Origin of the sequence: Halococcus sp. IIIV-5B (assembly GCF_003602035.1) — an archaeon.
Taxonomy (GTDB): domain Archaea; phylum Halobacteriota; class Halobacteria; order Halobacteriales; family Halococcaceae; genus Halococcus; species Halococcus salsus.
Genome location: NZ_QZWE01000010.1, coordinates 56,719 through 108,129 on the forward strand (window position 1 = coordinate 56,719; position 51,411 = coordinate 108,129).

The window sequence follows — 51,411 nt, forward strand, 5'->3', positions numbered from 1 at the left end:
ATCGAAATCCCTGAGCGGCTCGCACTCTGGTCCATCAAGAAATACCCATAGAATCCCTGCTCGGCCGAGCAGATGACTCGCGCCTGCGTATCCGGGGCGCTCACGAATCGAGGGCCGTCATCCCCCGGTGGGCCGCCGGCGTTCTCGATCCCCTCGCCGACCATTCCCACGTTGTTGCCGCTGATACTGAGTTTCCCGTCGAGAAGGAACGTCGCGCCTTTCGGGAGCACAATCAGGGTTCCATCCTCGACACCGCTTTCGATTGCTGAGATAGCCGACTGGCTCCCGCTCGGGTCGGCTCCGAGGTCGTCGACGGCGTGAACTACCCGGTCGAAATCCGACATGGACGGGACGGCCTGCTGTTGCTGTACGCCGTCGCGAAAGCGGCGCTCGGTTTCGGCCAGCGACCGATACGCCGACCGGGGTGGATGGCCGGGCGTATCAAAATTCCCCGGCGACACCATCCCGCCGTTATAGACTGCATTCGGATCGTCTGATTGTAGCTGCTGGACGGCCAGCGGAACGCCGCTCTCGCTGACGCTGCACGCTTCGGCGGGTCCTGTGACTCCGGCGCTTCCCGCTGCCGACGCAATCCCGCTTCCGCCAGCGGTGGTGAGCGCCGTTGCTGCGCCGGCGGTCGCTACGGTTGTTCTGAGGAACCTTCGTCGCGAGAGCGCCGTCTTCGGGCGCGGCGTGGGGAGCCAGTCGGATCCTTCCCGATGCTGACTCTCCATTGTCAGTTCCTCACCTGAAGCACAAATGCGACTACAAAGAGAACGAACGCGGCACCGATGAATACCGTAAACAGTGGCCCTTCAAACAGTCCCGAGATGCGTCCAAGAATTCCCGTGTTCGGATTCGGACCGATATTTACTGGCTGTCCGGTTGCGACTGTGGTCGGGGGGGACTGTGAGGCGCTTTCATTGAGGTTCAGCGTGATACTAGCAGGCTGTGTAACTATCTCCGACCCCTTCGTGTAGGCCGTGTCGTTGGTTCCGTTCGACGAGTAGAAATCGTACTCTCGGTTGTCGTTGGTATCGAGACTCGCCTCGGCGACGAGTGTCGTGTTAGTTCGAAGCCGACTCTGATTCATCGAGCGCCCCGGCACGTTGTAGAGCTCGACCTCAACCTGTGAGGCGTTCCGATTCGCGGGGATATAGTCTGAAACGCCGATGATGCTGCCGAACGAATCGTTTTCTGGGGCGAGATAGGTCGAATCGTGAACCACGAGAAAGCCGCCATTCGGAAGGCTCGCACGGCGAATGGTGACCGACTTCCCACCTGTAGTCTGGTCGCGAAAGTCGACCGACGCAGTGGGGACCGTCCATCCCGGACTTCCCCGCGTTCCTGGGACGATAACCTGCGAGGTGTCCGTGACTTCCCCGCTCTCGTTCTCGTATCCAGTATCGTTCTCAGAGAGCAGGTAGTCGAATCGCTGGTTGCTGTTAGAGTCGGTGTATGCTCGTGCAGTGAGAGTTTCCGTACCGTTCAATTGGGATTCGTTCGCGTATCCACCCGGCACGCCCGCGTCGATCGGGATTGAGACGTTCTGGTGGGTTCCCGCCGAGAGATACTGCGAACTGGTCATGAGCGACGTGTCGGTGATCCCAGCGGTGTAGCCGTCACTATGAATGCCGACGAACCCACCTTCCGGGAGCGTCACCGACCGTACGATGACGGTCGTTCCGTTGGTGGTCTGATTTGGAAAGAGAATTTCGGCATTGCCTGTGCTGTTGTTCTCGGTCGTCGACGAGTCCTGAGCACTGACCACTCCGCCTCCAACTTCCGCCGAGCTCGGAGCGTTCGATACGGGAGATGGAGCGATCCCTCCAATAGCGGTCGAACTGATAAGGAGAACAGCAACCGCAACCAATAGAGTGCGACCCAGGATAGACGCCCATCCTGCGACGTCAGCGGCCTCAACAGAGGTTCTTTCCTGTGTGCATTCCTGTCTCATAGCTTCGTAGTGAGTTAATAGATGGTTCCGAGAATCGGTAGTTAAAGTTAACCGCCTCACCCCCCCCCCGTTGTCCACAGCCAGAATGCACCACCGCTCGCGAGCACGCCGAGAATCAAGAGCGCGCTATTCGCGACCGGGTTTTTCGCGGTAGTAATTGAAAGACTGTATGAGCTGTTTGAGAGGGGCCAGAACGGGCGAATCCCCATTGGTGTGAGAACATCGCCGATGAGATGGGTGAGAATAGCGAAGACACCCATTGCGAACCCGAAGGTTCCCAATTGGGCTGCGTTGATGGCCGTTCGCGCTGCGACCACTTGCTGACCCAGGCCCGTGAATCCACTAGAAGCGAGCCACTGACCGGCCAGAACGAATGCTCTGTCGCCGAGAAACCAACCGAAAGCCCCGATGATGAGCCCAACGAGTAGTGCGAACCCGAACGTGTGACTGAACCCTCGGTGCTTCAAGAATGGAATTCGCTGGTCGCGGTCGGGGATCGGCTCAACGATGAACACGATTCCAGCCCCGAGAAGCGCGAATAGCGGGTTGCCGGTCGATAACAAATAGAACCCTATCGGAGCGTAGAGCAACAACCAAACGCCGGTATGGCCGGGACGATACATCGAGATTAGACTGTAGAGATGTCGCCGCGAGAACTAATCTCGTTGAGGCGGGTAGTGACGATCTGATTGACCGTCTGAGGGCTCTTGACTCCCCACAGATGGAGCTCGACCTGCGCACTGCCGGCGGTATCAAGTCGGACATCGCCGAACGATAGGATTCGCTCAAGAATGCCCTGATTACAGGCCGTGTTCTGGATCTGCTCCATCCGAACCTGAGTCACGTCCCGAGCGAGAACCCCTGAACGGTAATAGACCTGCTCGCTCGAAATCGCGTAGAGATTGAAGCGATACTGTAGGTAGATGAAAATCCCGATTGCGATACCAATGAGAACGACGACGAGCCCGATAATGAGCGCACCTGCTGGGAGAAACGACGGGAGTGACGGATTGAGAATAGCGAGGGCGATCCCCGCGACCACTACAATGACACTCGTGAGAAAGCCCGATGCATAGGTCCAAAGGCTCTGTCGTCCCTTCCAAAGCAGGTCTTCGTCTTCGGTGAGCGTCAACCAATCTGGCTCCTCGTACTGTTCTCCTCGCTCTGCCGCCGCCGAATCTGACATACTCCGATGAGCGACGTACTCCTACTTGTTATTAATCCCCTCACCCCCCTTCTGAACCCCAGAGATGCGTTGAAAGCCGCCTTTCTCCGCTACGTGAGACGGAAATAGAGATAGGTAACGAGGACCATCGCGATGATCACCACGATCTCGAGGGATTGGAACAACGACGTGAGACCAGCGCTGCTACTCTCCTCGGAGCTCTCTGTGGTGCTCCTGGTGGTTGCTCCCGAATCGTTCGTCTCCGGGGTCTGCTCGACCGTCACGCTCCCCCGTGAGACGAGCGCGGTCGCTCCTCGTGGTGCGTACGCTGTGTCGTTCTCACCGTTCGATCGGAGGTAATCGAATGACTGGTTTCGGTTCGTATCCCGGTAGGGAATAGCCAGCAGGATCGTGTTTTCAGTCACATTCTGCTTCAACGCGATCGAAACGTTCCGATGAGTGCCGGGCGTGAGATACCCGGAGAAGCCGCGTAGACTGTCCTGTGTCTCGTTGTTCGGCGGGAGGTAGTTCTCTCCATGAATACCCACAAATCCGCCGTCCGGCAGCGTCACCGACTGCACGGTGACGGTTGCTCCAGTGGTCGACTGGTTCGGGAAACCGATTTTCGCCTCTCTCGCGAGCGACGTCGCATTCACGATTCGAACCGACGCCCGATCGTCGACGGCTCCGCCCGCTGTTCGGGAGTAGGCGGTGTCGATGAATCCCTGTGAGCTCAGGTAGTCGAACGACTGGTTGCTGTTCCCGTCGCGCGCGGCGGTCGCGACGAGCGTCTGATTCTCGGCGATCGGCTCGTCAAGCACGACCTCGACTCGCTGATGAGAGCCCGCAGAGAGATACCGCGAGACGCCGATCGTGCTCCCGACCGAATCGTTTGACGGCGGAAGGTAGCTGTCGTTGTGTATCGCGATGAATCCGCCCTCGGGGAGCGTGGCCGACCGAACTATGACCGTGGTCCCGTTGGTAGTCTGGTTGGCGATCGTCACGTTCGCCTCTCCGACCGTGCTCGTGCTCGCGGTCGCGCTGGTCGTGTTGGCTGCTCCTGGGGCGACGAACGCCGCGCTCAGAACGCCGGCACTGAGAGCGACGACGAACGCGATTCCGAGCACGCTGGCTACTGTGGGCTTCATGGAAGGTGAAGGTGAGATGGTGATGGCCTACTGCGGCGACGTCTGCACGTACACGCTCCGAGCGGCCTGATCGACGGCGCCTAGATCCGCGCTCTTCGAATCATCGCCATCGTTGCCTGAGTCGTCATTTGACGTTTCGGCGGTAGTGGTCGTGGTCGTCTCGGGTTCGTCGGCTTCGGTCGATTCGGCACTGAAAATGCCGCCTCCACCGTCCTCGGTCGTTTCGGTGGGTGTCTCCGTCGTGGTCGTTCCTGGGGCGGTCGTCGTCTCCTCAGGTGTGGTCGTGTTCGGGCCGTTACCGGGTCTCTCACCGGGGAACAGCCCGGCAGCAAAGTCGACATTCGCCGCATCGCTCACAATGTTACCCTCCGAATCGACAGCCCCCATGTCGACGCCCGGATCGTAGCGCCCGTTACCGTTGGTGTCGTTCACGAGAACAGCGGTGAGCCGGTCGTTCGCGACCGCCTCGACGAATTGCAGATCGATCTCGACGTTGTTGCTTGTTCCCGACGGGAGCTGACCGGAGATACCTACGCGGTCGTCCGGGCGGGAGATGTCCCCGAAGCTCTCGGCCTGATAGACCACGACGAATCCACCGCTTTCGCTAGTGAGGCTCGCCTCGTCGCCGACGACCTGTAGAGCGTCCTCGACCGACTGATCGTTGAACAGGATCGACGCGCTCTGTCCCTCATCTGGCTCGGTCGTGGTCGGGGTGCTCGTAGGCGTTTCAGTCGGCGTCTCGGTCGCTGTTGGCGTCTCTGTCGGGGTCGGTGTCGGCGTTTCTGTTGCCGTCTCGGTCAGCGTCTCCGTCACTGTTGGCGTAGGCGTCGGCGTTTCCGTCGCCGTTTCTGTTGGTGTAGGAGTAGCCGTCGCCGTTTCCGTGGTGGTAGGCGTTTCAGTTGGCTCCTCGGGGGTTTCACTCGGCGTCTCGGTACTCGTCGCGGTCGGCGTGGCTGTGGCCGTCTCCGTCGCTGTGCTCGTGCTCGTGCTCGTCGACGTCGTGGTGTCGGTACTCGGGGCGCTCGTTTCGGTCTGAGTTGCTGTCGCGGTGGTGGGCGTTTCAGTGCTCGTCGGACTCGCGGTAGGCGTACTCGTCGAGGTCCCCGTCTCGGTGCTGGTGGGCGTCTCGGTCGGCGCTGCTGTTTCGGTGTCCGTCGCCGTCGACGTATCTTCGGCCGTCTCCGTGGCCGTGTCGCCCGTGGTCGGGATCGGCGTCGAGGTCGACGTCGGCATACTGCCAGCGGTAGTGCTGGTCGATGGTGAGCTCGTACTCGTCGGGGTTGTGGTCGTGCTCTCCTCGCCGCCCTCGTTGGCCCCGGTGGTCGTCGACGTGCTCTTGTCGCTCGTCGAGGTCGCCGCACGAGTGCTGCTCGGGGATGCCGTACCGCTCTCCTTGGAGTCCGTCGGTGCGAGCGACTGCTGTAGACGCTCCATCCGTTCGGCGTTCGTGTTGCTTGCCGACTGACCCGACGCCGTGCCGCTCGACGTCTCTGCCGAGGTCGTCGCTGTCTCGCCCGTACTCGACGCCGGTGGCGTGCTCGTCGCGGTCGTCTCGGGGGTTGGCGTCGGCGTCATAGTCGGCATTGGCTGGGGGCGGACCTCCACCGTCGCCGGGGTCGTACTGGTCGACGTCGCGGTATCGGTCGTGCTGGTGGTCGTGGCGACCGTGGTGCTCTCGCTTGTTGCCGACGTTCCTTGACCCGCCCCGCTCTCGGTGTTCGTCAAGGTCGGGGTGGCCGTTGGTGTCGCCGTGCCGGGGCCGCCGGTGGCCGTCGCGGTCGCCGTTGCCTCCGTTCCGCTGGACGTCAAACTACCCTCGCTCACGTCCTCGATCGCGGTCGGCGGGAGCTCGACGCGGAGCGTGTAGACGCCGCCCGGCTCGAAGGTCCGGGTGGCGGCGTCGATGAACGTCTGGTTGGCCTCGCTCGTCGGAGACCACACCGGGCCGGGCTTCTCATAGCTCGCGAGCGTCAGTGTCACCGGGTCTGCATCCTCAGCGATCCGGAAGCTCACGCGCGCGGTCCCATTGCTCATCACGACTATATCGGAGCTCTCGACCGCGCTCGCGAGCGTATCGTTGGTCGTGAATTCACCATCCGAAGACCGTTTGAGGGTATTCTTGGTCGACCCGTGGGCGTAGCGGATCAGCTTATCCGGGGTGTAGTAGTTCGACGGCGGATGGCGAAGATTCTCGATCGCCTCACCCTGCACGAAGTCGATCTGATAGTGGGTTTCGTCTGCTTCCGTTTCGCTCTTGCTCGACGATTCGGTAGAAGTTGCGGTAGAAGTCTCGGAGGTAGCTGTCTGCGCGGAGGTGTTCAACTGGAGCGAGCGGAGCATCCGATTGCCGAGCGTAGTGGGGTTCTCGCCCCCATCTGTCGCGACCTGAACGGTTGCGACCTGCTGCTCGACGTTCGTCACTTGGATACTACTCGCCTGCACCCGTTTGGCGTCGACCGTCCGCACGAGCGCGTTTTCTAATTCGGCCTTCTGATAGGCTCCGTTGTACGAAATCTCGTACGTGAGCAAGCCCTCGATCTGATTGATCAGGTCGATGCTGCTCACGCTCATGGGGCCGGCGTCTCCATCCGATTCTGTTCCGATACTCTGAGTTGTGTCTCCCTGGGGATTCACCTTAAACCCGATGAGAGCCGCCGAAACGATGAGTACGGCCACTACGGCCCACACTGCAACTCTCTTACGCATTAACAGATAGCCCTCTTACATTCGGCTTAAGCTTAATCAACACACGTCAACTGGATGTCAGTTATTCTCGGAGAAGACGATGAGTATCAGACTCTCTACGAACAGCACAACCCAATGTACCTTGAAGGTGAAAATAGCACACCAACTATCCTCATCGCGGATTCTGAAAATGACCGTGTCGTAGAATATTCACGAGTCGGCGGTCCACCTGGTGAAGGCGATTGGGAACGAACATGGACACTAACGGGGAATTTGAATTGGCCTCGTGATGCTGATCGCCTGCCGAACGGCAACACTCTCGTGACTGATACAATGAATCACCGCGTAATCGAGGTCACTCCAGCAGGTGAGGTTGTTTGGGAGATGCACGCCCCATGGGCTACGTATGATGCAGAGCGAGTAGCATATAGTGATGAAGCGGGTGGACCAACCATTCAAGCGCAGAATGCCTCAGGGTCCGTAGAGCTCTATGGCGGGAGTAAGACGACCGCAAGCGGTCTCCCAACAATACCAAGTGTTGTCGAGAGTGCCACTCCGGAAGCAGCACTATCCGACCAATTAACCGAGCTCGCTCAGCGGTGGAACCACGTCTCACCGTGGTTTAAGCCGATATGGATGCCAACGTGGGCCTTCTCAATCCTTGTTTTTTGTTTTGTGATTGGGATCGGGTGGGGAGTCGGTGAAGGAGTGTACCAACGCCGCCGTCTCTGGCGAAAGCTTCTGAACGTGCGAAGACGGCTCTCATAGAATCAGCCGTAATTGCATATCTTAGGCGTGCTTTGAGGATGACTCCGTAAAACGAGCGAGCAGGATGTTAGTTTGGCGCTCAGTTTCTCCGCCCACTCCAAACGAGACCTCCTCCAAGAAGTGTCATGAGAATGGCTGCTGCAACAACCGCTACATGCCATGGCTGAAACCAAATCGGGAGGGCAACCACATAGGAAAGCCCATTGTATGCCATACCCACGAGCGGTAGTGCCGCTCGACCCCCCTCACCAGACTCAGCAGTAGCGTTCATTCGTGGTAGCTGGTCATTGTTGAGATATTCACCGTACTGGAGCAATCGGTCTGCATTCTGTTGTGACCCGGTCGGAAGTCGATCTGCTTCATATGGCCATACGGCGGTATCTACACCCCACACAGCTTCCCCACTTGGTGTAACTTCCACAACTCGATTGTTTCGAGTGTCTGTAATGAGGGTATTTCCGTTCGGCAGACGATCGGCGTCCCGAGGCCAATTGAACTGCACACCATTTGCAGAATCAACACTCCACGCAACCGTCCAGTTGCCGCTCTGATTGTGGAGTTCAACAATACGATTGTTCTCACTATCAGCGACGAGCACAGCATCCGGTCCAAGATACTGTGGATTGTGTTGCTGTTTTAGTATATCAGGGTCGCCGCAGTGAACAGATCCATTGCTGTCATTATTGTAATCTGCAAGATCGCCATCTCGTTGGCATTCTCCACCGTTATTCCCTGGCTGGTCCTTATTGATAACGTTTACAACTCCCTGTCCTCGTTCGATAATGAGCAATTGGTTGGCTTCCCGGACTGAGACCATGTACCGATCAGGACCGATCCTATCGACATCATTGATGTGGAGCCAATCCTGTCTCGTAGGATCTGGAGGCGCATCATAATACTGACTGGCATTCCACTGCCATGTTATGGACCCGTTTTCAGCGACCGTCATGATACGCTCATGGTCCATGTCTGTGAGCAGGAACTCCCCATTCGGAAGGGGATTGACATCGTGAACCTCACTATTGAGCTTCGTTCGAACCGGGAACGACCATTCTCCAGTAATACGTGGTTCAGGTGTTGGATCAATAACGCGGAAACCAGTACGCGCACATGGCGATTCGTATGGTCCACACGATTGCTGACCCTCTGCTATAAAGCCCGCAACGACGGAGCCATTTTTCATCTTGGTGACGTCGAAGTAGTCAACATTGCCACCACCTGTCGACCACAGCCTGTCCCCGCTTGAATTGAATAGAGAAACTCGACCACCAGCTTGTACCCCAACCAAAGTCTGTCCGTAATCATCCCCACTACTTGTGGAACTGATGCCTGTGTTGGGTGTTGTTACTGCACTCACACCGAGTGAACCGATGACGGCAACAATACTGAGGCAGATCAGTAGGATGCCGATTTGTTGGCGAGTAGGCGAACGCATGGAAGAGTATATAGAACGAAGGGGTACTGCTTAGCATAATACTGTTGATCCAATGATGGCGTGATACCCAAATTTCGGATGAGGTGTGATCAAGTTGTCATAGGTAATTGAAATCGATTATCGGTAGTGTGTGATTTATGTACCAGAGCCTCAAACGTCGGGGTGGAATAGAATGAGTGCAGAGGACGAATCGCTTAGCGTCTTTGACCCGTTCCGCCAGTTCTTCTCGCTTCGACGCGACGTACTCGTGCTTTCAGTGGCGATGCTTGCGTTCAGTCTCGCCTTCCAAATGACGGGCCGGTATATTCCAGAATATATGCGTGTGCTAGGTGCTGGAGCAGGTGTGATAGGCGCTTACGGGAGCGTCAGCAACCTCATTAGCGCAGTATATCCCTATCCCGGTGGAGCATTATCAGACCGAATTGGCTCACGATTCGCCCTCACTGGCTTCGCTGTGATCAGTACAGTCGGGTTTGGAGTCTGGTGGCTTGTGCCAGAACTTTCGTCGATCTCGATACTGTCCGTTACAGTTCCCGTTTGGATATGGGTCTTTATCGGTCTCTTTCTCACACAGGCCTGGAATTCATTTGGATTAGGAGCGACATTCGCCATTGTCAAACAAAGCGTTGCACCTGAGCACCTTGCAATGGGGTTTGCGAGTACCGAAGTATTCCGACGTATTGGGTTTCTTATCGGCCCTTTACTCGCTGCAGCGGTCCTCGCAAGCACGGTAATGTTTGTAGACGGTTTCCAAGTAATACTGCTAATTGCGCTTGGATTTGGTGTAGCTGCTACCATCGTTCAGCATATTCTCTACGACGCAAGTGAAGATTCAATCGGGAAGTCATTCGAGGGAATCCAGCAAATACTCAATGACCTTCGAACGATGCCTGAAACCCTTCGGCCACTTCTCGTTGCGGATACGTTCATTCGATTTGGAAATGGGATGGTCTATGTGTTCTGGATAATCGTTGTCACTGACTTCCTCAATGTGGGATTTCAAGCATTTGGCGTGACTCTAGAACCGGCTGCATTTTTCGGCGTGCTATTGGGAGTCGAAATGCTCATCGCGATTCTGACGAAAGTACCCGTTTCGAAACTAGCAGAGTATACCGGATTGAAACCAGTCGTTAGTCTCGGTTTCGTAGTGTATGCAGTATTTCCAATTATGCTCATCAATGTTCCGGCTAATCAGTGGCTCCTTGTGGCGCTTTTCGCCTTTTCTGGGCTCCGATTCGCTGGTCTCCCAGCACACAAGGCACTGATTGCTGGTCCGGCAGAACGTGACACTAGTGGCCGCGTCACTGGTACGTACTATCTCGTACGCAATACGGTCGTCATACCGAGTGCAGCTATTGGTGGCTGGCTCTATAGTCAAAGTCCAAACGTTGCGTTTGCGCTTGCAACAGTAGTGGGTCTCATCGGCGTCGGCTATTTCGCAGTCTTCGGCAAGGAATTTGAAGCCTATGCCAGAACAGCCTGATCGGTTTCGTCGCCTTTCATCCCCCAATCCGTCTACGGATTCCGCTTTTCGTCAATAATCGTCTGCATCCGTTTGAGAGCGGCTTTTGCTTCATCCCGATTCTGCGCGAAGCTAGTCGAAACGCTATCAGGGAGACTAAGATCTTCAGCAAGCATGAGTAACCGATCTAAGAGCGTGATTTCAATTCGTTCGTTGATAATGCCAATACTGATTACGTCCAGGTCACGGAGTTCATCGGTAGCGACTTCGCCGACGAATTCGTCTTTTTCAGCAAGTAGTCCCTCCATAAGTGCACTTCCACGTTCAGATGGTTCCTGGCCGAGATGGTCGAAGATCGCTTCGATCCGATGTATCTGTGCTACAGTATCGTTCTCGTGACCATCAAAAATATTCTTCACATTCTCACTTGCAGCAGCAGCGGCAAGGTCACCATGGAGGTCAAGAATCTCTAACTCCGCATGGTAGAGTTTCTGGAGCTCACGCTCGAACATATCGCGTTTAGTCTTGATAGTCATCTTAGTTTCTCCTCCAAAAATCCCGAAGGAGCTCTCCAGTTTCGGCGGTTAGTGGTATAACTGTAAGAGCAGGATCCTCTTCAGAGCGCTCCTTTACTTTCTGGGGTGACCTCTTTTCAGGTCTACTCATCATCAAACACCATCTCACGAAGGCGATCCTGTATCTCCCTCGTATTGACCATATTCGTTTCCAGTAAGACTCTCAACCGCGCTGGGGAAAGGGAATTCCCTGCTTCGAGATCATCAAGGAGATCTGAAATCGGTAGGGAAGTAGCATCAATCTCCAATTCAAAATTTTCAACAAGAATATCTTCGCGTCGTCCAATCTGATAGAGTGCATCGGTCAACAATCTCTCAGCGACTGTTATCTTTGAGTCATCAGTTTCATTGGTAGTCATGAGCTTCGTCGCGCCCACTGAATAGAGCAAAAATGCGAGTGCGTCACGGATGCCGTCATCTAACGCTGAATCATCAAGGTCCCATTGTGTTCCATCAGCGGAGATATTTCCAAACAATTTCTTACGTTCCTCTTCTTCAAGATGGTGAAACAGGATCGTGAAGTCCAGAATCGAGTTATAAATCCGCTCACGGATATCACGTCGTCGCTGATAGCGCTGCTGTTTAGCATGTTCGCCTTCATACTCTTTCTTGCCTGTCAGCCACCGTCGATCTTCGGTGGTCAGCATCGCGTTTTTTCGGCCAGTCATGATTTACGAATCCCGATGTTCTACGAACAAATAAACACAACCGCTGATTTGCCGAGTGGAAGCTTGAGATGGAAGTGAAATCTAGTTCAAACTGAATTTTAGTCTTGTCCTACTCTATTGCCCTATATCATGAGCCTCTTGGCTTCGGACCGATTCCACATCTTCAATGCTCTGCCAAGCATTTGACCACCTAAAGATGGCCTCTAGCGGGTGAGAACTCGCTGGCAGGTTGCTTTCGTGAGGATCCGTTATTAGTGCGAATGGTTTCACAAGCATAACGTCAGGTGTATCATTTCCAACCTGGGATGAAGTTTAATATTCCAGTTGACCGGCACGACCGTTCCAATTCAGAGAGGAACGACCTGCTAAGCACAACAAGCGGATGCTACTGATTGGCAATGTACCTCCACTAAAGTACAACGAGGTAGTACACTAACCCAGCAACCATGGCAGCTGTTAGTGTCCGCATCATTCCCTGGTTGAAACCGAAAATAAGGCCGAATGAACCCAGCACGATAGCTAGGGCTGCAGGGTCAAGCGTTTCGACTACCGGAATCAGGACTGACATCCCGAACCCCTCAAATCGAACTTGGTTCGCAAAGAGTACGTGAATTGCAAACCAGATAGCGAGGTTCAGAATGACACCGACTACAGCGGCAGTGACTGCCGAGAGAGCTGCGCTCAACGACTCTCGTCCTCGCAAGTACTCAATGTAGGGCGCACCGAGGAAAATAAACAAGAAACAAGGTATGAACGTTACCCACGTGACGATGATTGACCCAACAACGCCCGCAACAAGCGGGTCAAAAGTCCCAGGATTACGGTAGGCACCCATGAAACCAACGAACTGGACGACCTGAATCGTTGGTCCTGGGGTAGTTTCGGCCATCCCCAGTCCATCGATCATTTCACCGGGTTCGAGCCAACCGTATGTCAGAACGGCCTCTTGAGCGACATACGCCAATACAGCGTACGCACCGCCGAATACGATGACTGCAACTGTACTGAAGAAGGTCCCCTGTTGAACGAAGATGCTCTCTCTGCCGAGCACTGCAATCATGGTAACCAATGGAATAAGCCAAAGACCGAGCCAAAGTGTAGCGACCTTGAGTGAACGACGAGTAGATGGCTGTGTATGGTGTGCGAAATCGGTCGACATAACCGTCTCCGTTTCGCTATCATCGGACTGAGAGCCAGTAAGTTCGGAGAAGATTCCTGGAAATAGTCGGTAGCCGAGAACGCCCACTAACGCTGCCCCGATAATGATGATCGGGAAGAGTATATTGAAGGCGAAAATTCCGATAAAGGCTCCAGCGGCGATGCCAATCATGAAAGCGTTTTTCAGAACGCGTTTTCCAATACGCAAGACTGCCTCAGCAACGATAGCTAACACTGCAGCTTGTAATCCGAAAAAGAGCGCCTCAACGGTGGTGAACTGTCTGAACTCGACATACAGAATACTCAGGAGGAGAATCGATACGAAACCAGGGAGTACAAAGAGTGTCCCCGCTACGATCCCGCCTTTTGTTTTATGCAGCAGCCAGCCGATATAGGTGGCAAGCTGCTGGGCTTCGGGTCCTGGCAGTAGCATCGTGAAATTCATCGCGTGGAGAAACCGTTCTTCGTCGATCCAACGTTTCTTCTCGACCAGCAACTTGTGCATCACGCTGATCTGCCCAGCAGCTCCGCCAAAACTGTAGACGGCAACTTGTACCCAAATCCAGATTGCTTCACGGAAGGGTACACTGATCGCTGACTGGTCATCCGATGAATCTACACCCGGCTCAGCATGGCGAGTTTCATCGGGCATTGATAAAGGATACTCAGAGACGAACTTGAACATATCACTTACTCACATCGAATTGACGATTTCCCCTCTGGAGAGATTTTATGCTGCAGTTTCAGTCATAATCTTGAGCCGGCCTATTCTGGCTCTTCAACAGCTGTTCTCAATCACTATATCTGAAATCAAGCAGTGGTTTTCCCATGCATGGTAAGCGTTAGAATCAGTTGCTGGATTAAATTTCACATGGAACCGTGTATTATGAATCGGCCTAGACGAACTCAGAAATAAACACAACCGCCAGTCCACCGAGTAGAAGCGCAAGATGGTAACGAGATCTAATTCAAACTGGAGGTTAATCTTGTTCCACTCTGCCTCCCTATATCCATGAGCCTCTCGGCTCCGGACCAATGGAAAGAATGCCTAAGCCGTGCATTGATCAGCTACCTAGCTGATATGAGGGTGGTAGAAAACCATGTTTTCTCTCATGTCACGCATACCAGCGTTGTAGTGCGAAGGTGGGTGCGATAGCTTTTGAGCGGAAATGGCGCTTAGTGCGTTGCTTCCCTTTGTCTAAGTTGTCCCTAGTTTGTTAGAATGTCGTTTTCCTGATAGGGAGATGACGTTATGTTCAATAGAGGATACTTTTTAGTAACAAGCGACCAAGCCCATGCATTAGACACAAAATCTCAGCTTCGGATCGTTAGGTTTGGGTGAGGTGATCGGCGTGATGGGAGCGATATAGCGGGTTCCGTGTCGTAGTTGTAATAGAACTACGACACGAGAGGGAATGACTCAAACCCCTTTGGTTGTTTTCTAGATCCCGCCTGCATTACTCTATAGGGATTCGTTTGATGCGTAGGCAGTAGGTGAGAAGCCGTTCGATAACCGGATATTTGTGAGCGGATAGATATTCTGTTGGTATGGACCGCTTTCAGAATACCCGTCAGCCTAATTGGGACTGGTGGGGAGAACTTTGGTCGGAGCCGAAACAAATTCTCAGTACGCTCGGTATTAGTACGGACCAGTCAGTTGCGGACGTTGGCTCTGGAAACGGATATTTCACCCTTCCTCTTGCTGAACTCGTTCAGCCCGCTCCAGTTTATGCGATCGATATAGACTCTGACCTCCTCGATGAACTTCGTCGAAAAGCCGAGCAGACAGGCCTCTCAAATATCAGATGTTTCGAAGGCGATGCGCGTGAACTCTCCTCACTCTTGGCCGAACCAGTTGATACCATCCTCATCGCGAATACATTTCATGGGGTTGAGGAACCAACTGTTTTTGCAGAACAGGCATATCAATCACTGACACCTGACGGCCGTCTCATCATCCTCAACTGGCATGACCGCCCGAAAGAGGAAACCCCGATTGCGGGACAACCTCGGGGTCCACCACAGGAGCTTCGATTACCACCTACAGAGACAGAGAGATCTATTTCTTCCGTGCCATTCACTCGCACGAATATCGTAGAACTCCCTCCGTATCACTATGCGCTCATCTGTGAGCGGTAAGTGAGACTTTCAGAACTCCTTTGAGAGTGAGCAGTGTACGGCTTCTCGAATGAGCAAAATCACCGCTGAGGAATTGGAACAACGGCTCGAAGTCGGAGATGATCTTACCCTTGTCGATATTCGGTCCGAAGATGACTACGAGGCCGAAACTATCGAGGGAAGCCAGAACCTCCCGATTCGTGACGCTCTGATGAATGGTGATCTTGAAACCGTTCAAGAGTACTTGAGTGAGCTTCCAAATGATGAAGAAGTGGTGACGTTCTGTGATGCTGGGGTTACCTCCGGGCAAACGGCTGAGATGCTCTCTGAACAGGGCTACGACGCGAAAGCTCTCGATGGCGGATTCAACAGTTGGAAGGAAAACGAAGACTGACAGAACATAGAGTCGACTATCACCGATCCGGTGTCTATGAGCCCATCTGGGTGCTCTTGCTCCAAATCAGTGTGTTCTATTATTCTACTTCTTTCCGGCGAAAGCCGTTTTTCCATGTCCCATTACAATGTCTCATTGTCCGCTCTCATTAAGGAGGTCGTCGATGAACCTGAACCCGTTAACGAATGTCACTGCATCGCCGTAGCCCTCACTCGCGAGGACAGTCACTGCTCCCTCACCGGCGGCGATATCGGTCGTGTAGATGTAGGTGTGGTTCACCTTGCCTGAGCTGAGCGCCTGTATCGCAAGCGCACCGAGGGCTGGGTCGGCACGCTCGATCTCGTCGGCTAGCCGACCGTCAGCACTCGCGATGTAGCGTTGAATACCGTCCATCGTCTTCGAAACGACTGGGTTCGTGTAATCCAGTGGCTCAGCGATGCGAACCCATCCGTCATCGATGGCAGCATCAGCCGGAATCGCTTCGATCTCAGCGTTCTCGCTGGTGTCGGTCGTTGTCAGTTCCTCGTAGACACGCTCCGGGATAGCGAACACGATTCCATTTCGTTGAGCGAACGTCTAGACTCGCTGGTACCACTGGTTATCGGGTGGCTCCAGCCGCGACGAGAAACCCGGTATCCGCAATGTGGAGGACGCTCACTCGTCGAGGTTCTCGGCGTCGACCACATCTGCGAGCGACGCACCAGAGTCCTCGAGCGCGAAGTGTTCGTAGACGATCGGCCGGAGAGCCTGGAGGATCACTTCGGCTTCGAGTGGCGACATAACGAGGTCCTCAGCCACGAGGCGGTGGGTGGTTTCGCCCCCTTCACGAGCGAGAGTGTGGGTGAGTGCGGTCGCGAGACCGTGAATCCCATGACGGTCGATATACGAATCGATGGTCTCGTCGGTGGCTCGGCGTGCGACTGCGGCGACGAGAGCGGGTGAGATAGTGTACTCACGATCACCGTCGACGGTCAGCGTAAGTTCGATTCCGACCGCTGCGTACCGCTGTGGTTGGGTGTCGGTGGTGGGAGTGAGCACACCAGTTTCGGCGAGTTGCTTCACGTATGTGTAGGCTGGTCCCTGTGAGAGATCGAGAGTGTCGATAAGTTCGCCGACGGTTGTCTTGCCCTCGCGGTAGATGTACGTGTAGATGCGGGCAAGCTGGGTCTCTTCGAGGAGGTCAGCGACCGAGAGAAAGTCGCGAACGATCTCACCTTCCTGCCGTGAAGCGGTCTGTGACATGGATGAGCCAGTGTTTATAGATTATATGTAATCCAAATTAAGTCTGTCGGGCGCTCAATGGAGATTGGGACTGACACTCTCAATGCATAGAGCAGATCCTGAGATTTCTTCGAACACTGGTTCTATAGATTTTGAAATTCTGCTGTCCCTCTCAATAACCACTCGGCTACTGGCAGGGGTTCATTGTTCAGCAACAGGCTGCAAGAACATCACATTCACACGCCCAACAGCATCAAAATCCCGGAGCTCGTACACAAGTTCTCGAATCCGAGGAGCAGGTCCATGACAGAACACCGTCTCAAGGCACCAGTCTCCGTGGTGCTGGTGGTGGGTGGAGCCGATTATGTCCTCGAATTCGTGCTGTAGTGTATGGAGATTCCCGATGACAAGCGTGTGTTCGTAATCGAAGGCGACTGCCGCGATAGCTTCCCCCTGGATCTCTTCGAGCTGAGTGTGGCGTTCTGTGTACTCTTGAATCGCCTCACGAGCAGCCCGCGACCGGGATTCGAGTCCTTCAGCTTGCCACGCCTCATCAAACGCATCAAGGACCTCCTGAGGGATATTCAAGCTTGTACGCATATCTTTCTCATGGAGAGAACCACAGTTAACCTCCGTTATTACAGGACTGGCGATTAGAACATAACAACTCCTACACGTCGAGCGAGCGTTGAGTCTTCGACGAATGCTGTATCAAGACGCTCTCGGGCTCTTAGTCGGTGCCGTAGTACTTGGGGCCATCCACGGGATCGAGCCCGGTCATGGTTGGCCGGTCGCTGCCACATATGCGCTCGACAAGACGAACAAATGGTTTCACGGATTCGCTGCGAGCTTGATCCTCGGTGTTGGACATCTCATCAGTAGTATTGCGATGGTGGGGGTGTTCTTCTACGCGAAATCGTATTTCAGTCTCACACAAACGAACCAACCGATACAGCTTACCGAAGGGATCCAAATCGGCGGTCCGGTCAGTCTCGTTGCTGGTGTTCTCCTCGTTGGGCTCGGTCTTCGGGAGTACTACGGTGGGCACTCGCACGGCTCCGATGAGACCTCTCACACTCACAATTCTCATGAGCACGATCACGATGCCCATCACGCCCATGAGTCGGAAGGGATTCTCTCCCGAATCAAGGGATACCTCCCGTTTGTAGGGAGTCACTCACATTCGCACGAGGCAAGCGACGCGAGTGAAACAGCAGACCGAGGGCTATTGGGGATTGCCTGGTTTGCGTTCGTCTTGGGATTCGCCCACGAGGAGGAATTCGAGATCATCGGATTGTGCGCCGGGTCGAACTACTGTCTCGAACTCATGACCGCATACGCGCTGACAGTGATCGTCGCGATCGTGAGTCTGACTCTCCTCTTGGTGGCGGGCTATCAGCATTCTGAAGAGCGAGTCGAACGGTACACTCCCTACTTACCACTCTTCTCGGCTGTCGTACTGATCATCATCGGATTTGGATTCATCACTGGGCTGTTTTGAGGGTGCAAATCTCTCAGCTACCCCCTGTCAGTAACCATGTGGTTGCTGACAAACTGTCGGTGACCAGCCTGACTTATGCATGAACAGAGGTGTGAGTAAGACTACTATTCATCTACTACAGAGCATGGCTGTCGTCAATTTCTGCTACGGGCAACGAAATAGCAGCACCCGAGTATAGCTGAACTGACGATCTCGAACTTGAGAATCCCTGTTAGCCGTCAGTCGACCACTGCCGTTCGATTCGTTGCTCGATCGCACCGACTACTGTCGAGATGACATCGATCGGGTGCAGAGAGGACCACGTGAGGTCCGTGATTTCCTCATCTGCTGGTGGATGATGGAAATGGAGGCGTGCGTTGTGGGGATTCGGGTGACGGTCCCATCGGCATTCCCAGCGGTCGCCATCGGTGGTTTCGACGTAGTGAAGTGAGAAATCCCCGCTCGCGAACCACCGAATGTCGAGCCGGGCGCTCTCTACTATTGAGGGATACCGACGCTGCTCACACTGAATGCGGAGGATTCGAGGTTCGTGGCTATCGGGGTTGAACTCGGTTTCAGCGACGAGTGGTTCGTCGGCGAGGATTCCTTCGAGGAGTCGGAGTGTCTGCCTATCGGGTGGCCCAGTCGATGTGAGTTCGTCGTCCGGGCCCATCTATGCCGGCAGGAGATGCCCGTCGTTCGACGAAAGCTGACGAGCGAGTTCGTAGAGACGAATGTCGCGCTCAATGGATTGCCATTCGCTGATGGCGTCCATTCGCTCGTGGACCGTGTCGTGGTCGTCGTGCTCGAACACCGAGACTGCAGTCGGGTCGGTCGTCCCGAAGCGCTGTTCAAATTGTTCTCGACGGTCTTCGAGTTCTCGGACACGATCGATGAGCTCCTCGATGGTGAACTCATCAGCGAGTCGATTCGCATCCTGCCATTCGAAGTAGCCGTCGTTGCGCTCGTACTGGGCCGGACGGCTCTGGCGGTTGGCTCGCGCGATACCCATCTCCGCGAGGCGGTCGAGATGTTTTTTCGCTGCGTTCGGCGAGCAGTCCGCGATCTCGGCGATTTCGCGATAGGACGTTGGTTCCGTAACTCCAACGAGGACATCGTAGACACGCCCGAAGGTGTCCGTGTTCTCGGACCAGCGTTGGCGGAGTTCACTCACTTTCTCACCGGCTGGATCCGGATCGAAGTCGGTCATGAGTGACCATACACGCCGTTTCGCAATATATGTTTGGAACACACAGATATGTGACGCGGTGGCGCGAAAATATTATAGCAACATGAAGTTTAACAGTGGCAATATTGGGCCCTGGAGCACTTGAAATGGCTGAGATCAGCCGAATTAGCTTCATCGGTAGTTACTCGTGCTTAGACTAATAAGGACCAGTAAACTTACCCACCACCCCGCCCTCTGCCACAGCATACCAGATGAGGATAGCCAGAACCCTGGTTACGCGGGCCAAGAGCATGCAGAAGTCAGTGAAGACGGGGTGTGTAGTGTGGTTCGTATCGACGCAGTACTGAGGACTTCCTGACTGACAAAGGAAAGGGACAGAGTGGGAAAAGTGGGAATTATCGGAGTAACGCAAACAGAGAGCTCGATCGCTTCACCAAGTTCCTGGCTCAGCACAAGGATACCGTGACGACGTTTGAGGAATTGGAGTCAAGTCATCTCCGCGAATATTCCCGACATCTCACTCGCCAGAGCTGGGCAACAGGCACGGTCCGTGCTTACTACGCGTACGGTTCCGCGTTCTGTGGGTGGGCTGTTCGAGAAGGGCATCTCACTGAGAACGTCGCCCAGCGACGCAGTGCAACCGGGCCCATCCCCGACGACGGAGTTTACAAAATGCACTCAGTGAGGACCGAAGCCGCAAACGCTCCCAGATACCAGTAATATTCGCACTCTTTATTGCGAGGATGAAGCCTCGCTAGTTATCGTCAATATCGAACTCTGAGAGATCGACATTTCGATGTACCCAGGACTCCAGTGCTGTATCAACCAAATCCTGGAAAGAGTCAAACTCCGAATCGGCTTGGACGACTTCATCAGTTTCGGGGTCAACGGAGTCACCGTTTTTCACGTCGTCAAGGTCGACAGGGAGTGCGTCTCTGAACTCCGGCAGAGAGTCAAACTCCGTGTGCTTCTTAAGGAATGGCTTGGAGAACAGGTCTGACGGGTCGATGCAGTTCAATGAGATATCTACGATGTCCTGGTTCGCCCATTCCTTAGTGGCCTTGCGGTCGTCCTGTTCAAGAGCTTCGGATGCTTCAGCAAACCCTTGCTCTATATCGTCGACGAGCATCTGCATCCCCAGCATATCGGCTAAGGACGGGGAATTTAGATGCATCATCAACAGAGCGGTTGTAACCTGTGCGAGGGAGATCGCGGTTAGTTGGCCTGGAAGATTTAGTCCGCCATTCGATGGACCTGAAAGCAGTACATCGGGTTGCTCGATATCTTCGTGGCGGATGATTCCTAACCGGTCAAGTGTTCCTTTTGACCCTGCATGGACGGATTCACAGGCCAGCTTGTAGTACGGGGTGAGGTGCTCTAGGTCGACCTCTTCTTTCATACTGTGGAGCGAGGGGCCGCCATTGCCAGTGTGAGCTTCAGCTGCCCAGCCAGAACCATACCCGTTGTCGTCGATGGATTTACCGAACTGCTTTACGAGTTCATCTTTCATTTCCTCGAGTTCTTCGAGAACTTCGGGTTCGAGTGGTTCGACATTGAGGTTGTCTTGGTGCTCTCGGTAGGTCTCAGCGAAGTAGTATTCCCAGATATTATGATAACTGAGGAAGCGTTCAGCGGTTTCATCGCCGTGGTTGGAGATGAATGAGGAGGTGATGGAGAGTTCGTAGAGTGATCGCCAGCGGGCGAACGCTCCGTCCGCGAAGCCTCCTTTGAGCAGGTGGTGGATTTCTAAAGCGACTTGGACTGAGCGGGAGTGGAGGTGTACGAGTGCTTGAAACCGGTAGTTCTCGTTTCTCCGGGCTTGGAATCCGTGGTCTTGGTTGATTGCTCTGCCGCATTCCATTGACCAGACGATGAGGCGTTCAAGTAATTCGAGGGGTTCACCCCATCGGTCCTCCAGTATCTCTTGGAAGCCTTCGATTGTTTCATGATAGCGTTCGAGCCCTTCGTCATCGGAGAGGATTCGCTCATAGGTGTGAAGGGCTAGCTCCTCGATGGATCTCTCCATTGATTCTTGGACTATGTTCTGGATGTCTTCTTCGCCGAGGTTGTCCAACTGATCTTCATCGATTTGCTCAGCAAGCTCGTGTCGGACTGCGTCTACAAGTGTATCTTTAGACAAATCGATGTCGTCTGTGAGGTCCTCGTTCATTCCTTGTTGGGTTATTGTCTGATTGAGTGGTTTAGTTTTCCCCTGTGATGCAGATCTGCTTGACTGGCAACAACATAGAAATAGACAGGATCAGATGCACATAGGGTAGAGGGGCGATTCGTTAAAGACTCGAGAGATGGAACAGTCACTGGACAGGCAGTATTTTGACTCTTGGTCTCGCCGTTTTCCTATATGTATTGGAGCGAGGAAGATGTCGAGGATTATATTCGTTACCCGAGTGAGGGAAGTGCAGAGGAACTTGGCTCTCCGATCTATTTTATTGGGCAAAATGAACTTGAGCAAGATGAATTAATGAGAGATTTAATCAGAGATCTTGAGAAGAAGGGATATGATTACGCACCACTCAGACCTTACAATTCACGCGAGTACTATGATGTGGAGAGCGGAGAAGTCCAACCTACTGATGGGGATCAGTACGTCAGATACAACAAGATAATGCTGTACTGCATTAATATCCTAACCGAGTATCCTTTTGCGTTAGCTACGCATCCTGATCGAGATTCTTGGCGGATTGTGACACCTGCCGATTTGAATACGAGGACTGCAAAGGAGTTCTTGTTCACCTATTATGCTGAGATGGCGAAGGCAGTATCCGATCTGATTAAAGAGGACTACACTATCGATGAGCTTCAGGAGGTCTACGAGGATGCCCGTCCAAGAGGAAGAGCGATAGATAGATGGAACGACGCTGTCGACAAGAACGTGAATCTTCACCCAGTCGAGTTCATGTCCATCGCAGACCTGAAAGAAGTAGTTCGAGATAACGAAGATCTTCTGGATGAACTGGACTTCCCCTCGAAGACCCAATGTAAACAGGCGTTCAACACGGTTGAGAAGTACAGAAACAATGTGATGCACGGGAACCGAAGCGTAATCTCCAGCGAAGAGGACGTCGAGGCTCTCGTTGAGTCGCTTGAGATAGCCTGCGATATCGCAGTCAACGCTGGCGGTGACGGTCCCGGATTAGATATCCCACCATGAGTCCCCGAATGGATTTGAGGCCTGCTCGCATAGATCGAGTGTGCTCAGCCTGCGGTACTTCGTGTGTGAGCGATGCAAGACAGTTTATGCGTCGCCAGATGAGCCACCCGAGTGCGACGATTGTGGTGGGCCATCACTGAGAGAAGTCACTCACGAGCTCCACTCGGATACCTACTTCAGGCAGCGAGAGCACTGATATCGGTCGTCTCACTCCCACGAGAGGGAACTCCTATCTTACCAAACGCTAGCTCTCACGACGCGCTAAGTGTTTGGTAAGATACGATGGATAAGAGAAGTCAAGGGCACGTTGTGGTCACTGGTTCTTTAAGTGCTTCTGGCGATAAGGTATAGATACGAGAGAGGGACGCGCTGGTTTCTCGGTGGAAAATTACTACACGTAGCCATGCCTTTCAACTACGAGCAGCCAGTACTGGCTGCGTAATGACCGACGAGGATGCTGGTGGATATTTACTCCCGACGGTCGAGGACCGCCGCCCGGAACTGCTCAGCGGCCACGATATCTCGCCGCTCAGCCAGCTTCCGGGGGATAGTACTGTCTCACGAGCGGATCTCCAGCGCGACGAAACTGTCCGTCAATGGGGGCTCGTGACACCGAGTGCGACGCGTATCGGACGCGCCGACACACCCGAACACGACCTCAGCGAGAACGTTCGGCGGCTCCACGACGAACGCCATCCCGCGATGGAGGGCTACAGCCGGCGTGCTCACCGGCTCGAAAAGCTTCGATTGACCCATGCATTGTGTAGCAGTCTCGATCTCACCCCGTGGCAGCGCGACCGCGCTATCGGGACGATGGTTGACCTCGACCTCACCGCCTTCGGCAGTCAGCGGGCCATCCCCAAGGTTGCGCTCGTCGTGATCCGCCATGTCGTCGACCGCGAGCGTGAGCATCATCTCGGTCTCCACGACAACGAGTGGATCGCCGATCAGTCCCCAGAGAAGCTCGCTGACCTCTACGACCAGTTCCACTCCATTACCGACGAGGAATCGTTCACCACGCTCTGTGAGAACCACGACCTCGACACCACCAGTCTTAATCGGCTCCGCCGAACCCTCGTCGACCAACTCGATGAGCGCGACCTCCACGATGCGGTCTACGGCCGCAATCCCTACCGTGACCCGAGCTTACCGAGTCCCGAGATTCGTTCCTCGGCTTGATTTGATATCCTCTCAGCCACCGATAGAGCGGGGTTGAATGGTCGCTTTCTTTCCAGGACTGGCTGAGATAAGCAACCGGGTATTCTCTACAGAGTGTACAGAAGCCGGTGTTTCTTTACAGGTCTCGCCATCCTCTCCCCGTCAATCACGTCTGTTCTCGTGGTGGATTTTGCACATTGGAGTTGATCGCACGTGCTGTTCGGGTGACTCACTGATGGATTGGTTATAGTGAAAGGTGATCTCAGCAGGTCGACCAGAGTAACACGGCGGCACAACGCGTTCGTGACGCGAACCTTGCACATCGATACAGGCGACCGATGTGCAACGAGAGAGAATCGATTTTCTCGACATACAACCCCGTGGAATCGCGTTCTAATCACCACACTCAGCAAGCGATACATTTGAAGATAGAATCAACTGCTGTCTCTGCTGTGGACTCCATCTTGATCTACAGAAGCATATAACCCCGAGAGAATTTGAGCTAGGTCAGACGGAATACGATACTCATTGTTCATCTTATCCGCAGCGGTTCTCTTGAGAGATTCTGCAGAAATATTGAATTCAGAGGATATCTCTGAATATATGTACTTGCCATTTAGGTTTTCTAAATCAGAGTCTTCTATCGCAGAGTCCACAGATTCTTCAACGGTCTCGAGCTGATCCTGCAGACGATCTTTCTTCGTATCTACAACAGAATCGATCTCAGACTCGATTTCATCGATGGACATCTCTTCAATGCTCCGAAGATCCACGTAAAACCTCATATTTTCATTCAGTCTTGTCGTTATTTCTTTGGACTTGAAATCGTCTCGGTGTATGATTTCTTCTAGTAGATCAGCCACTTCGTCTGGTGTTTGAACCTCTTGGCGTTCCAAAATGTCATATGAGACAAGTGTAGACAAAGTGTCACTCAGGACCGTTGGGTCAAGGAGGAAGTTTTCAATACAAGTCCTAGGAAGGGTGTAAAACGGACCGCTATTTTCGCTTATATCTTCTCGATCTTTATCAATAATACCAAAAACATCAATATCTACAGTAGATAGTTCTGCAGAGAGTTCAGTAAATGTATCGTCTGCATTCAATACCTTCTCTTTCCCACCCATCGGAGTTATTTCGAAGACGACATCTAGGTCTGGATCTAAGCGAGTGAGTACATTTTTGTCAGTTTTTCCCTCGACAAGTAGAAGAGGTTTCCCTGCCGACAGAGCTGAAACTCCCAGATCACCCAAGAACTCGTCCAGTATGGCTTTCTCGATACCATCAGCATGTACCAACTGGTTGCCTGACCGTTGGTCAGCATACATGAGAAGATAGAGATTATCCATATCTGAGTTATTTAATATCATTTGAGAGTGCGTGCACGCAATGACTTGCAAGTTCAGGTTATCACCCTGCGCACTCTCTAGGACATCTTGTAGATAATTGAAAAATCGGTCCTGCATCGCTGGATGAAGATGGGATTCCGGGCTATCGATAAGAATAACCAGCTCTTCTTGTGTAGGGTCGTCTCCTCTCACTTGAGCTATCAGATTCTCAATCTGCTTTTCAAGCAAGAGGAACAGCATCGCAATAGCGTCTTTTTCTCCAGAAGATAGCTCATCAAAACCGACCTGTGTTCCAGCACGGTTTTCAAAAACGATCTGATATTCGTTATCAACTACCTCTACCCCCTGATATGCAACCCCTGGCAATACGGCTTCTATACTTGACTTCAGAGGTTCATTAAAATCCGGAATATAGCCCGGAGGTACTTCGCCTCGCTCATCATATATCTCAGAGAGTATGTTTCCCTTCTGATGCTCAAATTGCGCAAGCCGCTTTTTCACCTCGAAGTAAGGGGCATAATCGGCCTCGTTCCTGCTTCGTGAGTGACCGTATGTTAGCTCATTTGGAAGGTCACTGTTGTCCGAACCTATATCATAATTCGAAGATCCTAGAAGCTCTCTTGAGCTTCTGTTTGGTAGTGAGGACAATGCACTGGCGGTAAGATCGTTCGGATTTGGCGCTCGATGTGGTGTGAAGTATACCGTTTCTACATCGCCACTGACAGTTACATCTGATCGATTTTGGTTTATTCTATTGTTCAGAGCTTCTAGTAGCGTTGACTTCCCTACGCCGTTCGGACCCGCAATAATCATGAGCTGTGGAACATCATCGCAGCTAGCATTTGTAACTCCACCCTCGTTCTCTATTGAGAAACCCTCAAGGCCCATTTTATAATCCTAAATTTCTATCATATATAATTCTACTCATTATTCATATTGATAGCAGTGTTATCATTACCGCTAGAGAGTCCCGGCCCTCCGGGCCGGCCAAACCCCGACCGCGTACCCACGGAGCGCCCGCCCACCTCCACGGTCCTGCTCGCGCCCACAGGGCGCTGTGCGGGCTTTCGCAGGCAGAAAGGGATCCAAATGGCACCCGTCTTCAACAACTAACCTGACCGCGCAACCGCTGACTTTCCGCGCTTTCATAGACTACTGACCGGTTCGATTCTTACCTAACAATAGGATGAGGTCACCGGTGTGGCGTTTGGTAAGAAGCTCCGGAACCTGCGGAAACGGCGGTGTCGACCAAAGGAAAATCGAAGCTCTCGGGCGGGCGAGCGCTCTTGTCTTGAGAAGGAAATCGATGGCTTCGGAATCGGACTACTCTCGTTCGATCTGAGAGTTGACGATTTTGTTTTGCTGGGCTGACCACTCCCGATCGGGGTGAGTTCTGACGTACTCGGCCCACTGCTTGACGAATTTGCGTCGCTCGGCAACGTTCTCGCGCTGTTGTTCTCTAAGCTCGTCTAAGTTCGTCATAAGCGTCAGTCACCTCCAGTTCAGGGGGTCCGGTTGATAGTACTGATCGGGCAGCAGAGGATGGTTTCTCCGAGGACATTGGCGTACTTTCTGCCACCCCGGTGTTTGACTTATAGATACCCCCACTTCCCGCCAGTCTGGTAGAAAGCTTTAGTCTTCTACCGGGGTAATGGCCTGTTGGCGCAGTCCATGTTGCATTAGTCTCAATTGGAACTGTTCTCAGGAGACTATTCGCTCGTAAGGTATCGGAGGAAAGAGTCCATTACCTGTGATCCTGATGTCGGCTAGGTAGCTGATCAATGCACGGATTGAGTGTTCGTTCCGTCTATTCACTCACTGTGATAAACAACCGCTGACCAATCTCGGATCACCATCCCGTAATCGGGGAATCAAGGCATGAAATAAACACCCGCTGAACAGTGCCGCCGCTCACGGACCGACAGCCACGGAAGTGATCGGACATCAATCAGGGGATCGAGACCGTAGAACTGCTTGGCAACGGTCAGAAACTGGTTCGCATCGACGCGCGGCGCGTATGACGTGTTCTCCCCGTCGATGGTGAGCTTCACCAGCAAGTCGACCAGCCGCCAAACGTTATACAGTACACACGCGAACACGAAGTTGAAGAACCGATAGTCACGCTCGGTCGAGGTGGTCCGCACCATGAAGTGCTTCTGCTTCTTGAAGCCGTTCTCAATACCCCAACGACGGCGATACCACCGGATCAGCCGCTCGATCATATGGATGAACGCTCTCCCGTCCATCTGCTGATCGCTAGCGTCACGCGCTGTCACGTATGGATGGTTCGTCTCGAACACCACGGTTTCGGAGGTATCCACGTCTCCATCCTGCGCCTTCTGCTTGCGTTCTTCGACTTCCTCTTCACGCTGGATGTCTGCGAGCAGCCGCGAGAACGACATCCGCTCGCTCGGTTCACCTCCTACATCGTCGAATTCCCACTCGCCGCACATCTCTTTCCACACTTCTGAGAGGCCGTCGTCATCGTCATCCGAATTCGACCGTTGCGGGAGGTAGATTTGCTTGCGTGTGGCCGTGGCCTCGGGTGTCTCCTCTTCGGTGACGTGGAAGCGCTTGCCGTTCCGATACATCCACGCGATGGTGTCGGCCTCGTCGCTGCGCTCGAAAATACGGGTAGGATTCAGGTAGTGGACGCCGTACTCCTCGCAGGTCTCTTTGACGGGCTTACTGTCGAACTCGCGGTCCATCATCACGAGGTCGAGATTCACTATCTCGGTCGTGTGCTCCAGCAGCTTCCCAACGATCTCGTCTTTCGACTGACCGCGCACGCGTGGGATGGCATCGAGGACGAGTGGCACGTCCATCCCGACGACCTTGAGCACGGCCCACTGGTAGTAGTCGTTCCCGTCTTTGTATCCGAGGATATCCTCGTCGTGGTCTTCGATCTCGCCGGTGAACGGAAAGCCCTTGGTTACGTCGATGGCCGCCATGACTTGCCCATCAAGTTCGCCGTTTTGCCGAGCGCGAGCGATCAACATTCGTGTCGTGTTTCGGAGCATCGAGCGGATCTCCGAGACGGAGAGCTTCCCAATCTGGTAGCGGTGGATCGAGCCCGTCGGGATGCGCTCGCGCGTAGTATCGAGGGAGAATGAAGCCGGACCACTCCGCGCGTACATGTCTTCGCGCATCCCCATGTAGGCGTGTTGCTCCCAGAAAGCGTTCTCGTGGATCTGCCAGTTCGATCCTCGGTCAAGCCCGAACGCATCGCAGACGAACGGTTTGGCCTGCTGCCACACCTCATTAGTCGTCTCGGCGATGAGTTGATGTTGTGGACGACCGTCGGCCTGTGGTTCACCCGCTTCGCCAATGGTGACTCGTTCGGGGAGGGATACGTCGCAGGCACGTGCAGCCTTCACAATCGCCTCAGCACACTCTCGAATGGCGTTGCGGAGGTCCTCGTTGAAGCGGTGGTTCCATGCCCGCCAGAACGTCGATTGCGCGGGAAGACTCTCGAAACCGAGATTACGGCAGAGCAAGGGGTTCGCTCTCAGATGGTTGTGGAAAGCGGTCTCGTCCCAGCCGTTAATCTCCTCAATGATGAACGCTCGGACCAGTAGCGCCATCGGATACGGTCCTGAATACGACGCCAACGAATCATGAGCGGCGAACGTGAGATGATCAGTTGGCAGATCACAGACTAGCTCCTCAATATCGGCGTAATCCGTAGCGTGCTCGCACTGTGACTGCGCGATGGTAGTGACATCCCTAACGAAGCCACCGAGATTGTCGTCTGTCAAAGTTCAACAACTATATCGCTCACCACAACCTTCATATGAATTGCGGAAATACAATTTGATGCGATGTCACAAAGCACACTCGGACGCATCTGGGATCGCCTCACAGCACGCTACGAACAGGACACAGGATCCGAATGTTGCGGAGCTACTGTTGAGGAAGTCTCACAGAACCCACCTGAAACCGAATCGAAGAACTGCTGCGAATAGATACAAAACGCAAAGGTACGATATGTCTCAAACAGAATCACCACTCGACGAAGCCTACAACGCCCTTGACCGACTGTACGACGACCCGGAGACACGAATTGCCGCCCTCCGGGACTCGCGCCCACCCGAGCGAGATGTTGCCGGTCAAGAAGCCGTCTTCAAAGCGCTCGCTAACGAAGACCGCCTCCGTGTTCTCGAAACACTCCGCGAGTCCGAGTGCTGTGGCTGTGAATTGCAGATCGTACTCGATGCACCGCAGTCAACGGTCGCCACGCATCTCCGGAAGTTGAAGAAGGCAGGGTTGGTCAAATCCCGCAAGAAAGGCAAGTGGAGCTACTACCGCATCGCCGATACGGCAGCCCTTGAACTGCTCGACCTCGCCCGCGCTATTCGGGGGGATGCCTGAGATGCTTCCGGCGGGACTCGAAAGCGGCCTCATCGACTCGTGGAACTACTTCGTTCATCTCGTGGTCCTCCTCGTTCCACTGTTCATCGGAGCATCGTTCCTCGTAGGACTCGCACAGGAGTATCTCCCACCAGAGAAAGTCGAACGGAAGCTTCGCGGTCACGATGAGGGTTCGGGGAACGTCGCTGCCGCCGGACTGGGGGCGGTAACACCGTTCTGTTCGTGCTCAACGGTGCCCGTGCTGGCCGGATTGCTTCAGGCAGGCGCGCCGCTCGGACTCGCGTTTTCGTTTCTGTTGGCCTCACCACTCGTCAACGAGATCGCCGTGTTGTTGCTCGTCGGTCTGTTCGGCATCGAGGTGACGGTCTGGTACATCGTCATGACGTTCGTCGCGGCTGTCGTCGGTGGACTCGTGATCGGACGGCTGGGATTGACCGAGCACGTCAAGGAGGTCCGTATCACTGACGATGCTAATCAAGCCGTCGCAGCGGACGGCGGGACGGTCGATTGCTGTGCTGGAGGAACGACGCCGATCGAACAAACCCACAGACAGCACGTCGAGAGTGCCGCACGTGATGCATGGTCGTTCTTCGTCGATACTCTTCCATATCTGATTCTCGGAATGGTGATTGGGGCACTGATTCATGGCGTCGTTCCAGTTGACGTGCTTCAGACCGTCCTCGGGCCTGAGAACCCCCTAGCCGTGCCGCTGGCTGCACTCGCCGGTGCGCCGGTCTACGTCAGCCTCAGCGGAATGTTGCCTATCGCCGCCTCCCTCAGCGAACAGGGGATCGCTATCGGGACCGTTCTCGCGTTCGTCGTTGGCGGAGCTGGTGTCAGCATCCCGAATTTGATTCTGCTAAACAAACTCTTCAAGCGGCGGCTGTTGGTTGTTTACGCTACCACTGTCGTCGCAATCGGTGTCGTCGTTGGTGTAGTTTTCAACCTCTTCATCATCTAACAATCAGATATGAGACATTAATACCACCATTCAACTCCTGATAGCAGAGGAGACCACCTCGCTGAATTCCAGAACAGATCCCGGACCATCGAACCAACGGTCGGTAGAGTACCCGTAGAAACAATCCCTGAAAAAGCCGATACTACGCAGAAAACCAATAATGACTGAAAATACAACAGCCCCGGAAGATTCGACGTTTACCGATGATGACCAGCACGAAACAGTCCGCGACCGATACGCAGATGTGGCATCTGATGACACAGAATGTTGTGAGTCGGATGCAACAACTGACTGCTGTACTGATACGGGATCACCAACGAGTTCCAATACAGACACAGGGGCATTAACTGGGTGCTGTACAAACGATGAAACCTCAACATCATGGGCAGAACAGGTCGGGTATAGCTCCGAAGAGATTGAATCAGATCCATCCGATGCGAACCTTGGGCTTGGATGTGGTAATCCAACTGCCATCGCAAACCTAAGTCCGGGGAAGAAAGTGTTAGATCTCGGCTCTGGGGGAGGGTTCGATTGTTTCCTCGCCGCAGATGAGGTCGGTGCAGACGGGAGCGTTATTGGGATTGATATGACTCCCGAGATGATCGAAAAAGCCCGCGAAAACAGTAAGGAAAACGACATTGAGAACGTTGAATTCCGACTCGGCGAGATAGAACATCTTCCCGTGAGTGACGAAGCCATTGACGTCATTATCTCTAATTGTGTCATTAATCTGTCACCTGACAAACAACAGGTGTTTGAAGAGGCCTATCGGGTGCTTCAACCCGGTGGCAAACTGGCTATTTCAGATGTCGTTTTGACTGCTGACCTTCCTGACGAGTTGCGTGCAGATCTTGACTCAATTGCAGAGTGTATCGGCGGCGCATCACGAATCGATAAATTAGAGAATCTACTTGCCGAGTCGGGATTCCAAGAGCCTCACATTGAACCAGTGGATGAAACACAAGAGTTCTTCCGCGAGTGGGGTGACGACCGCGACTTAGACGATTACCTCATCTCCGCTTCCATAAGAGGATATAAACCGACCAATTAGTAGGCGCTACCGACACGGGATGTGCCTCGTTTCATGTCTAAAGCCGAGAGGAAGATTAGTTATACGCGTCCCGGTTCGAAATTTATGCTAGTGGCCTAAATTACACAGATATATAAACATAGCAAATCGGCCTAGCCGACCTCTGGCACGGATTGGATATTCGAAATGGGTAATATCGTTGGTGTCGTGTTCAATGTCTTCATTCTCTAAGCCACCCTACTGGCCAACCATCCATCTTCACTTCTCATACACCGTGGCAACACAGATTTCGCCGCCCTGATGATTTCGATTATGAGCTCCCGGAATCGTCTTCGTATCTGTAGCAGTTCGTTCGGTGTTATTCAAGGGCGGCGACTGCGTCCACGGTGACTGCGGCACCACCAAGTAGTTCGCAGGCTCCAACGGTCGTGCGCGCTGGATACGTGTCCTCGAAATATCGCTCGTAGGTCTCATTGACCGATTCGTAGTCGTCCATGTCGGTAAGATACAGCGTGAGCTGAAGTACGTCGTCCATCCCCTGCCCGCGCTGATGCAGCTTGGCTTCGAGGTTCTGTAAGGCGAGTTCAAGCTGCTGGGCCGGCGATTCGTCGCTTTCAACCTGGCCTTCGTGTTCGGGAAGTTGCCCCTCAATGAAACGGAGGTCCGAGTCGCCGGTCTTCCTTCCGAATGCACCCGTGAAATTCACTCCATCACGCTGTTTTCGGCTGGTATCGCTTGCCCGGTTGGGCACCGATCTATTGGCTTGCTTTGATTCCATATTTGGTTTAGATTCTGGTCAAGTAAATCTCTTCCGCTTTTTCCTATACAACCGATCTACACATTGAATCGTGGCGATATGACGATACTGGTAGCTACTACCGGAACAGTTAATTGAGCTAGGACTGAATTGACTTTCATGGCACAAGCGACTGAGCGACTTCAGCGATATCTCGAAGATGAACTCGGGGAATGTCGGACTGAAGACGTTGAGCGACGACTCGATGAACTCGGGACGCTCGAAAGAGCACTCGGATCGTCACAGGTCAACGCTGAACTCGATGTTCTTGCCGCACTCGCTAATGAGACGCGCTATACGCTCGCTCGCGTGCTTGTGGCTGCTGGTGAGGAACTCTGTGTTTGTGAGCTTCAGGCCGTCGTCGACGTGAGTGAAAGCGGCCTCAGTCACGCGCTCTCGGCACTTGTCGATGCAGGGCTCGTGACCGGGCGCAAGGACGGACGCTGGAAGAAGTACCGAGCCACTAACCGTGCTATCACTCTTGTGACTGTTCTTGACGGGAGCGTGAACGGTGAGTAGCGTCGAGCACGACCACGGCCCGAACTGCTCATGTCCGCAGTGTGGAGACCCGCGCTCGATGGACTTCCTCGATAAGTATCTCACCGTCTGGATCTTCGGCGCGATGGCCGTTGGCGTGGGATTGGGCTACATCGCCCCATCGGTGACCCAACCGATTCAGAACCTCCACCTCGTGGAGATCGGTCTCATAGTGATGATGTACCCGCCGCTGGCGAAAGCGGACTACTCGCAGCTCCGGACGGTGTTCAGCAACTGGCGCGTCCTCGGGCTGAGCCTCATCCAGAACTGGCTCATCGGCCCGACGCTTATGTTCGGGCTTGCGGTGATATTCTTCAGCGGACTCGTCCCCGGTCTGCCAGCCCGCCCCGAGTTCTTCCTCGGACTCGTCTTCATCGGCATGGCCCGGTGTATCGCGATGGTTCTCGTTTGGAACGAACTCGCCGAAGGCTCGCCCGAATACGTCACTGGGTTGGTCGCGTTCAATAGTCTCTTCCAGATCGTCACCTACGGTGTCTACGTCTGGTTCTTCGGGTTGTTCTTGCCCCCGCTGCTGGGAATGGACTCGCTCGTTGCGGGTATTACCACCTTCGACATCACGCCGATGCAGGTAGTCCAAGCCATCGTGGTCTTCCTCGGGATTCCCTTCGTCGGCGGCTTTCTAACCCGATATATTGGCACGCACGTCAAGAGTGAGGAATGGTACGAGGAGGAGTTCGTGCCGAAGATCGACCCACTGACGCTGGTCGCATTGTTGTTCACCGTCATCGTGATGTTCGCCACGCAGGGCGAAAACATCGTCTCGGCACCCGCCGACGTACTCCTGATTGCCGTGCCGCTGACGATCTACTTCGTGGTGATGTTCTTCGTGAGCTTCGGCATGGGGAAGGGAATCGGTGCGGACTACTCGACGACGACCGCAATCGGATTCACAGCGGCTTCAAACAACTTCGAGCTCGCCATCGCGGTCGCGGTCGCGGTGTTCGGCGTCGGCTCTGGCGTCGCCTTCACGACCGTCGTTGGCCCGCTCATCGAGGTGCCTGTCTTGCTCGCACTGGTCCACGTTGCACTCTATTTCCAGCGCAAGCTCGACTGGAGTGGGACCGAAACTGGTAGCCTTGACACATCACCATCCGAGGCGACCACTGACGACTAACCACCACACGAACCAAAACCAATGTCCACCACTACTGACACAACAAACACGATTCGGCTCGCGTTCATGTGTGTCCAGAATGCTGGCCGCTCGCAGATGGCGACCGCATTCGCCGAACGCGAACGCGAGCGCCGAGGCCTCGATGACGCCGTCGAAATTCTCACTGGAGGTACCCGTCCAGCGGACCACGTTCACGAGGAGGTCATCGAAGTCATGCGCGAGGAAGGATTCGACCTCTCAGAGCAGACGCCACGCAAAATCACGAGCAAGGAACTTCGTTCCTGTGAGTACGTGGCGACGATGGGTTGTTCGACGCTCGATGTTGATGAGGATGATTCAACGGTTGACATCCGTGACTGGAACCTTCTCGATCCTCATGGCGAGGACATCGATACGGTACGCTCGATTCGAGACGACATTAACCAGCGTGTGGTGGATCTGTTCGATGAGCTCAGCGACGACTCACAACTGAGCACCACCGCGAAATGAGATAGCCGACGATTTCCCGTAGCAGGACTTTCAAAACTGCAGGTTGGAGCCTGCTGCCTTCCGCCATGCAATTGCATCCATCGTTGGGTGGTTCGTGTCAGGGACCGGGTTTGTTCCCTACAGTTGGAATAAGCTCGTTCCACTGCTTATGTAACGAGCAGCTTCCGCGGTCGCTCTTAGAATTCTTGCCTATCTCACAAAATCACACTCTCTTAACTGAAGTCTAAGAGAGGGATTTTACCTATTGGGAATAATTATGAGAATCACAAACAGCTAAATTTCATATATGCTCCTGCATGAGGAATCGTCCTAGCCGAGTTCAGGTTAAGATATGTCCTATTGACGTGTGAGACGGTATGACCCAACCCACCCAAGAACTCACGAAAACTGCTGTTACAGGTGGTACTGAGGTCGGCTAGGTAGCTGCTCAATGCACGAATCAAGCGTTCGTTTGGACTCTATTCCGCCTGTAGTGAACGAACACCGATCAGTCTCGGGCTAGCATCTCGAAATCGGACGAGTACGAGACGAAATAAAGCGTCGCTAAACAGTGCCGCCGCTCACGAGTCGGGAGAACACGGAAGAGTATCGGCCTCAATCAGGAGGGTCGAGACCGTAGAACTGCTTGGCAACGGTCAGAAACTGGTTTGCTCCCTACAAGGGGCGCGTACGACCGCCAGCGTGCCGATGGCGATCCATTCATTCATGCTTCTGTCTCTCGATCAGCACCACTGTATAGACTGTCGGGGACAATCCGCGAGAGTCGCATCGCGTTTCCAGTCACCCCAAGACTCATACCCATATCGCCGACGACCACGGCCACTGCAACGCTGACGTAACCGAGCGGGACACCGATTGCAAGTAGCGCCTTCACACCGAGACTCGCCCAGATGTTCTGTTGAATCACGCTCCCCGCCTTGTGTGACAGTTCGTACAGGTACGGGAGCTTCGAGAGATCGTCACCCATCAGCGCGATGTCGGCCGTCTCAAGTGCCGTATCCGTTCCGGCAGCTCCCATCGCTACGCCGACAGTCGCGGTCGCAAGCGCCGGTGCATCATTTACTCCGTCACCAACCATTGCAACGTCTCCGTACTCATCACGCAGTTCGTCGATTGCCTCGACCTTCTGATCAGGGAGAAGTTCCGCGCGGTACTCGTCGACACCGACCTGCTCGGCAATGGCTCGGGCCGTTCCCTCATTATCTCCCGTGAGCATCACGATGCGGTCGACGCCCAACTCATGCAGGCGCTCAACGGCACGCTGCGAGGTTGAACGTACTTCATCCGCAATTGCGATGGCACCCACTACGTCCGTTTCTGTCCCCACCAGGACGACCGTTCGCCCCTCCTCCTCAAGCCCAGCGAGTACATGGTCCGCGTACTCCTTCTCTTGTTCCTCCAGACCGGAGTCCGCAGTGACCCCTTCTGACACGGCCCCACCGTCGGTCGCGCGGCGAGCTTGTGGAAGGTCGAAGCCGAGTTCCTCGAACAGTGCAGGCTTCCCCACAAAGTACGTCTCGCCGGCGATTGTGGCTCGAATACCCTTTCCAGTCAGACTCTCGAAGTCAGAGGGTGCTGGGAGGTCAGTCACGTCGCCCTCGTCGGCACGGGTGAGGACCGCCTCGGCAATCGGATGTTCGCTTCGCTGTTCCACTCCCGCGCCGTATCGGAGGACATCTGACTCGCTATGGTTTCCGAACGGAATGACGTCAGTGACGGCGAGCTCGCCTTTCGTGAGCGTCCCGGTCTTGTCCAGCGCGATGGCGTCGACCTCGCCCATCGCTTCGAGGTGGTTGCCGCCCTTGATGAGAACGCCGTTTTTCGCGGCGCTCGTGATGCCCGACACCACGGAAACGGGCGTCGAGATGACGAACGCGCAGGGACAGGCGATCACCAACAGCGTGAGTCCGCGAATGAACCATGTCTGCCACGGCCACCCGAGCATGAGCGGCGGGACAGCAGCAGTGAGAATTGCCAAGACGACCACCGCGGGCGTGTAGTAGCCCGAAAACCGGTCGACGAACTGCTCTTTCTCCGTTTTCTTTTCCTGGGCCCCCTGTACCATTCCGATGATCTTCGAGAGCGTCGAGTTCCCGGCCGTTGACGTAACCTCCACTTCGAGATAGCCCTCCTCGTTGATCGAGCCGGCGTACACGTCGTCACCTTCGGCCTTGTCGACGGGGACGCTCTCGCCGGTGATCGGTGACTGGTCGACCGCGCTCCCACCCTCGATGACCGTGCCATCCAGTGGAATCTTCTCGCCGGGACGGACGACGACGGTTTCGCCGATCTCGACTTCCTCGACGGATACGGTCACCTCTTCACCGTCGCGGCGGACCGCGGCCTCGTCGGGCGAGAGTTCCATCAGTTCACGCAACGAGTTCCGTGCCCTGTCCATCGCGTAGTCTTCGAGGAGTTCCGCGACACTGAACAGGACCGCAAGCGTCGCGGCTTCAACGAAGTAGCCGATGCCGGTGGCAGCGATGATCGCCGTCCCCATCAGGAGGTCGATGTCGAGACTCAGGTTCCGCGCGGAGTAGTACCCGCCACGAACGACAGGATACCCACTGACGATGATTGCGACGAGAAACAGCCCATCCGCGAGCGAGAGCGAATAGTTGAGAAGGGTCGCAACCTCAGGATTCTGTCCGGCGAGGACGAACTCAAAGAGGAGACCGAACACGACGAACCCCGCTCCGATCCACGTCTTAATCGCGCGCGAACTCGTCCAGATCTCCGACGGAGGTGCAATTTCCATGCCATCGGCGGATTCTTCGTCAGAACCGTCTTCGCCGCCAATCACTTCATAGCCCGCGCCCTCGATGGCCGCAACCACGTCGGCCTCGGCGGCACGGTTAGGATCATAGTCCACCGTGGCCGTGCCCGTCGTGGGTTGCAGGGTGGTGTCAGTGACCCCATCAACGCGCTGGAGACTCTTGTCTACTTTCTGCGCACAGGAGGGGCAGTCCATCTCTGGAACGGTGAGCCGGACGGACGACTCTTGTGTCTGCTCACCGTTGTTTTCCCGCCCCGCTGCGTCTGCGGTTTCGGTCATCGCTGTGAGATAGGGCAGTCAACTCGATAAGCGTTAGTTGGAACATTCCAATCCGGAGGGTCAGAGCGGCGTCGACAGCTCGTCTGGTAGCTGCGTGCGAGCGACGTGCTGCTTCGCCAAGTGTTCCTCCGCCCGCCGGAGTCGGTAGGTAAGCGTCGACCGTGGCGCGTCAAGATGCTCAGCCAGTCCGGCTACATCAACCTCCCGCGGTGATTCGTAGTAGCCGTGTTCGACGGCGGCTTGGAGAGCTGCTTGCTGCTCTGGCGGCAACTCAGTTGGACTGCCGTCTCCCTTACTCGCCGTCGAGGTGGCCGCCGTTCGGAGCATCTCCATCCGCGCGCAGTCGCCGACGGCAGTTTCAAGCTCGTTGAAGAACCCACTCACATCGCCCTCGCCGGAGTGGATGATGCGCCAGGTATAGTGGCGACTCTCGTGGTGCGTATCGAACAGCAAGCCGTCACCGAGATGATCGCGGGCGATGTGGGGGATGGACGAACAGAGGGGAGTGCGCTCCCAGTACGAGTAGAGAACGAGTGTGTCGTCGGTATGGTCGAGAACCTGTGTACTCTGAGTAGCGTCGCAGTCCTCGGTGGCGAGACAGTCGGCGTAGTAGTCGCTGTTGAGAAAGGCATTTTCGATGCCAGCGAGAGCGTCGGGTGACCCCGTGGCGTGATCGACACGCCAGAGACGTTCCTCAGTAGCGTGCAGCGAGAGCGAACGAATCGAAGCATCTGGATGGTCAACAAGGGTGTCTGCTACCCTGTTGCACCCGGGCTCGTATTCGAGAGCGAAGACGAGTTCGCGCATAGGTTGCTCTAGCCACCCGGAGACATAACACATGGCTCGTCCTCGCCGGATTCGACTAGTAGGGTCAGATCACGTCGTCGGGGTCGTGAGTCTCTTGCATCCGTTGTGCTTCGGCGGCATACTGTTCTTGGAGATCGGTATCATCAACTGAGCCGAGATTCTCCGAGTCAGCATTGACGGCCGCCGTGGTGTCCCGAACGTCGGTGAAGGAAGTCAGTGCCCGCTCCTTCCGGTAGTACTGGCCGCCGTCGGGAGTCGCGTAGGTGAGGATGATGAGGTTCTGCTCGTCGTCGGAGTATGTCCGTTCGACCAGCCACACACGCACACCGTCGTCCAGTTGATCCGGCATATTCGTCTGGTCGTCGCTCTCGGGGAATAAATGGTATAGAAACTAGGTCGATGGGGATTTCATCCAACTCGAAATTCATCCCCACGAGGAAAATTCGATGGAAACTATGCATGAGAAAACTAGATAGCCGACTTCTGCTGTGATCAGAAATATAAGATCTAAAAGTCACCTAATGTCGTGCTTTCTCGAACCTCGGAGACACCTGGAAGATCTATAACTTCTGGCTCCTCATCACTGCCGGTTGTTCGTTCTACGAGTACTTCCGTGTTCACGCCACCCCCGCTCTCTCGGATGGCAACGAGCCCTTCTACGGCGTGACGGATTTCGTCTACTCTATCACCAAGCCCACATGCGTTGAGCACAGCGCGATCCAGTCGATTGCGCTCACTTTCACAGTCTTCTGGTTCAACCTCAGTACCGATCTCCTTCTCTCGATTGATGAGTGCATCAAAAGCATCGGCTATTTCCTGAACCTCTTCTTCGCTCATACTCCGAATATCCGGGATAGGTAAATCATCAATCTCGTATCCTTTGATTTCTGTGCGATTCATTCCTTCGCCACCAACTGTCCGTCCTTGCAATTCATAGAACATCCATATAAGCCGGGAATTCAACACACCACACAGAGCTTTCTCATCAATACCTTCCTTGGGATGCACATTGTAAAACTGGTCATTTGCGCAACTCATTGCTTCATTCCAAATTACACGAAATACGCGCCATGTGAATCGGGGAATCAAAATTTTGGTCCGGTCTAAGTCTTGCAGATCAAACCATACATCCCGACTCTGGCACGTATCGCCGGTGTGCATCTTTCGGTCTTCCCCCCATTCAATATATTCTAGCAAATCCGTGTGTCCATTTTCTCTGAGCCACTTTTTCACTCGTTCTTCATTTCCTTCCCCGAACTCTACAGAAGTGTCGTTAAGCGCTTCTACAACTAAATCGTGAACGTCCAGAATTCCCCACTCCTCAGCATCTGATTCTGTGAAAGGAATTCGATCGATCTGGCCACTTGCTTTTGCTAGTGGCGATAAGTACTCTCCAATCCCCAGTTCTTCCACATCCTCTCTGACATGGAAGAAGGTGTTTTTCCCGCTTGTATTCGCACGATGTTGATCAGCTAGGTTCTCGAACGGGGTCGACACGTCAGTATCGACGATCTCGAAGTAGGTAGGTGGGGCAAGGAAAAAGATACTCCACTTTGGTTCGTCATAGAGAACCGCCTGCTCCCGTGTCACAAGACGATACATGTCAGTTCGAATCATTTGGTCCGGCTCCTCATCTGCCTCAATCAGATCTACTATATCTGGAATATCCATCTCCTCTTTTATGCGGAGGAACTTTACCACGTTTGAGTCCCGTGATTCCGCATCTTCCTGCTTCTGGAGGATTGTAACACAAGAACCGACTAGAGCATCATCGAACACTTGACGATCAAATTTAACCACTGCCTCAATTTCGTAGTTGTCTAGCAAGAATTGCTGTACTGACTCGCCAAATCGAACTTGAAGCCAACTATCACTAGTAATAAATCCTAGACGGCCATCATCTGCGAGAAATTCGGTTCCATGAGTTAGGAAGTATGCGTAAATATCTGAATTTTCAGGCAGATAGTCCGCTTCAACTCCTACATTGGTGAGGTGCTCTCGAATGGAGTCTGTATTAGCTATATTGGATGACCTAATGTATGGTGGATTTCCAATAAGAGCATCTACACCACCTAATTCGTCGATGACCTGTAGTCCACCTTCTGACCCCTCGTCAGCGAATTCTTGGCTACTCCCTTCGGTAGATGCTGCCTGTCGACCGAGACGAGTGTCGTTTGGACGAGTATCGAAGAAATCAGAAACTTCGATATTCACTTCGTTCGTGTAGGATTCTAAGTCCTGAACAGTGAGGTTGATAGCTGAAAGGTGCGCTGGAAATCGGTTAATATCCACTCCCCCAATTTGGGAGAGAATATCCGCGTGATCGAAGCCATCCATCTCATCTAGCCGGTGATAAGCTGAAATCAGGAAGCCACCACTACCACAGGCTGGGTCAAATACGTAGTCCGTCGGTTCATCGATCGTGAGACGTGTTATTAGATCTGTGACTTCCGGTGGAGTGTAATACTCACCCATCGAGTGTCGACGACTCTCAGGAATCACCTCTTGGTAGAGTGTACCTGCAATATCTGTTTCGTGGCTGAGATCCTGATCTTCGAGTTCAATCACAAAGTTTCGAATGCGGGAATCTGCCCCGTTCAGTGGGATCTCGTCAAAGATTTCATCATGGGTAAAGACCGCCTCAAAATCGATTTCCTCAACGATCAAGTCGAAGTAGTCTTCCAAATCGTCCTTCACTCGACGAATGGAGATCGCGAGTGGTTCTACTTCGTCACCGTATGCAGAGGAGCTTTCCAAAATACGATAGAAGATGATTTTGTTGATGAGCAAATAGGCGGCTTGTGCAGCAAATTCTCGCTCAATGTGTCGCCTCTCTGCATCATCTGTATCTTCAGCAGTGTATTCTAAGCCCTGATCATCGGTCCACTCACTGAATCGGGATCGGAGATGTTCGTCCTCGTTAAGTCTCTCCCGGAGATTTCTGCTCATCGCAGGTGCTACAAATTCATGCAAACTACGAACGCGCTCAATGAATGCTGCGTCTAGTGCATCCCACTCACCCTCACCACGTTCCATTTCAGCAACCTGGTCCAACAAGAAATCCGCAAATTCAGCTAAGTCGGTAATTCCTTCGTAGGATTTTGTTGAACGTTCGAGCAAAGTTTGTCCACGTTCAAACGCATTAAACATCACCAGTCTCTGACCGTTGAATGTGCAGAAATATCCTGCTCCTAGCTGACCTGCATATCCGAAAGCTTGCTGGATAACATCTGGTGAGTATGGGTCAATACTACGATTCCCTGGTTCACCGGGCTTCTTTGCTTCCACGACAAATACAGAATCACCATTTTCGTCGAAAATCACAATGTCAGCAAATCCCTCCATGTTTTCCCCGTATTCTGGGCGAGCCGTTCCAAAGGTCACACCATCTCGGTCGGGGTTGGCTTCAATGGCATTCTGAAGATGACGGTAGAGTTCGAAGTGGACATCCGCTTCGCTCATAACCAATGGCTACACCACTATTGTATAAATGATTTTGTAGATATAAGTGATAGGTAGAAGACAGTTCTACCCTAACTGCTTAAGTTTCGAATAGTGAGAATTAGGAAGCCAATTAGCCGAGTAAAACGGAAGTACGACCGACGACAAACACCACAGCCGTCAGGTACATCGAATATTTCAGATACGACTGGCTGGCGGTCGGGTCGCTGAAGCCTCGCTGGGCGCTGTAGAGCATCAACGCATCACAGGGAATCACGAGGACCAGGTAGGCGAGTCCGAATGTCCCTCGAAGGTAGGGAAGCGGGCTCGCGATTACTGCAAGCGCGAGCACGATCAGGGCGACCAGCAGCGCCCGACGCTCGCCAATGGCGATCGGGAGCGTATTCAGCCCCTCCTCGCGGTCGCCACCAACATCCTCGACGTCCTTGACGATCTCGCGAGCGACCGTAGCGAGGCCCGCGAACGCGAACAGCACGAGCACCGCGCCACCGAGCTCTCCGACTGCCGCTGCGCCGAACAGGAACGTACTACCAGTGAGATACCCCACGACCACGTTTCCGACACCAGGGAGCCCTTTGAACAGCTTGGTGTAGGCGACGAGCGCAAACAGATTCACGACCGCGATCACAATGGCTGCTACCGGCAGCGTGAGCACGAGCACTACCGCGAGCGCGAATAGGACAATGCTGAACCACAGGGCCTCTCGCGGTGAGACAGCGCCGCGCGGGATCGCCCGGTCGGGCTGGTTGATCCGGTCGATCTCGCGGTCGAAATAGTCGTTGATGGCGTTCCCGGCCCCTGTCGCCAGAATCGTCGCGACGACTGCGGCGACGATCATCAATGGATGGTCGAATCCGGTCGCGACGAACGCGCCGATGAACGTCAGAAACCCGGCGGCGATAGAATTCCCCGCACGTGTGAGCTCAACGAGTCCTCGGGCGCGTTCACCGGCCATTGCACTCGCTCTCGCTGGCCGTTGGATAAACGCCTCGAAACGGGTTACTTCGGGGCGGTTCGTTGACGTCTCCGCTCTACGATCCCTTTGATTAGGATTCACCCTCTATAGGACCGATGTACTCCCATTTCAGATCCTTCCCCTCCCGCTGGACTCGATATTCGTAGGGCCCGTGAGGACAGGTACTACAGTTCTCTTTCCCACACGGAACCTTCTTGATCACCGTTGTACCCGCCGATTCGTCGCCGCCGTCGTTCTCAACGTCGACAAGCTCCTCCTCGTCCTCGACCTCGATCGGGCGCTGCTCGCGATAGTCAGCTAACTCCTCACACCACGCAGCGATTTCTCGAAGCGTCGGTGAGTCCTGTGCCTCGACGCCCTCACGAACGTATTTCGGCACGCTCGCTGGCGCTTGGGGCTCGCCGCCGTCTGCGATTCGGTTGGATTCGTGGGTTCGCTCTGAGTGTGCCATAGGTTTCTCCGGGACCGGCGTCGTCGCCCGGTCTTACCTAACACAAGAACCCACACCTCGTTAAATGTTTGGTAAGATAGTGCGACCTCGCGGCGCTGCGCGGCGAGCGACGTCTCCCAACAACCGGCTACTGAGTTTACGAATCGCTCGTATCCATCGGTTCGAGCCGGCTCTCAGGGTAGTAGTAAGGATCGCCAGCGTCGAGGGTTTCGTCGGCGTCGGCCTCTAGAACCTCGGCAACGGTCCACTCGCTAAGGTAGGCGTCGAGTGACTCCGCGAATCGAACTTCGATCACGCGGTCGGTCGGCGGATACTCTTGATTGTAGTTCGCGACTGTTTCCTCCGTGCCGGGGATCACGAACTCATCGGCGCGCTCGTCGCGAAGGCCCATGATGAAGATTTCTTTGCCCTCCCCATCGCGATCGACCGCGATCGTTCCGCGTTCGAGCTCGCTCCCAGCCGGTGGGGGAGACGAAGACCCGACCACACCCCAGACTCGATCTACGAACGAACGCAGGTGGTTTACAAACGCCATCGCTATTCAGCCCGTTCGAGTTCTTGGGCCTGATCGAGAACCGCCTCACGCCATTCGCTGAACTGATCCTGTAGCCACAGTCTCGTCTCCTCAAGCGGTTGGGCGGTCCAACTGTATTCGTGACCTCCCGAGGGAAGGATCGCCCGCTCGCGGTTTACTAACTCCAACTCTTGGAGAGCGCGTAGCTGGCGGTGGACATTAGTGTAGCTGCTGTCGAGGCGGTCTGAAAGGTCACTTACTGTCGACTGCGGGTTGTCGAGAACCACGATATAGGTCCGTAGCGCCCCCGGTTGAAGGCCGCAAACCGTGGTCATAGCCTCAGCGAGCCCAGGCGTATCGGGGTCTTCGTTCGCGAGTGAATCTAACCGCCGAATATATGATGAGTTGTCGACGCCGCCCGAATCGGAGAGCTGAGAGCGCATACAGGATAACCCTCTGCTGAGAACCCTTAACCGTAATCCACACACCCCAATACATTGACTGTTCTGCCGTATAGGAGTTGTCAGGGGACCATATAGAGCGCCCAGAAACCGATTTTGCGCGCTTTAGTGGGTTTGCTTTAGTCATTATCGTGTAGGTTTGAATAACCTTAGACGCACGATTGGTAGGATATGGACATGCGATTGGTTGGATAGATCCGATGATTTATGCTCTCTGAGTGCAACCTCGGAAGTGAGCGTCCACGAGTCTCCCGAGACTGGTGTCTACGAAGTGATGGTAGGTTGGAAGGAAGGCGGCGGGAAAGAGCCCGCCGTTGCTTGTGGGCGCACTGCCCCACAGGAATATGAGACAGCGCACGACCGAATACACCCGACGACACCGTAAAGCTACGGCTGATGTTCATTCCGAGTTCTCATCAGCTCGTTGGAATGATCGTGATTACACCCCGAGTGTCGACCACCGGAGGAGAGACTAAAATGAGCGTTACTAAGGACGCCGAAGGCTCATACACCGATCCCGATCGGCTCGAAGCAGCCTACAACTGCGCCGGAACGGTTGAAGGCACAGCCCGGATCTTTAGTTGCTCACCGACCACGGCTCGAAAGTACCTCCGTAGGTTCGGGCTCTATGAATCACCTACTGAGCCACCTGCCGGCGAACGTCCGCCGCGAGCATGGGAGCTCGAAAGTGCAGACCCCGAAGACCTCGGTCTATAGACCGAAGTTCACCCGTCGAGGGCGACATCGTCTCCAATGATGGTTACTCTTCACCGTTAGGTGGCTGGCCGATTGAAGACAGGCGTTCAACCTCCTCGTCGGTGAGGTCGCCGCTTAGATACCGATGGCCGAGGTTGGTGATCGCCATCAGCCCTCGCGGAGAAACGTCAGTAGGGAGTTCATCGTCGTCCGGTTCCCTGAGTAGACCATGCTTTTTCAATTCGCGAGCGCGCTCAGCGACGTAGCTACGACGATAGCCTGTTGCAGCACCGATTGTCTGTGGCGAGAGAATAATGTCGCCCTGCTCGATCTCGTCGTGCTCCGCGATATGATTGAGGATGTAAATATCCGCGTGCATCATCCAGTCAAGCGGAAGCGGAGCCATTCACGAGGTAGTGCGTTCATACACTCTTAGCCTCACCGACCTTGCTTATACTTTGGTACAATTGAGAGTCTATAGACTACCGATTGGACGGATAGATTTATTGCACTTCGACCGATTGCTGTTGCTAGCGCGGATTCGTTCGCCGAAAAGGCGGGCGAACCGGCCGGCGAGTCTTACCAGGATACCTGGCCGGGTCATCCTCCGCACCGAACGCCATGTCCGAATCACACACATCCCGGCTTAAGCATTTCCGTCAGAAACGGTTCAGCCGGGCGTCTCGACATGGATACCGGGCGGATGCCCATGCCTCCGTGCTTCCCTGGTATTCCAACTATGGATCAGAGAAGCACTCGACATAACGCCGCTGACAACTGTAAAGGCTCCGACCAACAGGACCCAAGCACGAAAGGGGATCCACAGCCCGACTGCCATGCCAGTCGAGGAAGTACTACTTGGAAAACCTGCACTGTTTCCGCGGGCCTACTGGCGTTTTTCGACCCCTGTGACAACTGTTTCCCGGATGAAGTGATCCCCGAGGACGTCAAAACCGTCGTGCGAAGCCGGAACCAGCACGCTTCCGACGTTCATCGTCCCCTTCGTGCATCGGAGGCGCGATCGAGCTCATCAACACCGACCGGAACGGTGCCGTCCATCTATTCCACCTTTGGAGCGAACGATGACTGAAGTCCGGGTTGCCGTTGAGCGCGAATCGGACGGTGCGATCTGCTGTCCGCACTGCGTGGCTCTCGACGGCTACGATGACGCTGCTGACCTCCGACCAACAGCTGGTGAGCACGATCTCCCTACTGAGGTAGTGGAGGAGCCCCGGCCAGAGCGCGAAACCGTCCATACGCTCGGATGTTATTGCGAGGCGCACGACGTCCTCCTGCCGGCACCCTACCATGCAGTAGTCGACTGTGATGGGCTCCACAACCTCGACAACTGGATCGCTACCCCGATCCATACATTGGCTGGAAATCCGCTCGCTGTTCCGGTTCGTCTCATCGATATGGTAGACGGCTCAACATGAGCCACCGCGATTGGGTGCGGTATCGAGCGCGAGCCCCCGGTACAGAGGGGGGTGTGTCGATTAAGTTTATACCCTGCCTCCGTGTCGGGATTTGGCATAAGCTAGGAAATCATAGCGCCGAAGGAAAACGGGATGGGGACCACCACTCCCACTGTCCCGTTTCAGAGCGCGGTCACTGCGCCCGTATCCTCCGTGGAATTGGGCGCGTTCACACTGCGACCGTTGCTCGTTCTGACACGGCCGATGCCCATATAGTTTGCCCCCTCAGCAGCCAAGGCTATCGGCAATTGGGTGGGCAAACGGGTCGTCGGTACGACGGTTTTCCCGACCGTCAGCGCGCGATTATCGGGGCTCATACATGAGCCAGCGCACATCCCACTCCCATAGCGAAGCCTCCATCCAAACCGGGTCCGCCGAAGCGGGTATCTCCCGCCTCTTGCCCGGTAGCAGTGGCCTCGTCGGTGATCCGATCGTCTTGCATGATGTCGGCCCGCAATACTCCGAGTGGCTGCCCGACCTGCTCAACGAGCTCGTGCCGACTGTCGAGCGTACTGTTCGCGAGCTCGCGCTCAACTATGATCCTCGGATACTTCGCGACGAGCGGCCGCGTCTGTTCCCTACCGAGTGTTTACAGCGGAAACACGGTGTCGGGGTCCCCGGCGAGGACGGCGTGCCGATCCACCCCTTCAACGGCGCCGTCTCCAAGCTCGCGATCTCCTACGGTCGCGTGGTCGTCGACGACCTCAGCGAGCCGAAGCATCAAATCTATAATTGGGCTCGGCAGGTCGTCACCGGCGTCGGGACTCGAGAGTATCCTGGTGCGCCGAATGGCGTTGGCCTCCTCGACGAGACGATCGTCCCGCTGCTCGACGCCGGCGATCACACTCCCTCGGTCGTGCTCTCGCTCGACGAAGCCGCCTGGACGGATGTCGACAGCCGGATCGCTACCAACGCGCTCGACGCGCTTGCGATGCTCTCCGAGGTCCTGAACATCGGCCTCGTTCTCTCGCCACGACTCGACGATCATCTCCGGCGAGCGCATCCCGGCTGGTACGACGATCACCTTACCGAACCCCGTGGTGGGACCTCTATAGAGGTAGACCATACACCGAGTGCGGATGCCCTCTCGATTGCGTGGGGGATCGTGGGCGGGTTCGACCCCCGTGGTGGGCGGCTCCGCCTCCTCTACAACCTCGACGCCGACGATGAGCGAGAGGTCCGGGACCTCAAGGCCGACACCGAGATAGGCCTCTCTCCCGGTGCGGTCGACCGATACACGCGCGAGCTCGCCGATAAACACGGTCTGCTCGCGATCGACGACCGCCCGAAATACAACCGTGTGTCTCTCACGTCGCGCGGAAAGGCTGCTCAGGGCCTCATCAGCCCCGATTACCGGGCTGTCCACCCTCAGCAGACCCAGTTTCAGGCCGACAATCCTGGCACCCGACAGTCAACAACAGGTATAGTGTGTTGTCCCGAACCGGGGGATGGCCCCACTCCTTCCCCCGGCGATGCTACGGCCGACCGTGGCGCTGTGAACGCCACCCCCGACCGCTTCGCTCTTGGTGCGTCGTCGCTCGCTGATACCGCCCCGACAGCCGAGGAATGGCTCGCCGATACTGGCGAAGCGCACGAGGACGGTTATACGCCGTGGCTCACGGGTCCTGACGGTCGTCTCGATCGCTGGGAGATGCACGAGCGCCTGCTGGCCGGGAAGCGAACGGAGGGCGTCACGGTCGTCGACGATGATATAGACTCGTTCGACGATGGCCGAGTTGCCTACGTCTCGTGTTTCGAGGATGAGGTACTCGTCGTCGGTCAGTGGGGCGGGCCCCTCCCCACGCTGGTTCGCGTTACAAGCGCCTTACTGACGAATAAGATGTGGTCGAAGGTTCTGGCTCCCTCGGCGCTCGGCGGCGATCTCGAAGAACTGTACGGTGGTGAACTCCACGATACGATCAAAGACGTCCTCCGACTCGGCTCTCAGATGGGGTGGCTCGGCGAGGACGAAGCCACCTACGAAGGCTTCTCTGACCGCTATCGACAGGTTCGCGACCTCATACTCTCGAAGCTCCCCGGAGCGACTGACGGCGGCTCGACCGAATGGAACGAGCTCGCAAAGGACGCCCACGGCCTCCTCGCATCGGTCACCCAACTGTACCACGCCCTCGGGATCGACGTCACGATCAACCTCCGCATCCCCGATACTCGGAAGCTGCGAGCAGGGGAAAGCCGTTACCAGCAATTCTTGGATTTCATGCGGCACACGGTCCCCAAAAGCGCCGCCTACGGCGTCCACTCGGTCTATCGACTCCTCTGTGAAGACCGGGTGGATAAGCTGAAACACCGGATGAGCGTCGAGTTCGGCCCAAACCCGACCGCTGATCTGACCGCCTCCTGGGTCGTCACCGGGCCGACCGCCTCGACGATGACGGACGATATTCGGAGCGCGATCGCCACGAAAGCGGACGATATTCGCGAGACGATCAGGGAGGGTGTCGAGCGCGGCGTTCATCTCCAAATCCCGGTCGTCGACGGGAACAGCTACGCGGCGCTGCGGAACGTCGTCGAGCGCCACGCCGACCGCAAAGGGTTCGACGTCGATCGAGAGCAGTGCCGTGAAATCATCCGTCTCGCCACCGCTACGCTCGGGAATGAACCGGGCCGGTGCTCGCCGTACGTGCTCGCTGAGGCGCTGCTCGCGATGGCGAAAGCGCGCTCGTCGACGGACTCGCTCACGACCGCCGACGTCGCCTATGGTATCAGACAACTCCCGGCTCACCGCCTGATGCCGACGCTGAAATTCACGATGCAGAAGGCGCTGAAGGAGCTGCTCGTCGCTGACGAACCGCTCGGGCGGTCAGAAATCGTCGAACGGGCCGGTATCTCTGGTCGGTCCTACGATCGGAACCTCAAGGAGCTCGCGGCGGTCGGGCTCGTGGAGAGTGTCGGGAATGGGGGGCACAAGAAATGGCGAGCGTGGGTCATGCCGTGGTGGTCGCCGCTCGTGGGCACTGACACTCCCCGGAGGGTCGACGACGATGAGAGCGGCGTCTCGCCGCCTTCTCGCGTCGATGACGTACTCTACCAGCTAGCGCTCGATCTCGGGTTTGAGCCTGACTATGAACTCTTCGCGAACCCCGTCGACGTCGACGCCGTGATCGATGCGCTGCCGCGACTCGAACGCTGGCGACACTGGTTCATGACTCACTACGGGTTGGTAGACTTTGGAAGTGATACAGCGATTGCAAGCGGTGACATTGTCGCCGAGAAGATTGTTAGTTTAGGAGTCGATCCAACTCATCGAGAGGCCGACCAGGCGGTGCTCACCATGAGCTAAGGTGGCTCTCTTCCACCCCTCGTTTTCACTGAAGAAGCTATTCGATGTACCCGATCACGATTATTGCTTCCCTCACCCCTCGTTTTCACTGAAACCGCTGTTCGGCTGGTCGTAGTGGGTAGCTGCTCCTTGCACCCCTCATTTTCACTGAATCGGCTGCTATATTGTTCATGGCGAATATCCGCATCTCACACCCCTCGTTTTCACTGAAGTAGATAGTATCCATACTTGGGGAACCAGAGAGATACATTGGATAGCACAATGAACTTGATAGCTAGATACTAGTTGTTTCTAATTTTGGAGGCTACTGTAGACGTCCTGTTTTTTCTTATTAGAATCGAATACGTTGTCAAGAACGATTTCAGGGTCGTGAAGAAGAGTATGCTCTCGATAGCTGCCTTCGCTCATTCCACCTCCAGTATATTTGTTTTCAGTTATATCATTGAACGCCCACTCTTTCAGTAATTCGAGGACTCGCTGGCGGCTTAAGACATTCATACCCTCACTTCTACATACACTTTCATATACTCGATAAATCTCTCCGGTCGAGAATCCTCCCGCAGTCTTTGTAGTATGGAGATATGCCAATGCAAAGAGTGCATAGCGTGATTGAGGTGTTGAGCCGCTAATTATTTCCTGAACACGGGAAACTGCTGCATATTCTTGGGCTACATCCACGTGAGCCTCTGTGACGGACTCATCTCCATTTCGGCTTGCTACTTCACCGGCAGATGATAGAATATCAATTGCCTTTCTAGCATCACCATGTTCTTGCGCAGCTACAGCGGCTACTTTTGGGATTACGGCGTCTTCTAATATTCCGGGAGCAAAGGCGTCCCGTCGCTTGTCTAAAATGTCTCGTAGTTGGTCCGCATCGTAAGGGTGAAAAACTAGTTCTTCGTCCTGAAAGCTGGATTTAACTCTCTCACCGAGACGGTCGTAATATTCGATCTTATTGCTGATCGCAACTACTCCGATATAGCAATCAGTTTTCCCCGATTCCTCAGCACGACTCAGTTTGAATAGAATATCGTCACCATCTAGTTTGTCGATCTCATCTATAATCACAACGAATACATCTGCACTGTCGATCAGTTCATACAGATAGTTCATATACTCGGAAGATCCAATCCCGGTATCGGGAATATGTGTGTTGTCAGGAGATTGGCGTTCTACCTGTTGAGCCAGGGAACGTGCCGCTCTAGTAATTGTATCCGACTGTTCACAATCGACATATGCTGAACGGAATTCTACATCATTCGATTTTGCTATAGCTTGAGCACGCCCAGTAACGTGACGTGCCACCAAAGACTTTCCAGACCCTGTTTTCCCATAGATAATCCCATTTCCAGGAGGTGTCCCGTGAACACCGGGGCGAAGCAGAGACTCTACTGCGTTAATTTCCTCACTCCTACCCACAATTCGATCACTGGCCGGAACGTGGCCTATCCGAAGGAGTTCCCGACGTTCAAAGATAGAAGTGTTCTGGTCGTTAAGGGGATCTCCTTCTAAGTCAGCTGGATCCGGAGTAGGAATCGGATCATTAGGCATACTGATGTGTGTTGTGGAGTGGTATCTTAGTTCTACCGACCCAATTTTCACTGACTATCCAGAATATCCAGTTGATATTGCATTAGAGAGGGGGTTACCTACAGCGGATACCATACCCCCTCCCCCCGTTTTCACTGACTTCGACTTCTAGCTATCACTAGTAGAAGAGTAAGCAAAAATTGCTCATACCAACAAATTTATTACGATACTAATTTCTAAGGATTCGGATTATTCACCCGATTCA

At 54.6% G+C, this 51,411-nt stretch carries 42 protein-coding genes and 2 pseudogenes (1 of these 44 only partly in view); 14 read left to right on the top strand and 30 right to left on the bottom strand.

Going from position 1 to position 51,411, the window contains the following annotated elements; all coding sequences use genetic code 11:
* From D3261_RS08980 to D3261_RS09020, 7 genes are all read right to left on the bottom strand, one after another.
* Window positions 1-734: the beginning of a hypothetical protein gene (locus D3261_RS08980; RefSeq protein ID WP_147464948.1), read on the bottom strand. The gene continues 1,135 nt to the left of window position 1, outside the view; 734 of the gene's 1,869 nt are visible here — the first part of the coding sequence; it begins with the start codon at window positions 732-734; the stop codon falls past the left edge of the window.
* A 2-nt stretch (window positions 735-736) separates the two neighbouring features.
* Window positions 737-1,771: a hypothetical protein gene (locus D3261_RS08985; protein WP_120071575.1), complete on the bottom strand. Its 1,035-nt coding sequence runs from the start codon at window positions 1,769-1,771 to the stop codon at window positions 737-739.
* 242 nt (window positions 1,772-2,013) lie between these two features.
* Window positions 2,014-2,580: a metal-dependent hydrolase gene (locus D3261_RS08990; protein ID WP_120071577.1), complete on the bottom strand. Its 567-nt coding sequence runs from the start codon at window positions 2,578-2,580 to the stop codon at window positions 2,014-2,016.
* 5 nt (window positions 2,581-2,585) lie between these two features.
* Entirely contained in the window at window positions 2,586-3,143 is a 558-nt protein-coding gene (locus D3261_RS08995) for a PH domain-containing protein (protein ID WP_120071579.1), read from the bottom strand.
* Between the two features lie 89 nt (window positions 3,144-3,232).
* The gene (locus tag D3261_RS09000) at window positions 3,233-4,270 is read right to left on the bottom strand and encodes a hypothetical protein (protein ID WP_147464949.1); all 1,038 of its coding nucleotides are present in this window, start codon (window positions 4,268-4,270) and stop codon (window positions 3,233-3,235) included.
* Between the two features lie 27 nt (window positions 4,271-4,297).
* Window positions 4,298-6,841: a hypothetical protein gene (locus D3261_RS20705; protein ID WP_233553949.1), complete on the bottom strand. Its 2,544-nt coding sequence runs from the start codon at window positions 6,839-6,841 to the stop codon at window positions 4,298-4,300.
* A 961-nt stretch (window positions 6,842-7,802) separates the two neighbouring features.
* Window positions 7,803-9,158: an arylsulfotransferase family protein gene (locus D3261_RS09020; RefSeq protein ID WP_120071583.1), complete on the bottom strand. Its 1,356-nt coding sequence runs from the start codon at window positions 9,156-9,158 to the stop codon at window positions 7,803-7,805.
* 172 nt (window positions 9,159-9,330) lie between these two features.
* Between D3261_RS09020 and D3261_RS09025 the strand changes: the two genes are divergently transcribed.
* Window positions 9,331-10,641 (top strand): MFS transporter, encoded by a 1,311-nt coding sequence (locus D3261_RS09025; RefSeq protein WP_120071584.1) that lies wholly within the window; start codon window positions 9,331-9,333, stop codon window positions 10,639-10,641.
* A 32-nt stretch (window positions 10,642-10,673) separates the two neighbouring features.
* Here the strand turns inward: D3261_RS09025 and D3261_RS09030 are convergent, their stop codons facing one another.
* From D3261_RS09030 to chrA, 3 genes are all read right to left on the bottom strand, one after another.
* The gene (locus D3261_RS09030) at window positions 10,674-11,156 is read right to left on the bottom strand and encodes a DUF892 family protein (protein ID WP_120071586.1); all 483 of its coding nucleotides are present in this window, start codon (window positions 11,154-11,156) and stop codon (window positions 10,674-10,676) included.
* A 122-nt stretch (window positions 11,157-11,278) separates the two neighbouring features.
* Entirely contained in the window at window positions 11,279-11,863 is a 585-nt protein-coding gene (locus tag D3261_RS09035; protein WP_120071588.1) for a hypothetical protein, read from the bottom strand.
* A 409-nt stretch (window positions 11,864-12,272) separates the two neighbouring features.
* A complete protein-coding gene (gene chrA / locus D3261_RS09040; RefSeq protein WP_199693974.1) occupies window positions 12,273-13,706 on the bottom strand; it encodes a chromate efflux transporter in 1,434 nt (477 codons plus the stop codon).
* 863 nt (window positions 13,707-14,569) lie between these two features.
* Between chrA and D3261_RS09045 the strand changes: the two genes are divergently transcribed.
* Entirely contained in the window at window positions 14,570-15,160 is a 591-nt protein-coding gene (locus D3261_RS09045) for a class I SAM-dependent methyltransferase (protein WP_120071590.1), read from the top strand.
* Window positions 15,161-15,209: 49 nt separating this feature from the next.
* Complete coding sequence (locus tag D3261_RS09050; protein WP_120071592.1) at window positions 15,210-15,533, top strand: rhodanese-like domain-containing protein; 324 nt, start codon at window positions 15,210-15,212, stop codon at window positions 15,531-15,533.
* Window positions 15,534-15,665: 132 nt separating this feature from the next.
* Here D3261_RS09050 and D3261_RS09055 read toward each other — a convergent pair.
* The 3 genes and pseudogenes from D3261_RS09055 to D3261_RS09065 form a co-directional block, all read right to left on the bottom strand.
* Window positions 15,666-16,191, bottom strand: a pseudogene (locus D3261_RS09055) (hypothetical protein).
* A complete protein-coding gene (locus D3261_RS09060; RefSeq protein WP_120071594.1) occupies window positions 16,188-16,775 on the bottom strand; it encodes a winged helix-turn-helix transcriptional regulator in 588 nt (195 codons plus the stop codon). The pseudogene D3261_RS09055 and the gene D3261_RS09060 overlap by 4 nt, the downstream one beginning before the upstream one ends.
* A 180-nt stretch (window positions 16,776-16,955) precedes the next feature.
* On the bottom strand, window positions 16,956-17,354 hold the full coding sequence (locus D3261_RS09065; protein WP_120071596.1) for a CopG family ribbon-helix-helix protein: 399 nt from the start codon (window positions 17,352-17,354) through the stop codon (window positions 16,956-16,958).
* 103 nt (window positions 17,355-17,457) lie between these two features.
* On the opposite strand from D3261_RS09065, the gene D3261_RS09070 reads away from it, so the two are divergent.
* Window positions 17,458-18,255 (top strand): hypothetical protein, encoded by a 798-nt coding sequence (locus D3261_RS09070; RefSeq protein ID WP_120071598.1) that lies wholly within the window; start codon window positions 17,458-17,460, stop codon window positions 18,253-18,255.
* Window positions 18,256-18,466: 211 nt separating this feature from the next.
* Here the strand turns inward: D3261_RS09070 and D3261_RS21040 are convergent, their stop codons facing one another.
* The gene (locus D3261_RS21040) at window positions 18,467-18,907 is read right to left on the bottom strand and encodes a hypothetical protein (RefSeq protein WP_120071600.1); all 441 of its coding nucleotides are present in this window, start codon (window positions 18,905-18,907) and stop codon (window positions 18,467-18,469) included.
* Entirely contained in the window at window positions 18,908-19,444 is a 537-nt protein-coding gene (locus D3261_RS21045; protein WP_120071602.1) for a winged helix-turn-helix domain-containing protein, read from the bottom strand.
* Between the two features lie 301 nt (window positions 19,445-19,745).
* On the opposite strand from D3261_RS21045, the pseudogene D3261_RS09085 reads away from it, so the two are divergent.
* A pseudogene (locus D3261_RS09085) lies at window positions 19,746-20,095 on the top strand (phage integrase SAM-like domain-containing protein); the annotation flags it as partial.
* An 82-nt stretch (window positions 20,096-20,177) separates the two neighbouring features.
* Here the strand turns inward: D3261_RS09085 and D3261_RS09090 are convergent.
* Complete coding sequence (locus D3261_RS09090; RefSeq protein ID WP_199693977.1) at window positions 20,178-21,593, bottom strand: DUF5677 domain-containing protein; 1,416 nt, start codon at window positions 21,591-21,593, stop codon at window positions 20,178-20,180.
* 192 nt (window positions 21,594-21,785) lie between these two features.
* Between D3261_RS09090 and D3261_RS09095 the strand changes: the two genes are divergently transcribed.
* Together D3261_RS09095 and D3261_RS09100 are read left to right on the top strand one after the other, a co-directional pair.
* Window positions 21,786-22,595, top strand: a complete 810-nt coding sequence (locus D3261_RS09095; RefSeq protein WP_120071604.1) for a hypothetical protein — start codon at window positions 21,786-21,788, stop codon at window positions 22,593-22,595.
* 441 nt (window positions 22,596-23,036) lie between these two features.
* Window positions 23,037-23,774, top strand: coding sequence for a DNA-directed RNA polymerase subunit epsilon (locus D3261_RS09100; protein ID WP_120071606.1), 738 nt, complete (start codon window positions 23,037-23,039; stop codon window positions 23,772-23,774).
* Window positions 23,775-24,187: 413 nt separating this feature from the next.
* On the opposite strand, the gene D3261_RS09105 is transcribed toward D3261_RS09100, so the two are convergent.
* The 3 genes from D3261_RS09105 to D3261_RS09110 all read right to left on the bottom strand — a co-directional run bounded on the left by D3261_RS09105 (window position 24,188) and on the right by D3261_RS09110 (window position 28,857).
* Window positions 24,188-25,987, bottom strand: a complete 1,800-nt coding sequence (locus D3261_RS09105; RefSeq protein ID WP_120071608.1) for an AAA family ATPase — start codon at window positions 25,985-25,987, stop codon at window positions 24,188-24,190.
* Window positions 25,988-26,422: 435 nt separating this feature from the next.
* A complete protein-coding gene (locus tag D3261_RS20000; protein ID WP_158589373.1) occupies window positions 26,423-26,581 on the bottom strand; it encodes a hypothetical protein in 159 nt (52 codons plus the stop codon).
* A 389-nt stretch (window positions 26,582-26,970) separates the two neighbouring features.
* Window positions 26,971-28,857, bottom strand: a complete 1,887-nt coding sequence (locus D3261_RS09110) for a transposase (protein ID WP_233553950.1) — start codon at window positions 28,855-28,857, stop codon at window positions 26,971-26,973.
* 229 nt (window positions 28,858-29,086) lie between these two features.
* Here D3261_RS09110 and D3261_RS09115 point away from each other — a divergent pair, with 229 nt between their 5' ends.
* The 3 genes from D3261_RS09115 to arsM all read left to right on the top strand — a co-directional run bounded on the left by D3261_RS09115 (window position 29,087) and on the right by arsM (window position 31,482).
* Window positions 29,087-29,470 carry a metalloregulator ArsR/SmtB family transcription factor gene (locus tag D3261_RS09115; RefSeq protein ID WP_120071609.1) on the top strand — a complete coding sequence of 128 codons (384 nt, stop codon included), beginning with the start codon at window positions 29,087-29,089 and terminating at the stop codon, window positions 29,468-29,470.
* A gap of 1 nt (window position 29,471) precedes the next feature.
* A complete protein-coding gene (locus D3261_RS09120; protein WP_120071611.1) occupies window positions 29,472-30,431 on the top strand; it encodes a permease in 960 nt (319 codons plus the stop codon).
* Between the two features lie 160 nt (window positions 30,432-30,591).
* Window positions 30,592-31,482: an arsenite methyltransferase gene (gene arsM / locus D3261_RS09125; RefSeq protein WP_120071613.1), complete on the top strand. Its 891-nt coding sequence runs from the start codon at window positions 30,592-30,594 to the stop codon at window positions 31,480-31,482.
* A gap of 337 nt (window positions 31,483-31,819) precedes the next feature.
* On the opposite strand, the gene D3261_RS09130 is transcribed toward arsM, so the two are convergent.
* Complete coding sequence (locus tag D3261_RS09130) at window positions 31,820-32,239, bottom strand: RidA family protein (RefSeq protein ID WP_120071615.1); 420 nt, start codon at window positions 32,237-32,239, stop codon at window positions 31,820-31,822.
* Window positions 32,240-32,377: 138 nt separating this feature from the next.
* On the opposite strand from D3261_RS09130, the gene D3261_RS09135 reads away from it, so the two are divergent.
* The 3 genes from D3261_RS09135 to D3261_RS09145 are packed head-to-tail and all read left to right on the top strand — an operon-like array spanning window position 32,378 to window position 34,418.
* Window positions 32,378-32,776: a metalloregulator ArsR/SmtB family transcription factor gene (locus tag D3261_RS09135; RefSeq protein WP_120071617.1), complete on the top strand. Its 399-nt coding sequence runs from the start codon at window positions 32,378-32,380 to the stop codon at window positions 32,774-32,776.
* Entirely contained in the window at window positions 32,769-33,929 is a 1,161-nt protein-coding gene (arsB, locus tag D3261_RS09140; RefSeq protein ID WP_120071619.1) for an ACR3 family arsenite efflux transporter, read from the top strand. Before D3261_RS09135 ends, arsB begins: the two co-directional genes overlap by 8 nt.
* Before the next feature lie 21 nt (window positions 33,930-33,950).
* Window positions 33,951-34,418 (top strand): low molecular weight phosphatase family protein, encoded by a 468-nt coding sequence (locus D3261_RS09145; RefSeq protein WP_120071621.1) that lies wholly within the window; start codon window positions 33,951-33,953, stop codon window positions 34,416-34,418.
* A gap of 703 nt (window positions 34,419-35,121) precedes the next feature.
* Here D3261_RS09145 and D3261_RS09150 read toward each other — a convergent pair.
* The 9 genes from D3261_RS09150 to D3261_RS09190 all read right to left on the bottom strand — a co-directional run bounded on the left by D3261_RS09150 (window position 35,122) and on the right by D3261_RS09190 (window position 45,246).
* Window positions 35,122-37,473: a cation-translocating P-type ATPase gene (locus D3261_RS09150; protein WP_199693978.1), complete on the bottom strand. Its 2,352-nt coding sequence runs from the start codon at window positions 37,471-37,473 to the stop codon at window positions 35,122-35,124.
* 60 nt (window positions 37,474-37,533) lie between these two features.
* On the bottom strand, window positions 37,534-38,280 hold the full coding sequence (locus tag D3261_RS09155; protein ID WP_120071664.1) for a helix-turn-helix domain-containing protein: 747 nt from the start codon (window positions 38,278-38,280) through the stop codon (window positions 37,534-37,536).
* 64 nt (window positions 38,281-38,344) lie between these two features.
* Window positions 38,345-38,629 (bottom strand): hypothetical protein, encoded by a 285-nt coding sequence (locus tag D3261_RS09160; RefSeq protein WP_120071622.1) that lies wholly within the window; start codon window positions 38,627-38,629, stop codon window positions 38,345-38,347.
* 158 nt (window positions 38,630-38,787) lie between these two features.
* Complete coding sequence (locus D3261_RS09165; RefSeq protein ID WP_120071624.1) at window positions 38,788-41,742, bottom strand: N-6 DNA methylase; 2,955 nt, start codon at window positions 41,740-41,742, stop codon at window positions 38,788-38,790.
* 112 nt (window positions 41,743-41,854) lie between these two features.
* Complete coding sequence (locus D3261_RS09170) at window positions 41,855-42,697, bottom strand: geranylgeranylglycerol-phosphate geranylgeranyltransferase (protein ID WP_120071626.1); 843 nt, start codon at window positions 42,695-42,697, stop codon at window positions 41,855-41,857.
* A gap of 91 nt (window positions 42,698-42,788) precedes the next feature.
* Window positions 42,789-43,097 (bottom strand): hypothetical protein, encoded by a 309-nt coding sequence (locus D3261_RS09175; protein WP_233553952.1) that lies wholly within the window; start codon window positions 43,095-43,097, stop codon window positions 42,789-42,791.
* A 208-nt stretch (window positions 43,098-43,305) separates the two neighbouring features.
* The gene (locus D3261_RS09180; protein WP_147464950.1) at window positions 43,306-43,656 is read right to left on the bottom strand and encodes a hypothetical protein; all 351 of its coding nucleotides are present in this window, start codon (window positions 43,654-43,656) and stop codon (window positions 43,306-43,308) included.
* Window positions 43,657-43,706: 50 nt separating this feature from the next.
* Window positions 43,707-44,126: a helix-turn-helix domain-containing protein gene (locus tag D3261_RS09185; protein ID WP_120071632.1), complete on the bottom strand. Its 420-nt coding sequence runs from the start codon at window positions 44,124-44,126 to the stop codon at window positions 43,707-43,709.
* A 778-nt stretch (window positions 44,127-44,904) separates the two neighbouring features.
* Window positions 44,905-45,246 carry a MarR family transcriptional regulator gene (locus D3261_RS09190; protein ID WP_120071634.1) on the bottom strand — a complete coding sequence of 114 codons (342 nt, stop codon included), beginning with the start codon at window positions 45,244-45,246 and terminating at the stop codon, window positions 44,905-44,907.
* 1,388 nt (window positions 45,247-46,634) lie between these two features.
* On the opposite strand from D3261_RS09190, the gene D3261_RS09200 reads away from it, so the two are divergent.
* Entirely contained in the window at window positions 46,635-49,616 is a 2,982-nt protein-coding gene (locus D3261_RS09200; RefSeq protein WP_120071638.1) for a plasmid replication protein RepH, read from the top strand.
* A 291-nt stretch (window positions 49,617-49,907) separates the two neighbouring features.
* Here D3261_RS09200 and D3261_RS09205 read toward each other — a convergent pair whose 3' ends face one another.
* The gene (locus D3261_RS09205) at window positions 49,908-51,167 is read right to left on the bottom strand and encodes a Cdc6/Cdc18 family protein (RefSeq protein ID WP_120071640.1); all 1,260 of its coding nucleotides are present in this window, start codon (window positions 51,165-51,167) and stop codon (window positions 49,908-49,910) included.
* Between the last annotated feature and the right edge of the window lie 244 nt (window positions 51,168-51,411).

Coding starts and splice junctions, on each gene's coding strand:
- D3261_RS09170 (WP_120071626.1), bottom strand. CDS start 42,697: ATGGCCGGTGAACGCGCCCGAGGACTCGTTGAGCTCACACGTGCGGGG.
- D3261_RS08990 (WP_120071577.1), bottom strand. CDS start 2,580: ATGTATCGTCCCGGCCATACCGGCGTTTGGTTGTTGCTCTACGCTCCG.
- D3261_RS09090 (WP_199693977.1), bottom strand. CDS start 21,593: ATGAACGAGGACCTCACAGACGACATCGATTTGTCTAAAGATACACTT.
- D3261_RS09150 (WP_199693978.1), bottom strand. CDS start 37,473: ATGACCGAAACCGCAGACGCAGCGGGGCGGGAAAACAACGGTGAGCAG.
- D3261_RS09145 (WP_120071621.1), top strand. CDS start 33,951: ATGTCCACCACTACTGACACAACAAACACGATTCGGCTCGCGTTCATG.
- D3261_RS09095 (WP_120071604.1), top strand. CDS start 21,786: ATGTATTGGAGCGAGGAAGATGTCGAGGATTATATTCGTTACCCGAGT.
- chrA (WP_199693974.1), bottom strand. CDS start 13,706: ATGTTCAAGTTCGTCTCTGAGTATCCTTTATCAATGCCCGATGAAACT.
- D3261_RS09185 (WP_120071632.1), bottom strand. CDS start 44,126: ATGCGCTCTCAGCTCTCCGATTCGGGCGGCGTCGACAACTCATCATAT.
- D3261_RS09165 (WP_120071624.1), bottom strand. CDS start 41,742: ATGAGCGAAGCGGATGTCCACTTCGAACTCTACCGTCATCTTCAGAAT.
- D3261_RS09060 (WP_120071594.1), bottom strand. CDS start 16,775: ATGTCACAGACCGCTTCACGGCAGGAAGGTGAGATCGTTCGCGACTTT.
- D3261_RS20705 (WP_233553949.1), bottom strand. CDS start 6,841: ATGAGCGTGAGCAGCATCGACCTGATCAATCAGATCGAGGGCTTGCTC.
- arsM (WP_120071613.1), top strand. CDS start 30,592: ATGACTGAAAATACAACAGCCCCGGAAGATTCGACGTTTACCGATGAT.
- D3261_RS21045 (WP_120071602.1), bottom strand. CDS start 19,444: ATGACCGACTTCGATCCGGATCCAGCCGGTGAGAAAGTGAGTGAACTC.
- D3261_RS09000 (WP_147464949.1), bottom strand. CDS start 4,270: ATGAAGCCCACAGTAGCCAGCGTGCTCGGAATCGCGTTCGTCGTCGCT.
- D3261_RS09025 (WP_120071584.1), top strand. CDS start 9,331: ATGAGTGCAGAGGACGAATCGCTTAGCGTCTTTGACCCGTTCCGCCAG.
- D3261_RS09105 (WP_120071608.1), bottom strand. CDS start 25,987: ATGGGCCTTGAGGGTTTCTCAATAGAGAACGAGGGTGGAGTTACAAAT.
- D3261_RS09120 (WP_120071611.1), top strand. CDS start 29,472: ATGCTTCCGGCGGGACTCGAAAGCGGCCTCATCGACTCGTGGAACTAC.
- D3261_RS20000 (WP_158589373.1), bottom strand. CDS start 26,581: ATGACGAACTTAGACGAGCTTAGAGAACAACAGCGCGAGAACGTTGCC.
- D3261_RS09155 (WP_120071664.1), bottom strand. CDS start 38,280: ATGCGCGAACTCGTCTTCGCTCTCGAATACGAGCCCGGGTGCAACAGG.
- D3261_RS21040 (WP_120071600.1), bottom strand. CDS start 18,907: ATGGGCCCGGACGACGAACTCACATCGACTGGGCCACCCGATAGGCAG.
- D3261_RS09070 (WP_120071598.1), top strand. CDS start 17,458: ATGCTGTATCAAGACGCTCTCGGGCTCTTAGTCGGTGCCGTAGTACTT.
- D3261_RS09130 (WP_120071615.1), bottom strand. CDS start 32,239: ATGGAATCAAAGCAAGCCAATAGATCGGTGCCCAACCGGGCAAGCGAT.
- D3261_RS08995 (WP_120071579.1), bottom strand. CDS start 3,143: ATGTCAGATTCGGCGGCGGCAGAGCGAGGAGAACAGTACGAGGAGCCA.
- D3261_RS09065 (WP_120071596.1), bottom strand. CDS start 17,354: ATGCGTACAAGCTTGAATATCCCTCAGGAGGTCCTTGATGCGTTTGAT.
- D3261_RS09200 (WP_120071638.1), top strand. CDS start 46,635: ATGAGCCAGCGCACATCCCACTCCCATAGCGAAGCCTCCATCCAAACC.
- D3261_RS09100 (WP_120071606.1), top strand. CDS start 23,037: ATGACCGACGAGGATGCTGGTGGATATTTACTCCCGACGGTCGAGGAC.
- D3261_RS09115 (WP_120071609.1), top strand. CDS start 29,087: ATGTCTCAAACAGAATCACCACTCGACGAAGCCTACAACGCCCTTGAC.
- D3261_RS09190 (WP_120071634.1), bottom strand. CDS start 45,246: ATGGCTCCGCTTCCGCTTGACTGGATGATGCACGCGGATATTTACATC.
- D3261_RS09160 (WP_120071622.1), bottom strand. CDS start 38,629: ATGCCGGATCAACTGGACGACGGTGTGCGTGTGTGGCTGGTCGAACGG.
- D3261_RS09030 (WP_120071586.1), bottom strand. CDS start 11,156: ATGACTATCAAGACTAAACGCGATATGTTCGAGCGTGAGCTCCAGAAA.
- D3261_RS09135 (WP_120071617.1), top strand. CDS start 32,378: ATGGCACAAGCGACTGAGCGACTTCAGCGATATCTCGAAGATGAACTC.
- D3261_RS09205 (WP_120071640.1), bottom strand. CDS start 51,167: ATGCCTAATGATCCGATTCCTACTCCGGATCCAGCTGACTTAGAAGGA.
- D3261_RS09045 (WP_120071590.1), top strand. CDS start 14,570: ATGGACCGCTTTCAGAATACCCGTCAGCCTAATTGGGACTGGTGGGGA.
- D3261_RS09035 (WP_120071588.1), bottom strand. CDS start 11,863: ATGACTGGCCGAAAAAACGCGATGCTGACCACCGAAGATCGACGGTGG.
- D3261_RS09020 (WP_120071583.1), bottom strand. CDS start 9,158: ATGCGTTCGCCTACTCGCCAACAAATCGGCATCCTACTGATCTGCCTC.
- D3261_RS09050 (WP_120071592.1), top strand. CDS start 15,210: ATGAGCAAAATCACCGCTGAGGAATTGGAACAACGGCTCGAAGTCGGA.